The following is a 57119-nucleotide window of genomic DNA, read 5'->3' on the forward strand; positions in this document are numbered from 1 at the left end:
CGCGAGCGGCTGCTGGGCGGACACCCCGAGGTCGCGGTCCCCGACGACACCACCGGCGCGGCCCTCATCGTGGCCGGTTCCCGGGGCCGCGGCCCGGTGGCGGGCTTGATCCTGGGTTCCACGAGCCAGGCCCTGATCCACCGCTCGAGCTGCCCGGTCGCGGTGGTCCGTGACTCCTGACCCTGTTGCGGGGTACGCCAGTCGGCTCCACCGGAATCGGGTCGCTCGGTCCGGTCCCCGCGAGCCCGGCGGGACACCGGACCGTCCGGCGTCCGCCGGGCCGAATGCGGTGCGCACGGACACCACCCGGCCGTCTCAGGCCAGCCGGCCACCGAGGATGTCGAGGCCCGCACCGTCGAGCCGGTCGAGGTAGGCGCTCCGCCCGGCCATCGTCATCACCAGCGCCAGGGTCGGGCCGGAGACGACCGGCCCCGCACCGGCCTGGAACGGGCCGTCGGTGGCCGTCATCCGCACCCCCGAGGCGAGGGTCTTGCTGGAGACGGCGAAGTCACGCCGTACGAAGAAATCGGCGACCGCGGTGAGCGCCCCGACATCCGGCTCGGTGTCGATGCCCAGCGGGAACCGGATGTCCTGGCTGTGCACGAGCACCTCACCGAGATAGGCGGCGACGTCCCCGGTCGGTGCGATGCTGGCCCCGGCGACGGCCTCGAACCGGGCCAGCGTCTCCGCCGGGGTCGACCCCAGGTGCTCGCGCAGGCGGCGCTCGTTGTGCACGGCGGGCCGGAACCCGGCGAGCAGAATGCTGCGGATCCAGGCCCACCGGCCGGTCGTCGCGGCGGCGGTCAGGTGGGCGACGACGTGCTCCACATCCCAGCCGGGGCACAGCGTCGGTTCATGCCACCGCGCGGGATCGAGACCGGCGAGGTCGTCGATCAGGGACCGGCGCCCGGCGTGGACGTGGCCCCAAAGCTGCGCATCAGACATGAGAGATTCCTCCGGTGACCCCTGGGCTATCATTTCGGTAGTAGCCACTACCGAAAGAGTAGTTCATGGTCTCCCGGCGGAGTTACACCTCCTACAACGACGGCTGCGCCACCGCCCACGCGCTGGACCTCATCGGCGACCGGTGGACGATGATCGTGGTGCGTGAGCTGCTGCTCGGCCCCAAACGCTTCGCCGACCTGCAGCGCGACGTCCTGGGCATCGGGCCCGGCATCCTCACCCGCCGGCTCCACGACCTGACCGTCCACGGTGTCGCCGTGCGACGCCGCCTGCCCGGTCCGGCCCGGGTGGACGTCTACGAGCTGACCGCCTGGGGCCACCAGCTGGAGGAGGTCAACTCGACCCTGTCGGCGTGGGCCGTGCAGTCACCGGCCATGCCGTTCGAAACCGACATGAGCCCCGACACGCTGGTCCTGGCGATGCGCACCCACGCCCGCCCGCTGGCGGACCACCCCGGCCCACTGTCGGTGTCCCTGGCACTGACCGACTCCCGCCAGGAGAATCTGCCGCCCGTGCACTACCGGGCGGTGATGACCTCCAGCACCACCACGATCAACCGGGTCATCGAGCCCGCCCCGGCCGACGCGACGGTCACCGCGTCCACCCGGGACTGGAAGGTCAGCGTCATCGGCGGCGTCCCCCGCACACAACTGCCCGGCATAGCGGTGACCGGCGACGAGACCATCGTTGACCTGCTGATATCCGCAACCGCACTACACGACGACTAAACCCGCACCGATGGCCGGACGTGCGCCGATTCCGGCCCTACTCCGGCGTCCGCCAACGCTTCACCACCACCGGCGACAGGGCAGCCGCGCATGCACTACGGCGAGCACGCCGGCATCCGGCACCGGATCCGCGATCTCCGGGCATCGGAGCACCGGGCGGGGCCGCCCACGGACCTTTACCGGGTCACCGTCCGTTGCAACAACTGCCGGGACGGTGCGAAGCCCAGCCGTTCATAAACCGGCACGGCTCTCCGGCCGGACTGGACGGTGACCCGGAGTGCCCCGAGCTGTGCCGCATGCTCCGCCGCGGCCTCCACCAGAGCCGAGCCGATCCCCCGCCCTCGGTGCTCCGGCAGGACGAAGACGCTCTGAACGTCCGCGGACAGCCGCTGCGTCGCTCCGGGCCGCGGAACCCGCGGAAGCAACGCCACCCACGCCATGCCGACGATCACCGGCTCGGCAACCCGGGCGACGAACGCCACGTGCGACTGCCGATGCCCGGCCCACCATCGCTCAAGGTCCGAGGTGAAGGCGTCGACAGACTCCGGTGACGGCTCCTCACCCACGGCGTCCAGCCACAACAACCGGCCCAGGCCGGCAAGGTCATCGCCACCCGCCCGGCTGATCCGCACCGAGCCAGTCTGCCATCCGGCCGGCCGGGACCCGTCGTTCCTCCCCGGCGGGCGGAAACAGAAGCGCGGGCAGGCCGCCAGGGATGTCACCCGGTCGATGTTGACGCGACGTTGACGGCGAACGACTTACCCGGCTATCGGAATGCGGTGAGACTGGGGGCATGGATTCGATGTGGATGCATCTGCTGGTCGCGGTTCTGCCGGTCCTGGGAATGTTCGCGGCGGTGGTGCTCGGAGGCCTGCTGTTGGTGTGCACGCCGTTGTCCGGTTCCCCCGACCGCGACTGAGCCCACCAGGATTCCCCATCACGGTCGATTCCCCGCACAAAAACTCACCCGCTGACCGCTCTTGGTCGATTTGTTACCGTTTCGGGCCCACTCTCAGCCGCCTGATCACTTGCGGTAGACCCCTCGCGAGGGCGACCCGCTCAGCCAAAATCTTGGCGGATTTACCACTGTTTCGAGTCTTGTTCATGAGCCTCACGCAAGATCTTGCAACCGGGTTCAGGGGCACGGGCTCACAAGGATGCACACACCGCCGAACCCTTTTGTGCGCATTTCCAGCCTCACCGAGGCTGGCCTGAGTGATAAAACAAGGTTGCAAGGATCTTGATCAGAATTCACGAACAAGGCTCTTTCGAGTCTTGTTCTCGGCTACCTGATCACTTGCGGTCATCCCTCGCGCGGGCAGCCCGTCCAGCCAAGATCTTGGCGGATTTACCACCTTATCGAGCCTTGTTCTCCGCCGCCTGATCACTTGCGGTCAATCCCCCGCGCGGGCAACCCGCTCAGCCTAGATCTTGGTGGATTTACCACCGAAAACGGTGGTAAATCCACCAAGATCGGTCAAGGCGGAGCTGGAAGGTGAACACTCGCGCGAGGAAATGACCGCGAGCGGGCCAACAGCTGAGAAGAAGACTCCTCCGGTGGAAATCGACCAAGATGGCAGAGTTGGCGACTGGGTGGCCGCGCCGGTCAGGCTCCGTCGAGGGCCAGGTTGAGTTCGAGCACGTTGACGCCGGGCTCACCCATGAAGCCGAGGGCGCGGCCGGTGGTGTGCTCGTCGATCAGCTCGCGGACCCGGTCCTCGGGCAGGCCCCGCTCGCGGGCGACCCGCGGGACCTGGAGGGAGGCGTAGGCGGGGCTGATGTGCGGGTCGAGGCCGCTGCCGCTGGCGGTGACGGCGTCGGCGGGCACCACCGGGTTGGCCGGGGCGGTGCCGCGGATCGGGGTGATCACACCGCCGAGGGCCCGGTAGTCCTCGCCGGGGATCGCGGGCTCCACCCGTACACCCTGGTAGGTGGTTTGAAAGGGGGTTGCGGTCTGGTTGACCGACACGACCCGGGTCACCGGGCCGGTGAAGCCGTCGGCGTGGAAGACGGCCAGGACCGCGCCGACGCCGTCGGCCGTGCAGTAGGGGCGGCTGCCGTCGACGCCCTCCAGCTTGCCGACCGCGAGGCTGCGGGTGCAGACCTGGGTGAGCAGACTCGGCGAGCCGTCTTCACCAAGGGTGTCGACCACGCTCTCCGGGCCGAGGTTGGAGGCTCCGGTGGCGGTCGGGTCGTGGTCGCCGGCGGAGGGGCGGCTCTGGAAGTAGCGCGGGTCGTCGCCGAAGGACTGGCCGATCAGCGTGCTGCCGGCCGTCACCATCGAGCCGGAGGCCTTGTCGGACAGGCCGGGGATTCGGCCCACGCCGACGAACAGCAGCGGGTAGGCCAGGCCGAGCAGGACGGTGAACACGAGGAGGGCGCGCAGGGCGGCGAGGTGCTGGGCGAGCCAGGCGGGAAGTCGCATGCTGATCAGATCCCGGGGATGAGCTGGATGAGCAGGTCGATGAGTTTGATGCCGAGGAACGGGGCGAGCACGCCGCCCAGGCCGTACACCAGCAGGTTGCGGCTGAGCAGGCTGCTCGCCGACGACGGCCGGTACCGCACGCCGCGCAGGGCGAGCGGGATCAGGAAGACGATCACGATGGCGTTGAAGATGACCGCGGACAGGATGGCCGACCCGGGCGAGTGCAGCCGCATGATGTTGAGGGTGTCCAGGCCGGGGTAGACCGCGGCGAACATGGCCGGGATGATCGCGAAGTACTTGGCGATGTCGTTGGCGATCGAGAACGTGGTGAGTGCCCCACGGGTGATCAGGAGCTGTTTGCCGATCTCCACGATCTCGATCAGTTTGGTCGGGTCGGAGTCGAGGTCGACCATGTTGCCGGCCTCCTTCGCGGCCGACGTGCCGGTGTTCATGGCGACGCCGACGTCGGCCTGGGCCAGCGCGGGCGCGTCGTTGGTGCCGTCGCCGGTCATCGCGACCAGCCGGCCGCCCTCCTGCTCCCTGCGGATGTAGGCGAGTTTGTCCTCGGGGGTGGCCTCGGCCAGGTAGTCGTCGACGCCCGCCTCGGCTGCGATGGCAGCCGCCGTCTTCGGGTTGTCGCCGGTGATCATGACGGTGCGGATGCCCATCCGGCGCATCTCGTCGAAGCGTTCCCGCATGCCCGGCTTGACCACGTCCTTGAGGTGGATGACCCCGAGGACGGAGTCGTTCTCGGCCACCACCAGCGGGGTGCCGCCGGAGCCGCTGATCGCGTCGACGATGGCGCCGACCTGTTCGGTCGGGTGGCCGCCGTTGGCGCGGACCCACTTCATCACGGCGGTGGCGGCGCCCTTGCGGATCCGCCGGCCGTCGAGGTCGACGCCGCTCATCCGGGTCTGTGCGGTGAACGGCACGAAGGTGGCCTGCGGCATCAGGCCGGGTTCGCGTTCGCGCAGCCCGTACTCGTTCTTCGCCAGCACCACGATCGACCGGCCCTCGGGTGTCTCGTCGGCCAGGCTGGACAGTTGCGCGGCGTCGGCCAGATTCTTGCGATCAACCCCGTCCACCGGTACGAATTCCGCCGCCTGCCGGTTCCCGAGGGTGATCGTTCCGGTCTTGTCGAGCAGCAGGGTGTTGACGTCACCGGCGGCCTCGACCGCGCGGCCGCTCATGGCGAGCACGTTGCGCTGCACCAGGCGGTCCATGCCGGCGATGCCGATCGCGGACAGCAGCGCCCCGATGGTGGTCGGGATGAGGCAGACCAGCAGGGAGACCAGCACGATGCCGGTGACCCCGTCGGCGTCGATGGCCGCGGTGTCGGGTGCGGCGGCCTGGAACACCTTCGAGAAGATCGCCAGGGGCTGGAGGGTGACCACGGCCAGCAGAAAGATCACGGTGAGCGCGGCGAGGAGGATGTTCAGCGCGATCTCGTTCGGGGTCTTCTGCCGGTCGGCGCCCTCGACCAGGGCGATCATCCGGTCGACGAAGCTCTCCCCCGGCTTCTGGGTGATCCGCACGACGATCCGGTCGGAGAGCACCTTGGTGCCGCCGGTGACCGCCGACCGGTCGCCGCCGGATTCGCGGATGACCGGTGCCGACTCGCCGGTGATGGCCGATTCGTCGACGCTGGCGATGCCTTCGATGACGTCACCGTCACCGGGGATGACCTGCCCGGCCTCGACCACGACGACATCGCCGGGCTGCAGGTCGGTGGCCGGGATCTCCCGACCGTCGGCGAGGATGGCGACGGTGTCGCGTCTGGCGCCGCGCAGGGCGGCGGCCTGGGCTTTGCCGCGGCCTTCGGCGACCGCCTCGGCGAGGTTCGCGAAGATCACCGTCAGCCACAGCCAGGCGGTGATCAGCCAGGCGAACAGGGTCGGCTCGGCGATCGACAGGGCGGTGGTGAAGACCGCGCCGGCCTCGACGATGAACATCACCGGGTTGCGCCACATCACCCGCGGGTCGAGCTTGCGCAGCGCGTCCGGCAGGGACCGCCACAGCTGCTTCGGGTCGAGCAGTCCTCCCTTGATCTTCGGTGCGGGTGCCGGTCCGGTTTCGATCAGGGGTTCTTCGATCAGGGTGGTCATGACAGGCCCTCCGCGAGGGGTCCGAGAGCGAGAGCGGGCAGGAAGGTGAGGGCGACCAGCACGATGGTCACGCCGGCGACCATGCCGACGAACAGCGGCTGATGGGTCGGCAGGGTGCCCTCGGAGGCGGGCACCGGGCGCTGCCGGGCCAGCGATCCGGCCAGGGCCAGCACCAGGATCATCGGCAGGAAGCGGCCGAGCAGCATGGCCAGGCCGAGCGCCACGTCCCACCACGGGGTGTTGACGGTGATGCCGGCGAACGCGGAGCCGTTGTTGTTGGCGGCGCTGGTGAAGGCGTACAGCACCTCGGAGAGGCCTTGCGGGCCGACGTTGAGGGCGGTCGCATTGTTGCCGGTCGCGAACGCCGCCGCCGTACCGGAGAGGACCAGGACCGGGGTGACCAGGAAGTAGAGGGCCGCCAGTTTGATCTCCCGGGCCTGGATCCTCTTGCCCAGGTATTCCGGGGTGCGGCCGACCATCAGCCCGGCCACGAAGACCGTGATGATCGCCAGGATCAGCATGCCGTAGAGGCCGGAGCCGACCCCGCCGGGCGCGACCTCGCCGAGCATCATGTTGACCATCGGCATCATGCCGCCGAGCGCGGTGTACGAGTCGTGGAACGAGTTGACCGCACCGGTCGACGTCAACGTGGTGGCCGCGGCGAAGGTGGCCGAGTTGGGGATGCCGAACCGGGTCTCCTTGCCCTCCATCGCGGCGCCGGCGGCCTCCGGGACGGTTCCGGCACCGTGTGTCTCGAAGCCGACGGTCAGGGCGATCGAGCCGAGCGCGAGGACGGCCATCACGGCGGCGATCGCGTAGCCCTGCCGGTTCTGGCCGACCATCCGGCCGAACACCCGGGGCAGGCTGAACGGGATCAGGAGGATCAGGAACACCTGGAGCCAGTTGGTCCAGGCGGTCGGGTTCTCGAACGGGTGCGCGGAGTTGGCGTTGTAGAAGCCGCCGCCGTTCGTGCCCAGTTCCTTGATCGCCTCCTGGGAGGCGACCGGCCCGCCGGTGATGGTCTGGGTGCCGCCGGTCAGGGTGGTCACGTCGGTGCCGGCGGACAGGTTCTGCACCATGCCGCCGACCATGAACACCAGCGTGGCCAGCACACAGATCGGCAGCAGCACGCGCAGGGTGATCCGGGTCAGGTCGACCCAGAAGTTGCCGAGCTGCTCCTGCCGGGAGGCGGCGAACGCGCGCATCAGCACGGCGGCCACCGCGATGCCGACGCCGGCGGAGACGAAGTTCTGCACGGTCAGCCCGGCCATCTGGACCAGGTGGCCCAGGGTGGACTCACCGGCGTACGCCTGCCAGTTGGTGTTGGTGACGAAGCTGACCGCGGTGTTCCAGGCGATGTGGTCGGTGACCGCCGGGAGCCCGAGCGACAGCCACAGCCTGTCCTGCAGGCGCAGGAACGCGTAGAGGAACAGGATCGACGTGGCGGAGAAGGCGAGGACGCCTCGGGCGTACACACCCCAGGTCTGGCTGGTGGTGGGGTCCACGCCGACGAGCCGGTAGACGCCTCGCTCCACGATGGTGTGCCCGGTGCCGGAGACGACCCGGTACATGTGGTCGCCGAACGGGCGGTACACCGCGACGAGCGCGGCGGCCAGCGTCAGCACGAAGAGCCAGCCGGCCATCAGAACTTCTCCGGGAAGAGCAGGGCGGCCACCAGGAAGACGGCCAGGGCGACGGCCAGGATCAGGCCGATCAGGTTGACGGCGCTCATCAGCGTTCGGCCGCCTTCACCAGCACGGTCAGGACCGCGAACAGTCCCGCCGTGAGAACGACGAACAGAAGATCAGCCACGGAAGGCTCCTAGATTCCAGCGGGGGGGTTTGCTTGCCCTGGAAGCAAACCCCGGGCGGAACCCGGTGTCATCGGCGTTGACGCGACGGCTACGCCCGGCCGTACGTTGTTGACGGCCCGTTGACGGTCGAGTGACCGCGGCCACCGGGCCGGCGGGACGCGGTGGAGTGGTCGGCGACCGGGGGCGCGGGGTGATCGCCGGGACGCTGCTCGGTTCGACCGGTCCGCAGCTGCTGCGTCACGCCGGCCGCCCGGTGCTGATCGTGCGGCCGGCGCCCGCCTGAACTCAGTTGGGCGCGGTGACCACGGTGGTGGTCACCACCGCGGTGGACACGGCCAGGGCGGCGGCGGTCGCGGCCACCGCGCTGTTCAGCGCCTCGGCGCCCCAGTGGCCCTGTTCCAGCTCCTTGGCCCGCTGGTAGACCGCCGACGACCAGGCCAGCTGGGGTCGCAGCATGGGCAGGGCGCCGCTGGACGACAGCAGGGCGATGAGCGCGGCGGTACGGCTGTCGGGTTCGGTCCCGTCGACGAGCACCGATCGGATCCGGTCGCGTACCTCGGTCTCGTGCCGGGCCTCGGTGGCCGGCAGTGTCTTCATCTTGAACACGCCGAGGATCCGCTTCTTGTCGCGGCGGATCATCCCCTGGTCGATGAGGCGGTCGATGACCGGTTCCCACAGGCTGCCGCCGATGTGCAGGAGCAGGCTCTGCGCCCCGCGCGGCTTCTCGGCGATCTTGTCGTACGCCTCCCGCAGCAGCGGGTCGTCGAGCACCCCGTCACCGACGGCGTGTACCTTCCGGCCGTCGGTCTCGACCCGGCCGAGCAGGGCGAGTTCGACGAGCACCGCACCGCCGAGCGCGTACGGCAGGGTTCCGGCGGCGGCCGGCACCCCGGTGTCGTCGTCGAGCAGGAGCAGCATCAGATCTTCGACGAGAAGCATGGTCACAGCCAATCGTGTTCGCGGGCGTAGCGGGCCGCCTCGTGGCGGGTCTGGGTCTGGGTCTTCTGCATGGCACTGGACAGGTAGTTGCGGACCGTGCCGGGCGCCAGATGCAGGCGGGTGGCGATGTCGGCGACCGAGTAGCCGTCGCCGGTCACCCGCAGCACGTCCAGTTCCCGGTCGGTGAGCGGGCAGTCGTCGATGACGGCGAGGGCGGACACGTCCGGGTCGATCCAGCGTTTGCCGGCGTGCAGGGTGGTGATGACGGTCGCGATGTGGGCCGGGTCGGCGGATTTGCTGACGAAACCCTGCACCCCCAACTTCAAGGCCTTCCTGAGTACGCCGGGACGGGCGTGCCTGGTCAGCATCAGGATGACCTGCTGGGGCCGGGCGCGGCGGATCTCGGCGACCGCCCCGAGCCCGTCCACGTTCGGCATCTCCAGGTCGATGACCAGCACGTCCGGCTGGTGGCGCAGGGTGGCTTCGATGGCTTCGGCGCCGTCGGCGGCCTCGGCCAGCACGGTGATGTCGCCCTCCAGCGGCAGCAGCGCGGCCATCGCCTTGCGCAGCAGGGCCTCGTCGTCGGTCAGGACCACGCTGGTCATCGGGCACCGGCTTCGGGGAAGGTGGCGGCGGTGGTGAACTCGCCGCTGGCGGATGTCACTGTCAGTTCTCCCCCATCGGTGACGATGCGCTGTCGCAGGGCGGAGAGCCCACGCAGCTCCGGGACGCCGTCGGCCGCGGCGCCGTCGTTGACGATGCTGATGCCCGAGGCGGTGAGGAGCACCCGGACGCGGGTGGCCTGGGCGTGCCGCAGGATGTTGGTGGTGGTCTCGCGCAGCACCTGGCCGAGCATCTCGCTGACGCGGGCGTCCGGCTCCGACTCACGGGTGACGCGTACCCGGATTCCGGCGGCCTCGAACAGGTTCTTCGCGTTCTCCAGCTCGGCCGACAGGTTGAGCCGGCGCTGGGCGTACGCCAATTCCTTGGTCTGTTTGATGGTGTCGGCGACCAGGTCGTGGATCTCGCACAACTCCTGGTCGGCGCGGGCCGGATCGGTGTGCACCAGTTTGCGGGCCAGCGCGGTCTTGAGTTTGACCACGTGCAGGGTGTGGCCCTGGATGTCGTGCAGGTCGCCGGCGAACCGGACCCGCTCGCGGATGACGGCCAGTTCGGCCTCGCGTTCCCGGCTCATCTCCAGCTCCTGCACGATGTCGTAGAACCGCTCGCCGACGAAGGAGAGCACCATGATCAGGGTGGTCAGCGCGATCGGGACCAGCACGAACTTGGCCAGTACGGCACCGCCGGGCTCGATCAGCAGCCGGGTCGCGCCGACCCCGGCGACGAAGACGATCAGGGCGGCCGCCGCGGCATACCGGTAGCGGGGCAGGCGCGGCAGGGCCAGCGAGGCCACGCTGATCACACCCCAGTAGGCGTTCGGGCTGCCGACCACCAGCACCCCGACCGGCCAGCCGATCGCGGCCACGATCAGGCAGGGCCAGGCGACCCGGCCGATGTCGTTGGCCGTCCACCGTTCGAAGGCGATCACCGCCGCGATCACCGCCGGGGCCAGCACCGGCACGTGCCACCAGGCGCGGACGTCGAGCGCGACCATGAGCACCGCCGCGCCCAGGATCGGGGGCATCGCGGTATAGAGGTTGAGCCGGCGCAGGCGCCCCTGGGTCGCCTCGGTGATGCGGAGCGATCGAGCCTTCACCGGTCCAGTATTCGGGCGGATCGCACCGTCGAGTAGTGACACCACGTCATGTCCGGTCGGTGACACGGCGACACTGACCGTACGGGTGGGGTCTGCCGGATTCTCTAGTCATGTCCACCACGCCAGTGATCGAAGTCGAGAACCTCAACCTCACCTACGGGGACTTCCACGCCGTACGGGATCTCTCCTTCCAGGTCCGCCCCGGAGAGCTGTACGCGCTTCTGGGCACCAACGGCGCCGGGAAGACCTCGACCCTGGAGACCATCGAAGGGCACCGGGTGGCCACGTCCGGCACCGTGCGGGTGTTCGGCCGCAGCCCCCGCGACCGGGCCGCGGTCCGCCCCCGGATGGGCATCATGCTGCAGGAGAGCGGCTTCTCCCCGGACCTGACCGTGCGCGAGTCGGTCGGCCTGATCGGCAGGCTGACCCGGCGGGACGACGACGTGGACCGGGTGATCGACGTGGTCGGCCTGACCCACAAGGCGGGCATCCTGGTCGGCCAGCTGTCCGGCGGCGAGAAACGGCGGCTGGACTTCGCGACCGCCGTTTACGGCACCCCTGAGCTGATCTTCCTGGACGAGCCGACCACCGGGCTGGACATCCAGTCCCGCGACGACCTGTGGGAGTCCGTCGACCGGCTGCGGGAGAACGGGTCGACGGTCGTACTGACCACCCACTACCTGGAGGAGGCGCAGCAGCGGGCCGACCGGATCGGGCTGATGCACAAGGGGGTGTTCCACCGCGAGGGCACGGTCGCCGAGTTGACCCGCACCCTGCCCGCGGTGATCACCTTCACCGTGCCCGGCACCGCGCCCACGCTGCCGATCCCGGCCGTCGTCGGCGCCGGCGGGGTGGTCCGGCTGGAGACCCTCCAGCTGCAGAAGGACCTGCACCTGCTGCTGTCCTGGGCGCAGGACAACGCCCTGGACCTGGGTGATCTGTCGGCCGGCGCGACCCGGCTCGACGACGTCTTCCGCGCCATCGAATCCTGAAAGGCTCCGACATGCTCGCCATCGCCCGCACCGAACTCACCCAGATCTTCCGCAACCGCCTGGTGCTGGTCACCAGCTTCATCATGCCGGTGGCGGTCAGCGCGTTCTTCATCTACCGGCACGAGATCTTCGAGCAGGTCGCCAGCCTCGGCTACATCGCCGCGATCGTGATGTTCACGGTCGGCGCGTTCGGTCTCTACACCTCGACGGTCACCACGCTGGCCTCCCGGCGGCAGAACCTGTTCCTGAAACGGCTGCGGTCCACCGCCGAGTCCGACACCAGCATCCTGGCCGGGCTGGTCGCGCCGACGACCGTGCTGGCCCTCGTACAGGTGACGGTGATCCTGATCGTCTTCGGGGTGGTCGCCGACCGTCCGGACAACATCGCGCTGCTGATCGTCGCCGTGCTCGCCACCCTCGCCATGATGGTCGCCCTCGCCCTGGCCACCGCCGGGGTCACCAACTCGCCGGAGCACGCCCAGGTCACCACCCTGCCGGTCAGCCTCGGCGTGATCGCGGTGGCCAGCTGGGTAGGCATCAGCGGCACCGAGGAGCTGGCCGCGGTCAAGCGGGCGCTGCCCGGCGGCGCGGCCACCGAGCTGATGCTCAACGCCTGGAACGGCGGCGTCGCGGTCTCCGAGTCGCTGGTGCTGCTGGCGCCCACGTTCGCCTGGGTCGCCGTCGCGGTCACCTTCGCGGTCCGGATGTTCCGGTGGGAACCGCGCCGATGATCGGCCACACGGTCCTGTCCCTGCCGCACCCACCTCGGCTCGGTCCCTGTGTGTGCCGACTTTCGGCTCGATTCGAGCCGAAAGTCGGCACACGGTCTGCCCTCGGCTTCTAGGCGGCCAGCCATCGGCGGATCGCCGCGAAGTCGGCTTCGGTGACGCCGGTGAGCGGATCGGCCCGGTGCAGCAGAGCCCGCCCCTCGTGGTGGGCCCGGACCCAGCGACGGTCGGCGTCGGTGATCTCGTCGTCGAGCCAGACGAAGGGGTGACCGGCGGCCCACCGGACCAGGGGGCAGACTGTGACCGTGGATCTGCGCCCCGAGTTGCTGCCGCCACCGGTCGAGCCGGCGCGGATCGCCACGATCGCCGCCGCCGTCGAGCGGATCGCCGGGCTGATGGAGGCCGGCGCGCCCTACGAGGCGGAGCTGGCCGCCCTCAACGAGGACACCGGGACGGGAGTGACCGAGCACGATATCCACACGTACGACAATTGGGGTAGCGCCGAAGCCTTCGCCCACCTGCTGGTCCGCCCGTCCTATCCGCGCGTCCCGGACATCACCCGCGACGAGCTGATCGAGATCGCCCGCCGCTTGATGGCCGGACTCGGACCGCAGAGCGACGACCCGGACGCCGACTGGTACGCGCTGCTGTTCGACACCAACCTCACCATGCCGTCCGCGTCGTCGCTGATCTTCGATCCGCCCGGTGAGCTGGGCCCCGGCCCGTCCGCCGAGCGGATCGTCGACACCGCTCTCTCCTACCGCCCGATCGCCCTGTAGGCGGCCCGGCTCACGAGCAGTCCCGGCCCTTGTTGATGCAGGTGGCGATGCGCTGCATGGTCCGTGCCGAGTCGGCGTTGACGAAGTCGTCGTGGTCGGAGAACGGGTTGTGGTCCTCCTCCGGAAGGAGTCCAGGGCGTACTGGCCGCGGATCTGCACGTCCCGGGGGATGTCATAGGAGATGGTGATCCGCAGCTGCGGGACGGCCGTGAAACCGGACGGGCAGGCGCCGGTGCGCGGATCGGCGAAGGCGACGTGGCTCCGGTGGTTGTCCCGGCCGCCGGGGCCGGCGGCGGCCTCGGCCTGGCGATCGTGCGGGGCCTGGTGGAGGCACACGGCGGCCAGGTCACCGTCCGTGACCTGGACCGGGGTTGCCGGTTCGAGGTCCGCCTCCCCGCGCCCTGAGTGGGCCCCTCCCGGGTGAGCGGGAGGGGCCACGGTTCGCCGGCTCAGCGGCGGTAGGTGCGCTTGGCCAGGGTTTTCACGTTGCCCGCCTTGTCGTAGGCGCGCACTGTCACGGTGAACTTCTTGCCGTACTTCTTCGGGTTCAGGGTGAAGCTGTAACCGGCCTTGGTGTCGGTGGCGGCCACCTTGCCGTTGACCAGCAGCTGGACCCGGGCGACGCCGTTCTTGTCGCCGGCGGAGGCGGTCAGGGTGGTCGACTTCTTCAGCTTGGTGTTGTTCTTCGGGGCCTTGGTCAGCTTCAGCGACGGGGCGACCGTGTCGTTGACGACGACCCGGCGGGCGGTGGTGGTGTTGCCGAGTTTGTCGGTGGACTTCCATTCGATGGTGAACGCGCCCTGCGCCTTCGGTGTGAGCGTCCACGCGCCGCCGCCGGCCGACTTGCCGCCGGTGACCGTGGTCGAGCGGATGCCGGCCGGGTCGGAGATCTTGGCGGTGGTACGGACGGTGCCGCGGACCAGTGCCCGATCGCCCGGGGTGATCCCGGTGATCGACGGGCCGGCGTTGTCCACCGGATAGGTGCCGACGTCGATGCTCGCGTTGTCGGCCTTGTCGAAGACCCGGACGGTCATGAACTGGTCGCCGGTCAGGCCCCTGGTGTTCCAGGTCATCGTCCACGGCGCGGCGGTGCTGCTGGCCACCACCCGGCCGTCGAAGTCGACGAGTTCGATCCGGGTGGTGTCGGCGTCGACGCCGGTGGCCCGGAACGGGACCGCACCGCCGACCCGGGTGCCGAACGCGGGCGTGATCGTCGCGGCCGGGGCGAGCACGTCGGCCCGGACCCGGGTGCTGCTCTCGCTGCTGTTTCCGGCGGCGTCGAAGGCCCGGACGGTGACCCGCACGTCCCGGTCGTGGGCGTCCCACGGGGTGCTGAACGCGACCTCGCGTGGCAGCTCGCCCTGGTAGGTCTGCACCACGGCGCCGTCGACCAGGATCTGCACCTTCGTCACGGCCACGTCGTCGGACCAGGTGGGGGTGAATCGGGGGAACCGGGGGATCAGCTGGCCCTCGGTCAGCCCGGTCGCGGTGACGACGGGCGGGTTGGTGTCGGTGCCGCCGGGCGGGGTCGGCGCCGGGTTGATCACCAGGTACGCGAGGTCGTTGGACCGGTCGAGGTCGTCGTCGAAGCGCTCGCAGTCGCAGGCCGGGTTCAGCTCGACCGTGCCGGTGGCGTCCGGGACGATCCGGTCGATGCGCAGACCGAAGGTGAAGCCGTACGTGCTGCCGACCGGGAACCGCCGGGGTGACTCGCACTCGTACCGGCCGCCGGTGGTGAGTTTGCAGTTCGGCGGCACGGTCATCACCGTGGCGCCGGCCGGGACCGTCACGGACAGCACCGCCGGGGCGGGCCGGTTCGTGCCGATCCAGGCGAAGGCGGCCGGGCCGTTGTTGCGGACCGTCGTCTTGAGCTGGACCACGTCGCCGACCGCGCCGGTGGCCTTGGCGCCGGTGACGGCCAGGTCGGTGCTCTGTGCGCCGGTGATGTCGAGTTCGATGCTCTGCCACGAGGTGACGTGGGGCGTGCCGGGGGCGGTGTCCTCGACGAGGCGCAGCACCTCACCCGTACCGGCCGGGGTGTCCTTGCCCATGACCAGGTCGTAGTCGCGGCCGGTCATCCAGTCGAAGTTGATGGTGATCTTGTCCGGTGCGTAGCGGTCGGCGGGCACGATCAGGGGCAGTTCGGCCCGGTACGTCTTGCCCGGCTCCAGTTTCTGGTCGAAGCGGCAGCCGTCGAGGTCGCCGAAGACGCTGTAGCGGCAGTTGGCGAACCGGTCCGGGGTGGCGTAACCGTAGGGCAGGCCGTAGTAGAGCCCGGTGCCGTCGACGACGGTGTCGCCGATGTTCTTCACCGAGATCGGCGCCCGGAAGATCCCGCCCGGCTCGGCCGACACCTGGACGGCGGCCCCGGCGACGAGCGGCCGGGTGGCGGCCTGGGCCGGAACGGTCAGCGCGAGGGCGGGGGTGATCGCGGCCAGTCCGGCGAGAGCGCGCCAGACGGTCGGGTTCTTCATGTGTATTCCTCCCGTGTTCCCCGATGTTGAGGGCATCGAGGCATGTGCATCATAGACAGTCCCGACTTTTGCTCCACTCAGGAAGAAGTTTCGACGTTAATCATCGAAAGATCTGGACGCGTCGATAGAAGTGCCTCAGGATGTTCACAGCCGTGAATCACCCCCGTAACGGGAGCGCAGATGAGACGTGTGCCCAGGGTCGCCCTTCTGATAGCCGCCACCGTCGTCGCCGTGACACCGATGCCGGCGTACGCCGCCGACCCCGTCGAACAGGAACCGGGGGTGACTCTCCGGACGTACGACATCGGTCTTCCGCTCAGCCGGATCTGTGAGCTCAAACCCGGCCAGACACCCAACGTGGACAAGCTGATGTCCGCGATCGACTGGTCCACCACCGAGCAGTTCGGTCTCCAGGACAACTTCGTCACGCACGCCCTGGCCAACCTGGCCACCCCGTCGGCCGGCTCCTACCGGTTCCGGCTGACCAGCGACGACGGCTCGAAACTGTGGATCGGCGACAAGCTGGTCATCGACCACGACGGCCTGCACGGCGCCGAGGCCAAGGAAGGCGTGATCGACCTGACCGCCGGGTCGCACCCGCTGCGGGTCGAGCACTTCGACGCCGGTGGCGGCCAGGAGGTGCGGCTGGCCTGGCGACCCCCGGGCGCCGATGACTTCAGCATCATCCCGGCCGGCTCGCTGACCACCGACGCCGGTGTGGTCCGGGTGACCGCGCCCGGCCGCAAGGAGTGCGTCTCCGGCACCGACACCCCCGGTGACGGGCTGCCGCTGACCGCCGTCAACCCCGGATACACCCTCACCGACCTGCGCCCGCCGGGCTTCGAACCGGCGGTCAGCGGCATCGCGTGGCGCCCCGACAAGAAGATGGTGATCACCACCTGGGGCGGCTCGGACAAGGTGGACGGCAAGGTCTACCTGGTCGAGAACGTGACCGGGAAGACCGGGCCGGGCAGCGTGAAGTACAAGGAGATCGCGAGCGGGCTCAAGGAGCCGATGGGCGTCGCGGTGGTCGACGGCATGGTGTACGTGTCGCAGAAGCACGAACTGACCGAGCTGCGTGACACCGACGGCGACCAGGTGCTGGACACCCGGCGTACGGTCGCGGTCTGGCCGTTCGGCGGGAACTTCCACGAGTTCGCGTTCGGCATGCTCTACCGCAACGGCAACTTCTACCTCAACCTGTCGGTGTCGATCAACCTGGGTGGCGCGACCACCGACCCGCAGCCGGCCCCCGGGCGCGGCACGCACATCGTGGTCAACCGCAAGAGCGGCGAGGTCACCACGGTCGCCGGCGGGCTGCGCACCCCGAACGGCATCGGGTGGGGGCCGAACAACTCGATCTACGTGACCGACAACCAGGGTGGCTGGCTGCCCTCGTCGAAACTGGTCAAGATCCAGGACAAGGCCTTCTACAACCACTACACCAACCCCGACGGCCCGTACGACTCCCAGCCGGTCACCCGCCCGGTGCTGTGGCTGCCCCAGAACCAGATCGGGAACTCGCCGAGCACTCCCGTCTTCCTGGACTCCGGCCCGTACCGCAATCAGGTTCTGATCGGTGACGTGACCTACGGCGGACTGCAGCGTGCCGCGCTGGAAACGGTCAACGGGGTCGAGCAGGGCGCGGTCTTCCGGCACACCCAGGGCCTGGAGGCCGGCATCAACCGGGTGTCGATCGGGCCGGACGGCGCGATCTACGTCGGCGGGCTCGGCGCGGACGGCAACTGGGGGCAGGAGGGCAAACTTCGGTTCGGCCTGCAGAAACTGACCCCGAACGGCACCAGCGTGTTCGACATGAAGACGATGAAGGCCACCACCGACGGGTTCAAGATCGAGTACACCGAGCCGCTGTCCGACGACACGGTGGCGAAGCTGGCCACCGCGTACCAGATCGAGCAATGGCGGTACGCGGCCACCGAACAGTACGGCGGCCCGCAGGTCGACCTGGAGAAACTGCCGGTGACCGCGGCCAAGGTGTCGTCCGACCGGAAGACCGTCACGCTGACCGTTCCCGGACTCCGCCGCGATCGGGTGGTGCACCTGCGCTCGCCCCGCCCGTTCGCCTCCCGCGACGGGGAGACGCTGTGGAGCACCGAAGCCTGGTACACCATGAACGAGCTGCCCGGCAAGAAGACGCAGCAGGTGTTCTACGAGACCGAGGAGGGCTACCGGGAGGGTGGCGCGACCCTGGCCAAGGACCACCGGGCGTACTCCGGTGTCGGGTTCACCGCCGGGTTCGGCAAACTCAACGCCTCCAACACCATGCACGTCACGGTCGACAAGGCCGGTGAGTACGCGGTCGGGCTGCGCTACTCCAACGGCCCCGACCCGTTCAGCGGCACCAAGACGGTCAGCCTGCACGTCAACAACCGCAAGATCAAGCAGGTGTCGCTGCCGACCACGGTCACCTGGGAGGAGTGGGCCACCGCCACCGAGAAGGTCAGCCTGCGCAAGGGCGTCAACACGATCACCTACCGGGTCGACGCCCTGGACACCGGGCACGTCAACCTCGACCTGATCAGTATCCGCGAGCCCGGTAAGCGGATCGCCCTGTTCGACGGCACGAACCTGGACAACTGGCAGCACACCGACGGCCGCCGCCCCCAGTGGCCGCTGATCGCCGGCGGTGCCACCGAAGTCAACGGCGGCGACCTGCGGACCCGGGAGGCGTACGGCGACTACAAGCTGCACGTCGAGTTCAAGGTGCCGCTGCTGCCGCCGGAGGTGACCGGCCAGGACCGTGGCAACAGTGGGGTCTACCAGCAGGAACGCTACGAGGTGCAGATCCTCGACTCGTTCGGTGACACCACCCTGGCCAACAACGAGGCCGGCGCCATCTACACGGTCAAGGCGCCCGACGTGAACGCCGCCACCGCGCCGGAGACGTGGCAGAAGTACGACATCACGTTCCGGGCCGCCCGCTACGACGCGGCCGGCAAGAAGACGTCCAACGCCCGCATCACGGTGATCTGGAACGGTCGCAAGATCCACGACAACGTCGAGATCCCCAACGGTACGGGCGGCAACATCGCGGAAGGCCCGTCCACCGGCGCCATCCGCCTGCAGGACCACGGCAACAAGGTCCAGTACCGCAACGTCTGGATCGAACCGGCCCTCTGATCCGAACGCTCCCCGGCGGCATCGCCGCCGGGGAGCTTTTGCCCTCCCAGACGCCGATCCACGGGTCCTCGGCCCGGAGCGGAATCGAACCGATTGCCGCGTACGGGGTTACGCCAACGCCTAGCCTCGGAAGGCGAACAGGGCAGCGGACGGGAGACCACGTGCGGCGTGTGGTGAGGTATGAGCCAGCCGGAAGCGCGGTGGACGCGCCGGTCACCAAGCTCGGTGGAGAGCCGGTGTGGCTTCGGGAGCCGCAGTGGCCGCTGTCTCGTTCGCGGAAGCGGCCGATGCCGTTCCTCGGGCAGTTCCGCCTGGATGACGGGGACGGCGAGATTCGTCTGGCCTACGTCTTCATGTCCGATCTCTTCCTCTTCGACATGGAGGACGAGGAGGCCGGCGTCGAGGAGGACGGGGATGACGACGGTGACGCCGTCGACGACACGTTCGAACCCGAGGGCGGTGAGAACGCCGTCATCATCCAGCCGGATGGCCGGGTCCCGTCCTTCGTCGTGGTGCGCCGCCAGCGGACCGGGCCGGCGTTCACCGAGGACCACCTACCCGTCGACGTCGAGCCGGCCGGTGCCGGCACACCGTGGGAGTTCCTCGGCGGCGAACCCGTCTGGCTTCAGGATCCGGCCCCGCCCGGGCCCGGCTGGCGACTGGTCGGGCAGCTGACCGACCGGCTCGGGCACAACTTCGGAGACGGGGGCGTCGCCTACGTCTTCGTCTCCCCGGACGGCACCGAGGGACGTTTCCTCTGGCAATGCCACTGACACTCATGGCCTGATCGCACTGGGATCGACCCAGTAGCGGCGCTTGAGCCCGATCGGCGTCTCGCGGACGTCCTCCAGCACGCCGCCGTGCTTCTCGATCACCCGCGCGGACGCGAGGTTGTCGTCATCGCACGTGATGAGCACCGACTTCAGGCTCCGGCGGCGGGCCGTCCCCAGCACCTCGCCGAGTGCCCAGCTCGCCACCCCGCTCCCCCGCGCCGACGGCCGGACGCTGTAGCCGATGTGGCCGCCGGCCTGCAGCAGGAAGTCGGTCAGTGCGTACCGCAGGGAGATCGCGCCGAGGACCGCGTCCCGCTCGTCGAGAATCCACCAGTACGCGGCGTGCACCAAGCCTTCCGGAGGCGGCACGCCCTCGTCACCCTCACGTCGCAACCGGGCGACCCATTCCGCAAAACCGGCGGGCGAATCGATGTCGACGCCGGGCCGCAGTCCGCTGCCGGGCTGGTGGACGCCGACGCCCCACTCGTCGCGTGAAGCCAGCCATGCCGCGTGGAACCTCGTCGCCGGCTAGATCAGCCTGCGCATCAGCCGGTCCGCTGCGAACGTCGCCACACCAGCCGTTGTACCAGCAGGGTCAGCACGCCGGCCAGGACGATGGCGGCCAGGTTGATGACCAGCTGCAGGGCCGAGCCGAGCGCCTCCTCGCGGACCCCGTAGGCGACGGCGACCGCCGCGTTGGCCGCCGCCGGGACGGTGGTCACCGAGATCAGCACGCCGACCAGGGTTCCGGCCTTGGCCGAGGTGAGCGACAGGATCCCGGCCACCCCGCCGAGGAATCCGATCACCCAGGACAGTGCGTCCGGCCGCCAGATGAAGTCGGTCAGTGGGCGCGGCGCGAGCAGCATCGACCTGTCCACCAGATCGGCGGCGGTCAGCAGCCACACCGCCGCCACCGTGATGATCATCCCGACCGGGAAGCCGACGCCGAGCGCGATCAGCGAACGGCGGACCAGGTATTTCTTGGCTCGCACCAGGCCCACGCAGAGGGCGGCGAGCGGGCCGAACTCGGGCCCGACGACCATCGAGCCGACGATCAGGATGGGTTGGTCCAGCAGCACACCGATCGCGGCGATGACCGTGGCGATCGTCATGAAGGCCAGGAACGACGCCGACAGGGCGGTCTCCTCGCCGGTCTGCTGTTCGATCTCGTGCCAGACCACGGCGTCCACGCCGAGACCGGGGACGCGCCGGGCCGCCCGCCGGGCTGACGCCGACAGTGCGGCGTCGACGCGTTCCACCACGATGGCGCCGTCGTCGTCGATCCCGAGACCGCGCAGCCGGTCCAGGACGAGGCTGGCGCCCTCCCGGACGACGTCGAACTCGATGACGTCTCCGGGCGGTGACAGGGCGACGTCCGGTGACCGTGTCACGTGGGTGACCGCCTGGTCCGCCGTCAGCGCGTCCATCACCTGATCGGCGGCACGTTTCGGCGCGATCACCCGTACATGAAGCATGCCCACAGTGTGTCCGCTGCGATCCGGACCGGGCGGGCGGCCGGCGTATAAAGGGCGTCAATTTTCGGGTTCCGGTGTCCGTTTCACCGACCCCGTTCGGGATCGGTCAGCGTGACAGCAATGTCCGTCATTTCCGTTGATGGTGTGCGGTAGAGCCACGAACCTACCGTTTGCTGGTCACCGAATCCGGTTCTCTTGAGGAGTTCCCCATGCGCGGAAGACTAAGTACGGCTGCGGCAGCCGCAGTCATCGCGACAGCGGTCGTGGCCTCGCCGGCCCAGGCATCGACCGCCCGCTACTACCACGGCGACGAGACCGTGCGGATCGTCCACAACTTCCTCAACGGCGCCGCCGTCGGCTCGGTCACCTGCGGCATCACCGCTGTCGTCAACAAGATGAAGAAGTTCAAGGGCAAGGCCGGACTGGCGTCCATCGCCGCCTACTCCGGCGAGATCAGCGCCAAGACGGCCGGCACCTCGGCCACCTGCAAGCTGGCGAAGCAGCTGGCGCTGGCCGCGGCCTGGACGGCCACCGTGGGCCGAGACGGGGCACCGGTCTTCATCGATGACAGCTCGCACACCGACAGGTGCGGCATCATCAGCAAGAAAATCACCTACAGCTACCGCATCGGCTCGTCACCGGATCGCACGCTGCCCTTCTCGGGCAGTGTGAAGGTGCCCTGCTGACCGATCCACGCGAAGCCCGGGTCCGGGCCGGCGTTGGGATCCGCCCGGAACTGCGGCGGCGGGAGCACGGATGCGGGTGGGTATCTCCGGGACGGTCGCCGAGCGGCCCGGAAGCATGCCGTTCCGGTACGGGGCCCACCGGCGGGACCGGCCGGGCCAGGTCCAGCCGCGAACGGGTCAACGGGCGGTCCAGTGCCAGCACGGCGTGGTTGACGTGGGCGCGTTCCGACGATCCGCCCCGGCATACCGCGGTGCCCGCCGCCGACCTTCAGAACGACCACCGTGGCGTCCACGCCCACCCCGATCACGGCGGAGCCGAAACGGTACGAAGTCACGGTTGGTGGCGGGCCCACCTGGTGCATTCCGGGCCGTAGGTCTTCGCGCGGCTGAAGTCGGTGGTGGCCACCGAGGCGGTGCGCCAGCCTCGGTTACCGTCGGCGGTGGTGACGTACTGCATCAGGTATGTCTCCAGGTTGGCGCGCTTCTTGATGTCCCGGTAGGGCTTGCCGTCCTCGCGCAGATGGCCGAGGTCGGTGCAGAACGTCACCTGGACCTGGTATGGGCGGATCTTCTGGGCACCCATCGTCTTGACCCACATCGGGCCGCTCGCCGGTTTCCCGGCGTCGGTGGACTCGGCGAAGGGGGCCAGCACCTCCCGGTAGTGCCGGTCGGCCGAGAGCATCCGGCCGACCGGGATGATCGAGGTCCAGTCGGTGACGGCATCCATCCAGTAATTCAGTGCCAGGCTTCGCCGGGCGGCCTGGACCTCATCGGTGTCCGGCGAGGGATCCCAGGTGATCGTCAGGTCTCCGGCGCCGTCCATCGGCAGCAGCCGGTGCGCTTCGTCGACTGTCATCGCGGGTGCGGCGGCCGACGGGGCGGGTGCGGGCGGCGGGTCGGTGGTGCACGCCGCAGTGGACAGGAGGACGACTGAAGCCACCACGAGTCGTCTCATCGTCTGGCCCACTTCGTGCACTCCGTCCGGTACTTCGCCTCGGCGTCCTCGTCGGCCACGAAGTAGCTACCGAGCCGCGCGTCGCTGTGGATCAGGTAGGTCTCCAGGACCGGGCGGGTCCCGCTGTCACCCCACCGGCTGCGGTCGGTGCAGAACGTCACCACCGGGAAGCCCTCTGACGTCTTGTCCTCGCCCATGGCTTTGACCCGGAGCGGCCCGTTGACCGGTTCGGTGAAGTCGGTGACACCGGCGAACGGCTCCCAGGCCTGCTCATAGAACACGTGGAGGTAGAGGGCCTCCGCGACCGGGATGATCGGCGTCCAGTCGGTGGCACCCCACTGCCAGTAGAGGTGGACCAGTCCGTGCCGGGCGGCGAGCACGTTCGTGGACTCCTTGACCGCTGTCAGGTCCCAGGTGATGGGGGTGTCCGCGGTCCCGTCCAGGGGCACTGCCGCATACGCCTCTTCGCGGCTCATCGGCGTGGGCGACGCCGCCGGCGCGGGGGTGGGGGTGGGTGGGGTGTCGGGTGAACAGCCCGCCACCATCAGAGCCGTCGCCACCAGCACCCGTTTCCTCACCGGCGCATAGTACAAAGCACTCGCCCGGTAACCCCGACGGGTCACCGGGCGAGTGACGTTCGCAAAACCGCTACAGGTCGGCCGGGCCGGCCTCGACGGCCTCCTTCACCGCGTCGGTACGCCGGTCCGCGGCACGCTCGTCGACGGCCTCGTCCCGGGGTTCGGGGGCGGCCCGGCGCTGGGCGGACGCGCCGGCGGCGGTGTGCGGGCCGTTGACGCCGCCCCGGATCCGGTTGTTGGCGGCGACCTGGGCGGCCGGGGTGTTGCCGGTCAGGTTGAGGGCCCCGTCGATGATGCTGTCATCGACGGTGACCATGCCGGTGGTGTTGCTGATGCCGACCTCACGGCCGAAGTAGCCGCCGGAAGCGCAGCTGTCGAGTCGGCCGCCGGGGCCGAGCTGCACCCCGCCGAGGTTGCCGGCGAAGGTGGATCTGCCGCGGACCGCGCTGCCGCAGATCACGCTGCCGGTGGAGCTGTTGAGCACCGACAGGGCGCCGTCGACGAACGAGTCGTGCAGGTCGGTGTAGTGGGTGTTGGTGGTGCTCAGCGATTCGGAGATCTCGCTGCCCCGGTCCACCCGGACCTGTCCGGCCTGGGCGTTGACGGTGCCGCTGACCTGGCTGGCCTCGACGAACAGGAAACTTTCGCCGGGGGCCGAGCCCTGCGGGCGTACCGCAATCGGTCCGGTCGTTGATTCGCGCAGGTAGACGCCGTAGCCGCCGGCGGCGAGTTCGACCGAGCCGTTGACCGTGGTGCCTTTCGAGTCGAGGTAGCCGTCGCCGAGGATCTGCAGGTCGCCGGCGATCCGGACGCCGTCGGTGACCAGGTTCGCGCCGGCCAGGACGCTGACGTTGCCGGTGATGACGGTGCCGGTCAGGGTGCAGGATTCGCCGGCGGGGACGAGCAGATCGTTGGGTACGGTGACCGCTCCCCCGGTGCCGACACAGTGGGTGACCAGGCCGGCGTGTGCGGCGGGCACTCCGGCCAGGGCGGTCACGGTCACTACCGCGGCGACGACGGCCATTCTCTTCATCAAGTAGCTCCCTCGGTGGTTCATGAGCCCACGCTCGATCGCGCGGCGGTGCGGACGATGGTTCCGGCCTGGCGGCTGGTGAGGGTGCCGGCGGCGACCAGGCCGGCGGTCACGGTCTCCACGTGCCGGACGAAGGCGGCGTGGGTGCGGTAGGTGGCGTTCTCGGCGATCAGGTCGTTGATGGTGCAGCCGTCGCCGGTGCCGGCGTTGGTGATGCCGGTGTCGTCACCGTCGATGATCACGGTGTCCCGGGTGTCGGTGCAGGTGCCGGAGACCACGACGGTGAAGGTCACGGTCTTGGCCGCGGCGGTGTTGCCGGCGTTGTCGGTGGCCCGGTAGCCGAGGGTGTGTTCGCCGGCCGCGGTGACCACGACGGGCGTGGTGTAGGCGGTCCACGCTCCCCCGTCGAGCTGGTACTCGACCTTGGCGACCCCGGAGTCGCCGTCACTGGCGGTGACGGTGACGGTGGCCCGGCCGGGCGCCGAGGCCACTGTCGCGGCGGTCACCGGTGCGGTGGTGTCCTCGGCCGGTGGCGCGACGATGGTGAAGTGCTCCATGCCCACGGTCGACGTGTTGCCGGCGTTGTCGGTGGCCCGGAAGTGCAGCATGTGCTCACCGACCGTGTTCACGGTGACCGCGGCGGTGTATCGAGTCCACGCTCCCCCGTCGAGCTGGTATTCGATAGTCGCGACCCCGGAGCCGGCGTCGGCCGCGGTCACCGTGAACGACACCGAGCCGACGTAGTCGCCGGCCTCGTCCTCGGTGCCGGTCACCTGCGCCGCCACGGTCGGAGCGGTGGTGTCCTCCTCGCCGGCGGCGACCACCGAGAACGACACCGAGCCGACGGTCGAGGTGTTACCGGCCCGGTCGGTGGCCCGGAACTGGACCGCGTGGTCACCGAGAGCGGAGACCACGACCGGATTGCTGTACGGCTGCCAGCTGGTGTCGTCGACCTGGTACTCGACGGTCGCGACCCCGGTGCCGGCATCGGTGGCGGTGACGGTCACGGTGGCCGACCCGCGGTAGGCGCCGTCGTCGTCGCGGCTGCCGGTGACGGCCCCGGTGACGGTCGGCGCGGTGGAGTCCTCGGTGTCACCCTCGGTCACGGTCAGTTCGCCGACCATCGTGCCGTGGCCGGGGATCGTACACAGGTAGCGGTATTTGCCCGGGGTGAGAGTGACGGTCGCGGTGTGCCGGCCGTCGTTGGCGTCGAACGGGCTGGCCAGGATGTTCAGGCTGACGTCGTCGTTGTAGCCGGGTGTGCTCGTGTCGAAGGTGAGGGTGTGCGGCATCCCGGTGGTGTTGCCGGTGGCCGTGCTGTTCTCCCACACGATGGTGGTCTCCCCCGCGGTGGCGGTGGCCGGCGCGGACTTGTAGCGGGTGATGTCGTCGTCGGCGGTCCAGGTCAGGGTCTGCGCGGCGGAGGCCGGTGGGACGAGCAGCGGGGTCATCGCCACCCCCAGCCCGGCCACCAGGGCGATCAGGCGCCGGTTCCAGCGGGGGGTCACAGCGCACGCACCCGGATGTTGCGGAATTCGGTGGTGTCGCTGTCGCCGTGGTTCTGCAGCCCGATGTGGCCGCGCAGGAACTGCCGCAGGTCGGTGGGCGGGTCGCCGGCGCGGGAGGACTGCTTGCCGGGCGTGTTGTCGAACTCGTTGATGACCACGCCGTTGCGGATGATGGTGTAGTGCTGGCCGGTCACGCGTACCTCATAGTTGTTCCATTGGTTCTTGGGTGTGGGTCTGGCGTCGGTGAGCGGGACCGGGTCGAAGTTGTAGACCGATCCGGTCTTCTGGGTCTCGCCGGTCTCGCCGTCGTAGATCTGGATCTCGTGGCCGCAGAAGATGGCCACCCAGGCCTGCGAGGTACGGGCGTTGCCGACCGTCCCGCAGCTGTCCGGCGGGCGCTGGTCCAGCGGGATCCGCGGGTCCGGGAACCGGGTGAACACGCCGCTGTTGGCGCGGCCGGTGCCGGATGCGATGTCTTTGAACTGGAGGCGCAGCGAGAAGTCGCCGAGTTCCTTGGTGTGCCACAGCATGCCGAGTCCCCCGGCAGACCGCAGTGAGCCGTCGGCCTGGATCGCGAACGATCCGGACGGCGCCTGTTCCCAGCCGCGCAGGGAGGTCGCGGTGCCGTCGAACAGCGGCTCGTAGTAGCCGATCGGGGCGGTGGCGGCGGCCCGGGTCAGCACGCCGGCCTGCCGGTCGGTCAGCCACGCGCCGGCGATGGTGGTGACGTGCCGGACGAACTGGTCGCGGCTGGGCCACTGGCCCTCGTCGTCGATCAGGTCGTTGAGGGTGCAGCCGCCGCCGGTCGCCTTGTTCGGGATCGACGTGTCGGTGTCACCGATCCACACCGTGCCGCGGGTGTCCGGAACCGCACAGCCGGCGGTGACCGGGGTCGTGGTGGTGACGGTCTCGCCGTCCGCATAGCTGACGGTCAGCTTGGCGATATAGGAGCCGGGTTTGGTGTACGTGTGACGAGGATCGGCCTCGGTGGAGGTGGTCCCGTCGCCGAACTCCCAGCGGTGGCTGACTCCACCGGAGCGGGAGCCGTTGAACGCGTACGTCAGCGCCTTGTTCTGCACTTCCACCACACCGGCCGCGGGCGCGGGGGTGGGCGCGCCACCGGTGTAGACGACCCGGAGCAGTTTCTGCGCGGCGTGCAGGGTGAAGAAGCCGCCGCCGTAGTCCAGCAGGTAGAGCGCGCCGTCCGGGCCGAACTTGGCGTCCATCCAGCTCATCAGCCGGTTGTCGGCGTTGCCACCGGGCAGGATCGCGCGCAGCGTCTCGGCGAACAGTGGCGGTTTCTGATCAGGAACCCCGGCCGGGTCGACGGTGACCGCGACCCGGTTGGCGGCGTTGCTCTGGTCGCCGATGAACCACTTCTCGTCCCAGTACTCCGGCCACTTCACCGTGCTCGCCGGGTCGGCCAGGTCGTGGTGGTAGGTCGGGCCGGACATCACCGCCTGCCCACCACCGCGCAGCCAGGGCTGGGTGTAGACGGCGTCGGCGGCGGTGTACGTGGGCACCCCGCTGCCGTCGGCACGCTCCGGGAAGACCGGGCCGCCGCCACCGGGCGAGTACCAGATCATGTTGTCGCGGGCCGGCGGGATGTCGGTCAGGCCGGTGTTGCGCGGCGAGGTGTTCTTCAGGTTGTCGCAGTCGTACCAGCCGGCGAGCTGGGTGGCGTCGGTGTTGCTGCGGTCCCGGTACGGCTGCCGGTTGCCCATGCAGTACGGCCAGCCCTGGTTGCCGGCCGAGGTGATGATGGTGGCCGTCTCGTATTTGGCCGGGCCCAGGTTCGGGTTCGGGGCGGAGGCGTCCGGCCCGACCCAGCCCGCGGTCAGCCAGTCGTGTTCCGGGTCGACCTGGAGGCGGGCGATGTTGCGCACGCCCATCACGTAGATCTCCGGCCGGGTCTTGTCGGTGCCGGGCGGGAACAGGTTGCCGTCCGGGATCGAGTAGGTGCCGTCGGCCTCCGGGCGGATCCGCAGGATCTTGCCGGCCAGGTCGTTGGTGTTGCCGGAGGTGCGGCGGGCGTCCTGGAACGAGATCCCGGCGTACTCCTGGGTCCAGTTGTTGCCGGAGTAGCCCTGCGAGCCCTCGGACGAGTTGTTGTCACCGGAGCCGATGTAGAGGTTGCCGGCCTTGTCGAACGCCATCCCACCGCCGGCGTGGCAGCAGCTGTGGATCTGCACCGGGAACGTCAGCAGGTCCTTGCGGGTGTCCTGGTCGATGCTCTGGGTGGCGTGGTCGTAGGTGAACCGGCTGACCGTCCGCTCCCCGGTGCGCTTGGTCCGGTCGATGGAGTCGTGCGGCATCCAGTACACGTAGAGCCAGCCGTTGTCGGCGAACGCCGGGTCCGGTGCGATGCCGAGCAGGCCCTCCTCGTTCTTCACCAGCTCGGTGCCGCTGCCCCGGTTGCCCATCACCGGCAGCGTGGTCAGTAGCTTCACCTCCTTGGTGCGCGGGTTCCAGGAGTGGATGGTGCCGCAGCCGAGGCCCACCTTCGGGTCGTCCCAGCTGACCACCGGGCCGGTCGGGCAGGCGGCCTTGCCGACGTAGAAGACGGTGCCGTCGGCGGCGATGGTCAGCCCGTGCGGCTCGCCGATCTGGTCGAGCTGGCCGGTCTTGTTCGCGGCGGTCAGGCGCTCGGTCTTGTAGTTGGCGGCGATGGTGGCCTGGCAGTCGCCGCGCACGATGCCGGTCGCCCAGGACAGGGCGCCGGTCAGGTGCTTGCGGAAGCCCTCTTCGGCGTAGCTGTCGGCGGTGTGGCCCATGCCGGTGTAGAAGGAGCGCCCGCCCTGGTAGTCGCGGCACCAGGAGACCGGGTGGAACGGGCCGTTGGCACTGGTCCCGGGGTCGTAGTGGCGTTCCTCGACCTGGGCCAGGGTGTGCACGGCGCCGATCGGGTTGGGGTCCCAGTTGTACCAGCGGTCCGAGCGGCTGATGGTGGCCGGAAGTCCCTTGGTGGCCGGGTGCCGGCTGTCCAGGACGTTGACCACGGCCCGGTTGACGGCCGGGTCGGCGGGCGGGGTGCTGGCGCCGGTGAACAGCCGCAGGTCGGCGAGCTGGGTGAGCGGCTGGCCGGAGTTGGCGGTGATGTTCAGCCGGAAGTGCGCGGCGGTGGCCGGGGTGGCCAGGTCGAAGCGGCGGGTCTGGAACCGGTCGGTGAACGTGTGGCCGGTGCGCTTGTCCACGTCGGTCCAGGTCTGGCCGTCGTCCGAGCGCTGCAGCGTCCAGTCCTTCGGGTCGCGGCCCTCGGAGTCGTTGGCCGAGGTCAGGGCGTACCCGGTGATGGTCTTCGCGGCGGCCAGCTGGTAGGCGACCCAGCCGGTCGGGGTCCGCACCAGCCATTTGGTGTTGCTGTCGTTGTCGGTCAGTTTCTCCTTGGTCTCGTTCGGCGCGTTCTCGCCGCTCGCGGTGACCTTGGCGACCGGTTCGGAGGCCGGGATGGCGCCGGCCGGGCGGGTGCCGATCAGGCCGGTGAACCAGGTCGAGTCGAGTTGCGCCTTGGCCGCGTCGGCGATGCCGACGAAACCGCCACCCGATTTGATGTACGCGGTGAGCGCGCTCTCCTGCTCACGGGTCAGGGTGACGCCTTCGGCGGACAGGAACACCACCGCCCGGTGCTTGGCGAGCTGGGCCGCGGTGAACACGGCCGGGTCGGTGGTGGCGGTGACGGTGATCCCGGCCGCCTGCCCGAGCTGCTGGATGGTCTGGGCGGCCACGGTGACCGGGTCCTTCTGCCCGGCCGCCGCGCCGTGGAAGACCACCACCGAGATCGGTGCGGCGGCGGTGGTCGCGGGTGCGGTGTAGGCGAGGGCCGGGGTGGCCCCGGCGGTCATGGCCAGTGTCGCGAGGACCGCCAGCCCCGCTCGTATCGGTCGTCTCATCATCCGTGCTCCCCCTGGTGCGCGGTGGTGTGGGCGTGCCCCTGGAACCGGTGGATGGCCTCCTCGGCGCCGGCGGGCATGCTGCCGTCGGCGTTGCGGACCAGGAAGATCCCGGCCATCCCGCCGTCGGAGTGGTTCTGCACGTGGCAGTGGTACATCCAGGCGCCCGGGCCGACGCCTTCACCGGCGATCACCTGGAAGCCGAACGAGCTGCCCGGGTTGAGGTCCTTGTTGTCGACCGTCGGGCTGGGGTCGGAGACGCTCTCCAGCATTCCGGTGCGGTTGTCCACCCAGCGGTGGGCGTGCAGGTGGAAGGTGTGGAAGAGGTTGCCGTGCCCGATCGCGATCCACTCGACGCGCTGGCCGAGGTCGGCCTCGAACATCGGGGTGTTCGGCGCCATCTTGTTGTTGATCGTCATGTCGTGGAAGACCGCGGTGATCTGCTTGTCCGGCAGGACGTCGCCGCGCCGGCGCACGATCAGGGCGCCGTAGAGGCCCTTGGCCACTCCCCCGGTGCCGTGGTCGGTGCCCATCGCGTGGTCGTGGTAGTGCCAGTAGCCGGCGCTGCCGGGCATGAACCGGCGGCCGGGTCCGGCGAACATCTCCCGGGACCGCCACACGTAGGTGCGGGTCTGGCCGGGGTCGTTGTAGGAGGCGTTGAGCGGGCTGCCGTCGGAGTCGGTGCTGTAGTCGACGCCGTGCGCGTGGATGGACAGCCGCTTGTCGGTGTTGTTCACAAGGGTGATCTCGAGCGTGTCGCCCTCGTAGATCTCCAGGACCGGGCCGGGCACGGTGGCCTCCCCGGGGCGCAGGCCGTAGCCGTACAGTCCGCCCGGTAGCGCCTCGGCGAAGATGGTGACCTTCTTGGTGACGGCGAGCCCGGCGCGGGCGGGTGTGTCGGTGAGCGCTACCGCGCCGATGGCCGGGACAGCGGCGCCGAGTGCGCCGACGGCGATCAGTGAGCGTCGCGGGAATTTCCCGTCCATACGTCTCCATTCCATCGAGGGGATGGCTTAAACGTATGGCTTATATCAGCTCAAGTAAATACGTTAGGACACTTTTCTAAGAGCCGTGGAAATGGCACGACGACAGACCCGGGAACGATTCCCGGGCCCGCCGCCGCACCATTGCCTGAATCAGTCGGTGGGTGTCAGGACCACCTCAGCCGAGCCGGCCTGGCCCTGCGCGTCGGTGTACTCGGCGACGAACACCGCGGTCAGATTGTCCTGGCCCTCGTGACCGGGGTCGACGAAGGTGGTGATCGAGCCGGTGCAGCCGGACACCGTGGACAGCGGGTGCCCGTGCTGGTCATGGCCCAGAATGTAGGAGACCTGGACGTTCGCGCAGTTCACCGGGGCGTCGTCGACCACGTTCACCTCGAAGGTGACGGTGTCGCCGAAGGCGAACTCCTGATCGGCGGTCGGCGACACGAACGACACCGTGGGCGCCACCGGGCCGACGTGCAGCAGGAACTCGGCGGAGGCGGACCGGCCGGTGGAGTCGGTGACCTTCAGGGTGGCCCGGTAGTCACCGTTCTCGGTGTACGTGAACGACGGGTTCGGCTGCCGGGAATCGACCCGGCCGTCAGCGTCGAAGTCCCACGCGTACCGCAGCGCGTCGCCGTCCGGATCGACGGTTCCGGCACTGGAGAAATTGACCGTGAACGGTGCCGAACCGACCGTCGGCGTGCCGTTTATCTTCACGATCGGGGTCTTGTTCTTCGGCGCGTAGTCGATTCTGGCGAGCTGCGCCTCCGGATTCTCGGCGAAGTAGCCGTCACCGTATTCCAGGACGTACAGCGCGCCGTTCGGGCCGAACTCCAGATCCATCGGGTTGTCGAAGACGATCGACGGGAGCACCGATTCGATCCTGGTGACCTGGTTGCGGCGATCCAGGGTGAACGCCTTGACGTAGTCGCGGGTCCACTCGTAGAACAGCGGCTTGCCGTCGAACGCGGCCGGCCACTTGAACGGCGACTTACTGCGCTTGTCGTACTGGTAGGCCGGGCCACCCATCGGGCCGACACCGCCGGTGCCCAGCTCCGGGAACTGCGCGCTGGCCCCGAAGTTGTAGACCACCTCGGACTTCTCCACCGGCGGCAGTCTGCGCAGGCCGGTGTTGTTCGGCGACTCGTTCACCGGGTTCCCGCAGTCGAACGCCGCGCCCGAGGTCTCGGTGGCGAAGTCGTAGTCGATGTACGGCAGGTCCGGGTTCACGCAGTACGGCCAGCCGTAGTTCGCCGGTTTGTCGATGGCCATCCAGCGGCCGTGCCCGACCGGGCCGCGCTCCGGGTTGGGCGTGCGCGAGTCCGGCGAGTAGTCGGCCATGTAGACCACGCCGGTCTTCTCGTCGACGTCGAACCGGAACGGGTTGCGCAGGCCCATCGCGTAGATCTCCGGACGGGTCTTCGCGGTGCCCTTCTTGAACAGGTTGCCGCGCGGGATCGTGTACGACCCGTTCGGCTTGACCGTGATCCGCAGCAGCTTGCCCCGCAGGTCGTTGGTGTTGGCCGAGCTGCGCTGCGCGTCGAACGCCGGGTTGCGGCCCGGGCTCTCGTCGATCGGGGTGTAGCCGCCGGAGAAGAACGGGTTGGTGTCGTCACCGGTGGACAGGTACAGGTTGCCGTCCCCGTCGAAGTCGATCTTGCCGCCGACGTGGCAGCAGATGCCCCGGTCCACCGGGACCTGCAGGATCTTCTGCTCGGTGCCGAGCGCCAGGGTGTTGCCGCGCAGCTTGAACCGGGACAGTTGCAGGTGCCCCCGGTACGGTGCGAAGTCGGCCGGAGTGCCGTCGAACGGCGCGTCACCCTCGTTGACCGGGGTGTCCGGGTTGTCGACGGGGGTGTTCAGGACCGGGCTGTAGTAGACGTACACCCAGTTGTTGCTCTTGAAATCGGGGTCGACGGCGATGCCCTGGACCCCTTCCTCGTCGTGCAGGTAGACCGGGATCGTCGCGGCCAGGACGTTGCGGCCGGTGCTCGGCTCGTGGATGCGGACCTGCCCCTTACGGGCGGTGTGCAGGACCCGTCCGTCGGGCAGCACGGCCAGGGCCATCGGCTCGCCGGGGAAGTCGTTGAGGGTGACCTTCTGGAAGTCGCTGTCCGGCGGCACCGGAGCCGCCGGCCCGGCCTGGACCGGGTTGGGCACCGTCAGAACGAGCAGGGCCGCGGCGCCGGCGGTGAGAAGTCGTCGCATTTTCAGAACCTCAGTCCGGACAGGTACTGGTAGCCGACCCGGGCGGTGTCCAGGGCCTGCAGCGGGGTGCGCGGCGGGCTGCCCGCGTCGTCACGTTCCACGATGTACTCGACCAGGCCGGCTTCCCTGGCCCGCTGGAAGATCCGCGCGAAGTCGATCAGACCCGCGCCCGGATCGGCGAAACCGCTGCTCACGTCCATGTCCTTGACGTGCACCTGTTTGATCCGGCGCCGGTTCCGCTGGATCAGGTCCACCGGGTCGGCGGCACCCCGCCAGGCCCAATAAAGATCCAGTTCGAGGTGTACGAGTCTCTCGTCGGTGTCGTCGGTGAGGATGTCGAACCCGGTCCGGCCGGTGCCGCTCTGCCGCAGGAACTCGTTGTGGTGGTTGTGGTAGCCGAAGCTGAGCCCGGCCCGGCGGGCCAGCTCGCCGGCCTTGTTCAGGTCGGCGGCGAACGCCTTGTAGACGGCCGCGTCCCGGATCGGCCCGTTCGCGCCGGTGCCGAAGTACGGGTGCACGATGTACTTGTTGCCGACGATCGCGGCGTCCTCGAGGGTCCGCTTCCACGTCTCGGCGTTCCACGGCTGCGGAATGCCCGCGTGCCCGGAGGTGGCCTTCAGGCCCGCGTTGTTCAGGGCGGTGCGGAACTGGGCGGCGGTGCGGCCGACGAAGCCGGCGTGCTCGACGCGGCGGTAGCCGATCGCGGCGAGCTCGGTGAAGGTGGTCTCCAGGTTGACGTTGAGCTGGTTGCGCAGCGTGTAGAGCTGCACGCTGATCTGGTCCCGGGGCACGCGGTGCGCGTTCGAGCCGCCACCGTGGGCGGCGGCGGGCGAGCCCAGGGCGGTGGACGCCCCGACGGCTGCGGCGCTCGCGGCCGCGGCGCCGAGCAGGTGACGACGGCTGAGTTCGGTCATGATCGTTTTGCCTCCGGTTTCGGTGATGAACACGGATGGGCTGGCGGGGAATCTCGGAGCGCCCGCAGCCGGCAACTTCCCGGACGTTACCGTGTATTTACGTTCGTCACTAGTAAAACATCGAGATGAAACATCAGAACTTTTGTACGTTTGGATGAAACAACGCATGGCCGGACGCAAAGGCGCCCGGCCTGCCCTGATTTGTGACCTACTGCTGGGAGGAGAAGGCGGCGTCGAAAGCCGCTGATGGCGCGTCAAAGGCCAGCCGCCGCACGAACTGCAACGCCTCCGGGGCACCCACCAGCCGGTCCATGCCGGCGTCCTCCCACTCGATCGAGATCGGACCGTCGTAGCCGATCGCGTTCAGAGCCCGGAAACAGTCCTCCCACGGCACGTCCCCGTGCCCCGTCGACACGAAGTCCCAGCCCCGGCGCAGATCCGCCCACGGCAGATGCGAGGCCAGCCGGCCCCGGCGGCCGTCCCCCGTACGCACCTTCGCGTCCTTGCAGTCCACGTGGTAGATCCGGTCCTGGAAGTCGAAGATGAAGTTCACCGGATCCAGGTCCTGCCAGACGAAATGCGACGGATCCCAGTTCAGCCCGAACTCCGGCCGGTTCCCGATCGCCTCCAGGGTCCGCTTCGTCGTCCAGTAGTCGTAGGCGATCTCACTCGGGTGCACCTCGTGCGCGAACCGCACCCCCACCTCACCGAACACGTCCAGAATCGGGTTCCAGCGGTCCGCGAAGTCGGCGTAACCCCGCTCGATCATCGACGGCGGCACCGGCGGAAACATGGCGAGGGTGTGCCAGATCGACGACCCGGTGAACCCGACGACGGTGTTCACCCCCAGCTTGGCCGCGGCCCGGGCGGTGTCCTTGATCTCCTCGGCGGCCCGCTGCCGAACCCCCTCCGGCTCGCCGTCCCCCCAGATCCGGCCCGGCAGGATGTCCTGATGCCGCTCGTCGATCGGATGATCACAGACGGCCTGCCCGACCAGATGGTTGCTGATCGCGAAGACCTGAAGGTTGTACTTGGCCAGCTGCTCCCGCTTACGGTCCACATAGCCGTCGTCGGCGAGCGCCTTGTCCACCTCGAAATGATCACCCCAGCAGGCGATCTCCAGTCCGTCGTAGCCCCACTCGGAAGCCAGCCGGCACACCTGGTCGAACGGCAGATCAGCCCACTGGCCGGTGAACAGGGTGATAGGACGTGCCACTTCTCTCAACTCCTCGTTGTCATAGACAGGACAGCGAGGCAGCGCGAGGAACCGCCCAGGGCGTGACGGCGCGGTGGGTGGCGTGATCGTTCCGGACGGGTTTGCGCCTCCCGCCCGGACGCCGACCGGCATCCACGTTCGTCTCCGCCACTCTATGCCAACATCACAGGCCCCGGAAGGCGGCCGTGTCGTCCAGGTCAAAACCGTGTGGCGATCTGTGGCTCGATTCGAGCCACAGATCGCCACACGAATGGAGAGGCTGACGCCGGAGGGTCAGTTGACGGTCCAGAGCTGGTTGGGGGCGGCCAGGCAGTCCCACAGGTGGATCTGCTGGCCGTCGGACGGGCGGGCCTCGGAGACGTCCAGGCAGCGGCCGGACTGCGGGTTGCGGACGGTTCGGTCGGTCGCGACGGTCCAGTTCTGGGCGCCGGTCCCGTTGCAGGTCCACAGTTGCACCTTGGTGCCGTTGGCGGTGGCGCCGCCGGCCACGTCCAGACACTTCCCGGAGGCCGGGTTGCGCCACACCTGGCCACTGAGCTGCCAGTTCTGCGCGCCCGTGCCGTTGCACGTCCACAGCTGGATCTTGGTGCCGTCGGCGGTTCCGGCTCCGCTCACGTCGAGGCATTTGCCGGCCAGGCCGACGACCCGGCCGGCTGTGGGCGGCGGCGGGGTGCCCAGTTCCTTGATCCGGATGTTGCGGAACGAGACGTCGTCGCCGTTGCCGTGGTTCTGCAGGCCGATGTGGCCGGCCAGACCGCGTACCGGATCGGTGTTGGTGAAGTCGTTGATTTTGATGCCGTTGAGGAGGATCTGCAGGCGCTCGCCCTGGACCAGCAGCTCGTAGGTGTTCCACTCCCCGGGCGGGTTCAGCGCCGCGTCCCGGGCGGCCACGTCAGCGCCCTGGAAACTGTAGACGGCCCCGGTGGTGCGGTCGGCGGCGTCGGTGGCGTCGATCTGGATCTCGTAACCGTTGTTCACCGCCGACCACGGGTCGCTCGACGGCGGGAAGCCGATGAACACCCCGGAGTTGTCGTCACCGGCCATCTTCCAGTCCAGTTTGAGCGAGTAGTCGGTGAAGGCCTTGGCGGAATACCACAGCATGCCCATGCCACCGACCGAGGTCAGGGTGGCGTCGCTGTCGGTGAAACCGCCGGGGCCGGCCTGTGACCAGCCGGTGGTGGACCCGTTGTAGAGCGGGGTGTACCCGGTCTCTGGGCGGCAGTCCGCCTGGACCTGGCCGGCCGTGTACCGGATGCCACCGAGCAGGTGCTGACGGAAGACCGGATCGGCGTACGACTCCCGGGTGTGCCCGCCGCCGGTGTAGAAGGAGCGGCCCGCGTCGAAGGTCTTGCACCAGGCGTGCGGGTGGTCGGCGCCCATGGTGCCGCCGGAGTACGAACTCTCGTCCAGGGTGGCCAGCACGTGGGCGGTGTCGCGGGCGTTGGTGCGGTAGTCGTACCACTCGTCGGTGCGGTTCCACACCTGCGGCAGGTGCGCGGTGGCCGGATGTGCCCGGTCCTCGACGTGCACCCGGGCCGGCTGGATGGCGGGGTGGGAGGCGAACCAGGCACCGACCAGCTGACCGTAGAACGGCCAGTCGTATTCGGTGTCGGCGGCGGCGTGGACGCCGGTGTAGCCGCCACCGCCGCGGATGTACGACTCGAACGCGCTCTGCTGGGTGGCGTTCAGCACGTCACCGGTGGTGTTGAGGAACACCACCGTCTCGTACTGAGCCAGGTTGGCGCTGGTGAAGGCGCCGGCGTCCTCGGTGGCGGTGACGGTGAAGCCGTTGGCGGCGCCCAGGTCGCGGATGGCCTGCACGCCGGTGCCGATGGAGTCGTGCCGGAAGCCGGCGGTCTTGGAGAAGACGAGCACGTCGTACGGGGTGTCGGCGGCGACGGCCGGGGCGCTGCCCGCCAGGATGGTCAGCACGGCTGTCGCCACGCCGAGGAGTGTTCTGCGCACGGGGATCTCCTTACCTGTTCAGGGGAGGTTCCACAGTTGGTTGGCGGCGCCGTTGCAGTCCCAGAGGTGGATCTGCTGGCCGTCGTCGGGTTTGACCTCGGAGACGTCCAGGCAGCGGCCGGACTGCGGGTTGCGCACGGTCCGGTCACCCTGCGGAGCCCAGTTCTGCGCGCCGCTGCCGTTGCAGGTCCACAGCTGGGCCTTGGTGCCGTTGGCGGTGGCGCCACCCGCCGCGTCCAGACATTTTCCGGACGCCGGGTTGCGCCACACCTGGCCATTGAGCTGCCAGTTCTGCGCGCCCGTGCCGTTGCACGTCCACAGCTGGATCTTGGTGCCGTCGGCGGTTCCGGCTCCGCTCACGTCGAGGCATTTGCCGGCCAGGCCGACGACGGGGCCGACGGTCCGGAAGGTGAAGGCGTCCAGGTCGAACAGCGCCCCGGTCCCCCCGGCGAAGGTCAGGTAGAGCCGGGTGGTGCCGGCCGGCGGATTGCTGATGGCGCCGCTGACCTCGGTGAAGACGTCCCAGCCGCCGGTGACCGGCACGGTGGCCGAGCCGAGCACGGTGCCGGTGGGCGAGCCGGCGCGGACCTGCACGGTGCCGCCCACCCCGGCCGACGACGCGCGGACGGTGAACCCGGTGGCGTTGCCGAGCCGGTAGGTGTCGAAGGCGATCCAGTCCCCGTTGTGGATGTCGCCGACGGTCCGGCCACCCTCCGCGGTGGTCTTGGTGAACGTGTTGACCCCGGACGCGGTGGTGTAGTGCTCGGCCTGCCGGTGCCGGGGCTGCAGTTTGTGCTGGGTGTGCGTGGTCAGGCCACCGGCGTCGGTGTACTCGGCGTCGAAGATCGCGAAGATGTTGGCGGCCGCGTCGTGTTCGCCGTCGACCGGGATGCGCAGCGAGCCGGTGCAGCCGGTGGTCGAGGTGATCTGGTGCCCGTGCTGGTCGTGGCCGAGCACGTAGGTCATCTTGACCTTGGTGCAGTCGATCGCCGGGTCCTCCGGGTCGGTGACGGTCACCGTGTAGGGCACGGTGTCGCCGAAGGAGAACAGCTGCCCGTCACCGGGGGCGGTGATGGTGACCGTCGGCGCGGTGTTGCCGACGCCGATCTGCACCCCGGCGGTCCCGGTGGCGCCTTGCGGGTCGGTCACGGTCAGCGTCACCTGGTAAGAACCATTGCTGGTGTACGTCTTCGTCGGGTTCGCCGCCGTGGAGGTGGTGCCGTCCCCGAAACTCCACGAGTAGCTGAGCGCTCCACCTTCGGGGTCGGTGGAGCCGGCCGAGGAGAACACCACGGTCAGCGGGGCCTGCCCGGTCACCTTGTCGGCGCCGGCGACGGCGGTGGGGCTGCGGTTGCCGCCACCGACGTGGTCGTAGCGGTAGAGGGCGGAGTTCTCGTCGCCGTGGAAGTAGCCGGTGCCGTAGTCGAGCACGTAGAGCGAGCCGTCGGGGCCGAACGCCGAGTCCATCACCTGCTTGCCGTTCCACGGGAAGGTGGTGATCTCGCCGGGGCTGCCGTCGGCGCCGACGTGGATCGGTTTGATCCAGCCGCGGCCGAGTTCCCCGGCGAAGAAGTGGCCCTCGAACGACTGCGGGAACTTGGTGGGTGAGGTCGAGGCGGCGTCGTAGCGGTAGACCGGGCCGGCCATCGGCGACTCGGAGCCGCCGCCGAACTCGGGTGGGCTGCCGGCGTCTCCGGCGTACCGGATCCAGGCGGGTTTGGCCGGTGGCAGGGTGCTCTGGCCGGTGTTGCGGAACGAGTTGTTGACCGGGCCGCCGGCACAGTTGTACTTCGGTCCGGCGGTGGCGGTGCTGAAGTTCCATTCCGCGTAGGTCTCGGTGGCGGTGTTGGTGCCGGTGCAGTAGGGCCAGCCGAAGTTGCCGGGTGCGGTGATCCGGTTGAACTCGACCTGCCCGCTCGGCCCGCGCCCGCTGGTGGTGCCCGCGTCCGGGCCGTAGTCACCGACGTAGACGACACCGGTGGCCTTGTCGACGCTCATCCGGAACGGATTGCGGAACCCCATCGCGTAGATCTCCGGACGGGTGTTCGCGGTGCCGGGGGCGAAGAGATTTCCGGCCGGTACGCCGTACGAGCCATCGCTGTTGACCTTGATCCTGAGGATCTTGCCCCGCAGGTCGTCGGTGTTGCCGCTGGTGCGCTGCGCGTCGAAGGCCGGGTTGCGGTCGGTGCGCTCGTCCAGGGGCGAATAGCCGTCGGACTGGAACGGGTTGCTGTCGTCGCCGGTGGACAGGTAGAGGTTGCCGGCCGCGTCGAAGTCGATGTCGCCGCCGACGTGGCAGCACAGGCCCCGGTCGGCGGGCACGTCCAGGATCCGGGTCTCGGCGGACAGCTTCCAGTCGGCGGTGAGGGTGAACCGGGACAGCCGGTTGACGCCCTGCCAGCGCGACCAGTCGCCACCGGCGGCCGGCGCGTCACCGGCCGGGGTGGACAGCGGCGGCGCGTAGTAGAGGTAGATGTGCCGGTTGGTGGCGAAGCCGGGGTCGACGCCGACGCCCTGCAAGCCCTCTTCGTCATGGGTGTAGACGGGCAGGGTGCCGACCACGGTGGTGGCGCCGGTGCTGTCGGTGCGGCGCAGGGTGCCGTTGCGGGCGGTGTGCAGCACCGAGCGGTCCGGCAGCACGGCCAGGGTCATCGGCTCGCCCGTCTCGGGCTCACCTTTGGCCAGGGTGACCTGCTGGAAGTCGGCGGGGTCGATGGGGTGGGCGGAGGCCGGGGCGGGCAGGGCGACGATGGCCGCGGCGACCGGGAGCAGGGCGGTGACGGCGATGGTCCGCCACCGGGACAGGCGGGGAACGGGCATGGTTGTGGGACCTCTTCCTGACCGGACGGTGATCTTTCAGAGGGTGGGGCGGTGGTGCTGGGAACAGTAAGGAAGACATATAGATGTGTCCATACTTTTGGTTCCCGGAAATCGACTTTTGTCGATCGATGTGAAACTTTCAGCTCTGCCGGTTGACTACCTCGTCGGCGAGCTGCCGCAGGGCTTCGCCGGGCCCGGCGGGCAGAGCCGCCCGGTCCAGGGCGGACAGCGCGGTGCTCAGCCGGGTCGCGATCAGCCGCTCGGTGGCCTCCCGCGCACCGGTGTCGACGATGATCCGGCGCAGCTCCGCCGCACCCGGCTCGTCGAGGCCGGGGCTGCCGAACAGCTCCTTGATCCGGACCAGCTGCGCCCGGTCGGCCCGGTCCCGGGCGTACGCCATCATCACCGTGCGTTTGCCCTCACGCAGGTCGTCGAGCGCCGACTTGCCGGTCACCGCCGGATCGCCGAACACCCCGAGCACGTCGTCACGCAGCTGGAACGCGTCCCCGAGCGGATCGCCGAACTGCACGAACGCGGCCAGCAGCTCGTCACCCGCCCCGGCCAGCGCGGCACCGATCTGCAACGGCCGGGTGACCGTGTAGCGGGCCGACTTCATCCGGATCACGGTCAGCGCACCGGCCACCGACCCGTCACCGACCCCGGAGACCAGGTCGAGGTACTGCCCGGCGATCACCTCGGTCCGCATCCCGGCGAACACCGGATACCCCCGGTGCACCTGCTCACGGGTCAGTCCGCAGCCGTTGAACATCTGGTCCGCCCACGCCGCGCACAGATCCCCGCCGAGCAGCGCGGTGTTGCGGCCGTAGCGGGCCGGGTCACCCCGCCACGCCGACCGGGCGTGCCGGTCGGCGAAGAACTGGTGCACCGACGGCTCGCCGCGGCGCAGTTCGCTGCCGTCCATGATGTCGTCATGGATCAGCGCGAACGCGTGGAACAGCTCCAGCGCCGCCGCCGCGGTCACGACGGCCTCGTCATCCGGGCCGCCCGCGCTGCGCCACCCCCAGTAGCAGAACGTCGGCCGCAGCCGTTTCCCGCCGGCCAGCACGAACCGGTGCAGGGTGTTGAGCAGCCCGTGCGGGGCGCCGTCCGGCCAGCCCGGCCCCTGCTGGCGCAGGAACGCGGTGAGCCGGGCCTCGAACCGGGCCCGCAGGTCCAGCGCCACCTGGGTCACCGGGGACTCCCGGCCAGTTCGAGCAGCAGCGCCTTCACGTCGGTGGCGGCGATCCGGGCCGGGCCGCCCGGCTTCGAGCAGAGCAGCACCGGGGAGTCGGCGGCCTCGTCGGGCAGCCGGCCGTGCGAGCCGCGGACCGCGCGGGCGCCGGCGTCCAGGCCGACCACGCTCATCAGATACCGCATGCCGAGCTTCTTGCGGGCCAGCGCGATCCCGGCACGCCTCTTGGCCGCCGCCGGCCCGGCCGGGTCGAAGAACAGCTCCGCCGGGTCGTAGCCGGGTTTGCGGTGGATGTCGACAAGGCGGGCGAAGTCCGGGGCGCGGTCGTCGTCGAGCCAGTAGTAGTAGGTGAACCAGGAGTCCGGTTCGGCGACCAGGACGAGGTCCCCGGAGCGTTCGTGGTCGAGCCCGTGCCGGATCTCGGCCACCCCGGGCAGCGCTCGCAGCACCTTCTCCACCCGGGGCAGGTCGGCCGGGTCACGGACGTAGACGTGCGCGATCTGGTGGTCGGCCACCGCGAACGCCCGCGACGTCCACGGGTCCAGGTATTCCATGCCCTCCTGGGTGTGCACCCGCAGCAGGCCCTCGGCGCGCAGGGCCCGGTTCACGTCGACCGGGCGGTTCACGTCGGTGATGCCGTACTCGGACAGCACCACCACCGTCGCGTCCCGGTCGGCGGCGGCCCGCAGCAGCGGTTCCAGGACGGTGTCGAGTGCGGCCGCGGCGGCGGCCGCGCGCGGGTCGGACGGGCCGTAGCGTTGCAGGTCGTAGTCCAGGTGCGGGACGTACACCAGGGTCAGGTCGGGGTCATGGGCGGCCATCACCCGCTGGGCGGCGGCACAGATCCACTTCGAGGACGCCATCCCCGCGCCCGGCCCCCAGTAGGAGAACAGCGGAAACGTGCCGAGCGCCTGGGTGAGATCGTCGTGCAGCTCCGGCGGGTCGGTGTAGCAGTCCGGGTCCTTACGGCCGTCGGCGTGATAGACCGGCCGGGGCGTGACCGTCCAGTCGACGTCGGCGCCCATCGCGTACCACCAGCAGATGTTGGCCACCGTGTAGCCGGGGTGGCGCTTGCGGGCGGCCTGCCAGATCTTCTCGCCGCCGACCAGGGCGTTGTGCTGGCGCCAGAGCAGCACCTCGCCCAGGTCGCGGAAATACCAGCCGTTGCCGACGATGCCGTGCCCGGCCGGGGTCTCGCCGGTGAGCAGGGTGGCCTGCACCGAGCAGGTGACCGCGGGCAGGATCGGGTCGAGGCGGGCCTGGAACCCGCGGTCGGCGATCGCCCGCAGCCGGGGCATGTGCTCCAGCAGCCGCGGCGTCAGGCCGACCACGTCCAGGACGACCAGCTTGTTCATGAGACCTTCTCCAACAGATCGCGGGTGTAGGCCAGTTCCCCGGCGATGCCGTCGGCCAGTTCCGACCGGCCGGCCGGTCGGCGTCCGGCGGGCAGCACGTCCCAGGTGTACGTCTCCACGTCGAGGTGCTCGCACCACGGCTCGCCGGCGGCCATCAGATTCCGCAGGGCCGCCTCCAGGACCGATGTGGTGCTGGCCAGCGGCGGTGCCGGATCGATGTGCAGTGGCACGTGGAAGTGCACCCGCCACGGGCCGGGCAGTCCGGCGGCCAGGGCCTGGTCCAGGTCGTCGGTGGCGAGGCCGTGTGACGAGCGGGTCTGGTGCAGGAAGCGGGGTTCGGCGTACTGGTGCAGCACGTCGCGGGCCGCCACCGGGTCGGTCACCTCCAGGGCGGCACTGACCTGGACTTTCACCACCGGCAGGCCGCTGTCGGAGAGCCGTTTCAGGGCCTCGGCGGGGTCTTCCCAGGCGCAGGCCAGGTGGGCGAGGTCGAGGCAGACGCCGAGCCGGTCGGTGTCGACGGCTTTCAGCAGGTCGGTGGCCTGGGTGGTGTTCTCGATGACGCAGCCGGGCTCCGGTTCGAAACCCACCCGGATCCGCTCGAACCCGGCCAGGCCGGCGGCGAGACGGTCCAGATTGCGGGCGGCGGCGTCCCGCTGGCCGGGCTGCCACGGGTCGCGCCAGGCCAGCGGCAGGGTGGAGATCGAACCGCGGGCGGCGTCGTCGGGCAGCAGGCCGTCCAGCACCCGGGCCAGGTTCAGGGTGTAGTCCAGGCGGGCCTCGGTGGTCCAGTCCGGGTGGTAGACGGCATGTTTCACCACCGGGGCCTGGAACGCGGCGTACGGGAATCCGTTGAGGGTGACCACCTCCAGACCGCGGGCGCCGAGCTCGGCACGCAGCCGCCGCCGGGCGGCCGGATCGGCGGCCAGTTCGGCGGCGGCCGGGGCGGCCAGCCACAGCCCGAGGCCGAGCACGTCGGCGCCCAGTCTTTCGCGGACCGGGAGAGCGAAGGCGTCGAGCTGGGCGACGATGCCGGGCAGGTCCTCGGCCGGGTGCACGTTGGTGCAGTAGCTCAGGTGCAGGACCCGGCCACTGCGGTGCCGCAACCGCATCAGCTACCGCCCCGCAGGATGGAGCTGCCCTCGAAGGTGGGCTCCGTCGCCGCCAGCTCGCTCAGATCGAGGCGCCCGGACTGGCCGTAGAACTCCACCGGATTGCGCCACAGCACCCGGTCCACGTCGTCGTCGGTGAACCCGGCCGCCAGCATCGCCTCCCCGGTGCGCAGCGTGAGCAGCGGATCGGAGCGGCCCCAGTCGGCGGCCGAGTTCACCAGGATCCGGTCCAGGCCGTGCTCGCGCAGGATGTCGACCATCCGGTCCGGGGACATCTTGGTGTCCGGGTAGATGGAGAAGCCCATCCAGCATCCGGCGTCGTGCACGGCGCCGACGGTGACCTCGTTGAGGTGGTCGACGACCACCCGGCCGGGCGCGATGCCGGAGTCCTCGACCACCGCGAGGGTACGGTCCACGCCGCGCGCCTTGTCCCGGTGCGGGGTGTGTACGAGGGCGGGCAGCTCGTACTCGACGGCCATGGCGAGCTGTGCGGTGAACACCTCGTCCTCCTCCGGTGTCATCGCGTCGTAGCCGATCTCGCCGACCGCCACCACCGAGTCCTTGTCCAGGTAGCGGGGCACCAGGGCGAGGGCCTCCCGGCAGCGCGGGTCGTTGGCCTCCTTCGGGTTGAGCGCGATGGTGGCGTGGTGGCGGATGCCGAACTGGGCGGCCCGGAACGGCTCCCAGCCGACCAGGGAGTCGAAGTAGTCGGCGAACGAGCCGGCGCCGGTACGCGGCTGGCCCAGCCAGAACGCGGGTTCGACCAGGGCGCGGACCCCGGCGGCGGCCATCCGCTCGTAGTCGTCGGTGGTGCGCGATGTCATGTGGATGTGCGGGTCGAAGATGCGCATCAGACCTCCAGCAGGGTGAGGGCGTCCTCCGGGAAGGCACGGCCGGCGGCGGCACGTTCCTCGCGCAGCCCGGCGGTCATCGCCGCCAGTTCGGTGTCGGCGCGTTCGGGCAGGCGGTCCACAACCGCGAGGGGGATGCCCATGAACACGCATTTCAGGACCGCCTGACGCCAGGCCGGCTGGTCCAGGTGCCGGGCGTACGGCCCGAGGGCCGCGGCCACCAGGCGGGTGTCGTTGGTGCGGATCGCGTCGTGCAGCAGGGGTACCGCCTGGTCGCCGATCGGCAGCAGCGGCAGCGCCTTCAGCACGGCCAGTTTCTCGCCGGCGTCGCCGTGCCGGTACAGGTCGTCGAGATGTCCGGGCAGCTCGGCGGCGGGCAGCGCGAGCAGCAGCCGGGCGCGGGCGGCCTGGTCCGTGGTCCAGCCGGGTTCGTGTTCCGCCCGCCCGCAGTGCCGCCCGGCGGCGGCGAACAGCCGGGTGACACTGGACGGGTCGGCGGCCACCTTGGCCAGGCCGGCGTCGAGCCAGGCGTTACTGAACTCCATCGGAAGCCGCCTCCTGAAGGAATCGCAGGGACTCGGCCGCCACGGTCGGGGCGGCGTGCGAGTGCCGGGGTAGTTCGACGGCGACCAGCCCGCGGTATCCGGCCCGTTCCAGGGCGGCCAGCACGGGCGGGAAGTCGATCTCGCCGGTGCCGAACTCCAGGTGTTCGTGCGTGCCGCGCCGCATGTCGTCGATCTGTACGTTGACCAGGTGATCGGCGACGGCGGCCACACAGTCCGGCACGGTCAGGTCCTCCAGGCAGCGGCAGTGACCGATGTCGAGGGTGATACCGAATCCGGGTGGTGCTTCCAGAGCGGTGTGCAGGCGCCGCCAGTCGGCGATGTCCTGGACGAACATGCCGGGTTCCGGTTCGAGACCCAGTGGCATGGCGTGCTGCTGGGCGGTGGCCAGCACATCGGCACAACCGTCGACGAGGCGCTGCCAGGCGGTGGTGTCGTCGACCTCGGCGGGTTTCACCCCGGCCCAGAAGGAGACCGCCTCGGCACCCAGGTCGGCTCCGATGGTGACGGCCCGGCGCAGGAAGTCGACACGTTTGGCGCGCTCGTCGTGCAGCAGGGTGGGCGCGTGCTTGTGCCACGGGTCGAGCAGGTAGCGGGCGCCGGTCTCGATCACCACCGACAGACCCAGCGCGGCGAGACGTTTGGCGAGGGCGTCGACGCGGCGGGCGGCATTCCGCGCGTACGGGTTGAGGTGCCCGTGGTCGAGGGTCAGCGCGACGCCGTCGTAGCCGAGGTCGGCGAGGATGGCGAGGGCGTCGGCCAGCCGGTGGTTGGCGAAGCCGTTGGTGCCGTACCCGAATCGCAGCCCGGTCATGTGGCGCTCACCAGCTTCGCGAGCTTGGCGGCGGCCGGGGCGAGGACGGCGGTGGCGACTCCGGCGGCGGGTGCGCCGGCCCGCGCGGTCAGCGCGCCCTGGAGCACGGGCAGGGTGGTGATGCCCGCGGTGACCGCCTCCTGGATACGGGCCGAAGTGGGTTCGGCGGCCGCGCGGCGCTGCGCCGCCCCGTATCGGCCCAGATACCAGGCGGCCAGGGCGGCGGCGCCGAGCACGCGCCGGCCGGAGCCGATCGTGGCGGCGGCGACGCTCACCGCGGTGGTGGCCGCCAGAGTGCGCTGCGGCAGCGCCGGTTCCGCCCCCTCCACCTCCCGCCGCGACAGTGCGGTCACCGTGTAGGTGTGCGCGGCCACCACCAGGGCCGACGGCACCGCGGACCGCCACCGGCCGCCGGTGCCGAGCAGCACGTTCAGGCCCCGGCAGGCGGCCATCACGGCCGGTCCGGCGGCGGTGTTCTTGGCGCCCATGTCGTATGCCCAGATCGCTCCGGCCAGGGCCGCCGCGACCGGGATCTGCCGCCGCCCACCGGCGGCGACGGTGACGGCCAGCCCGGCCACGGTGAGCCCGGCGGCGACTCCGGCGGCGGTGGCCGGCGACACCCGGCCGGACGGGATCGGCCGGTGCGGGCGCTCCTTCGCGTCGATGTCCCGGTCGGCGAGGTCGTTGGCGGCCATCCCGGCCCAGTAGAGGCACACCGATCCGGCGGCGGTGGCGAGGGTGCGCGGCCCGAGCACCCCGGCGGCGGCCGCACCGGCCACGATGTCACCCGGCACGGACAGCGCGGCCGGCGCGCGGGTCAGCTCGACCAGGTCACGCCAGCCGGTGGTCCGGCACCGGGCCGCTTCTCGGTCACGCCAGCCGGTCACGGCCGTGCGCCGAGGCCGGCGGCGAACGCGGTCAGGGCCTGCCATTGGTCGGCGAGTCCGTGCGGGCCGTCGCCGAGCGGGTCCTTGAAGAAGAACGCCAGGTCGGTGAGCGGGCCGCGGCGCCCGGCGGCGTGGGCGGCCCCGGTGAGCCGGGCCAGGTCCAGGATCAGGGGTGCGGCCAGCGCGGAGTCGCAGCCGTGCCAGGTGAACTCCAGGCGCATGCCGGTGCCGAGAAAGCCCTGGAAGCTGATCAGGTCCCAGGCGGTCTTGAAGTCGCCGAGGTCCTCGACGAAGTCGATCCGGACCACGCCCTGCGGCTGGTAGCCGAGGGTCTCCTCGAGGACGCGCTGCTTGCTGGCGCTCTTGGCCGCGTTGGCACCCGGGTCGGTGAGGGTGGCGCCGTCGCCGCCGCCGAGCAGGTTCATCCCCGACCAGGTGCGCACCCGCAGATTGCGGTGCGCGAACATCGGCGCGAGCACCGACTTGAGCAGGGTCTCCCCGGTCTTGCCGTCGTGGCCGGCGTGGGGTAGCTCTTCCCGCCGGGCGAGTTCGGCCAACGCGGGCAGGCGCGCTCCGGCCGACGGGGTGAAGTCGACGAAGGCACAACCGGCGGTGAAGGCGGCGTACGCGTACAGCGCACTCCACGGCAGCACGGCCGCCCCGGTGCGCAGTGCCTCCTCCAGCGCGGCGAGGCTGTCGTGGGCGGGGTGCGGTTCCGGGGTGGCCTCGGTGGACGACACGTTGATCACCACCACCCGGTCCAGGCTGTGCCGCTGCTGGAAATCGGCCAGGTCGGCGGCCAGCCGGGCGGCGATCGTGGCCTGGTCGGGGCCGTCCGGCACCGGCCGGATCTCGGCGTCGGCGGCGGCCAGGTCGTCGTGCACGGCACGGACCAGGGCGGCCGGCACCACGCCGGAGTCGCCCAGTTGTTCGGCCTTCTTGATCAGCGGGACGGGTGACGGGTCGTGGCCGCCGAACACCAGGTCGCCGAACCCGGCGAGCCCGGCGTCGCGGAACTCGGGTAGTTCGGTGACGCACCCGGTGGGCGGCGTCAGGCCGGCCCGCAGCGCGAATGCTCCGACGATGCTGGTAACGGCGACGCTTCCGCGCCCACCGACCAGCCAGACTCCCAGGGACATCAATCCTCCGAACTCGCTCGGGACTTCAGGGCGGATGATGGTCACCGGCCGTCCGGACGCGGGGCGCAACCACGTCCGGACCCTCGCGGCCGGTGCGACAGAAACTCGTTGTCAGACGGCGATCTCGGTCCGGGCCGGCTCCACCTCCGACCAGGAGCCCAGCGCGGCGGAGCGCTCGACGGCGTCCAGGACCAGCTGGACCTGGAGAGCGTCGGTGAACGACGGGGTGATCTCGGCCCCGGTGGCGATCGCTTCGAGCAGGTCGCGGGCCTGGTGGGTGAAGGAGTGCTCGTAACCGATCAGATGGCCGGGCGGCCACCAGGCGCCGACGTACGGGTGGTCGGGCTCGGTGACCAGGATGCGGCTGAAGCCCTGTTCGTCGGACGGTAGTGCGGCGTCGTAGAACTCCAGTTCGTTCATCCGCTCGAAGTCGAAGACCACCGAACCCTTCGAGCCGTTGATCTCCACCCGGAGGCCGTTCTTGCGTCCGGTGGCGAACCGGGTGGCCTCGTAGGTGGCGACCGCGCCGCCGTCGAGCCGGGCCACGAACAGCGCGGCGTCGTCGACGGTGACCGGGCCGAGCCCGCCGATCTCCGGGGGCAGCGGGCGTTGTTTGACGAACGTCTCGGTCAGCGCGCTGACTCCGGAGATGCGCTGGCCGGTGACGTACTGGGTGAGATCGATGATGTGGGCGCCGATGTCACCCAGCGCGCCGGAGCCCGCCTTGTCCTTCTGCAGCCGCCAGACCAGCGGGAACTGCGGGTCGGTGATCCAGTCCTGCAGGTACACCGCCCGGATGTGCCGGATCTCGCCGATCCGGCCGTCGGCGACCAGGCGGCGCATCAGGGCCACGGCGGGCACCCGCCGGTAGTTGAAACCGCACATCGACCGGACGCCGCCGGCTTCGGCCCGGACCGCCGCGGCGGCCATCGCGCGGGCTTCGTCGATGGTGTTGGCGAGCGGTTTCTCGCACAGGACGTGCTTGCCGGCGGCCAGGGCGGCGATGGCGATCTCGGCGTGGCTGTCGCCGGGGGTGCAGACGTCGATCAGATCGATGTCGTCCCGGTTGATCAGCGTCCGCCAGTCGGTGGTGTGCTCCTGCCAGCCGAGCTGGGCCGCCGCCGCGGCGACCTTGCCCGGATCGCGGCCGACGACGGCCGTCATCCGGGCTCGCAGCGGCAGGTCGAAGACGCGGTTCACGGTGCGCCACGCCTGTGAGTGCGCGGTGCCCATGAACGCGTAGCCGACCATGCCGATGCGCAGGTCCGTGGTCTGCGTGGACAAGATGGGTCTCCCCCCAGTGCGATCAGAACCCGAGCTTGAGGTACGTGCTCGCGTTCTCTTTGGTGATGGTCTCCGAGGCCAGCACGATCTCCTTGGGCACCTGGAGTTCCACCAGGTCCGACATGCCCTTGCCCTGGCCGATCAGCCGGGCCAGGGAGATCGCCGACGACGCCATCGACGGGCTGTAGGTGACTGTCGCCTTGAGCGGCGTGTTGTCGGCCTGGATGTCCTCCATCGCCTTCTTGGAGCCGGCGCCGCCGACCATGATGAACTCGTTGCGGCCGGCCTGGCTGATCGCGGCGAGCACGCCGATGCCCTGGTCGTCGTCGTGGTTCCAGAGCGCGTCCATCTTGGGTACGGCCTGCAGCAGCTGGCTGCCGGCCCGCTGTCCGGTGTCGACGGTGAACTCGGCGGGCACCCGGCGCTGCACCTTGAACCCGGCCGCGCCGAGGGTGTCGGAGAAGCCCTTGGACCGGTTCTGGGTGAGTTCCAGGGAGTCGATGCCGGGGATCTCGCCGATGATCGGGTTGCTGATCCCCTTGGCCTTCATCTGGGCGATGATGTAGTCGGCGGCGGCCACGCCCATGCCGTAGTTGTCGCCGAGGATCTGGGTGCGGTAGGCGCGGGCGTCCGGGAAGGCCCGGTCCAGGTTCACCACCGGGATGCCGGCCGCCATCGCCTCCAGGCCGAAGGCGTTGAGTTCCTTGCCGTCGTGCGGCAGCAGCACGATCACGTTGGGCTTCTGGCCGATCAGGGTGGCCAGGGCGGCCCGCTGGGCGGCGGCGTCGGCGCCCGCCTCGACGCTCTTGAACTCCACGTCGGAGTACGCGCCGGCCTGCGCCTTGGCGTTGTTGGTGATCGCCGCGATCCAGCCGTGGTCGGCGGCCGGGGCGGAGAAGCCGATGACGACCTTGGTGCCGGGCGCCGCGTTGCCGCCGGTGTCACCGCGCTCGTTGGTGTTGATCTGGGCCTCGCTGGGCTTGGCCTCGTTGCTGGTGCAGGCGGTGAGGAGGGTTCCCGCGCCGAGTGCGGCCCCGCCGAGCAGGAGGCGGCGCCGCGACATGTCGCGACTGCTCTGTGTCATGGTTTCTCCTGATTAATCGGTATGGATGGAGCGGAAAGAGGGTGCACGGAACCCGGCGTACGTCCCACTGACGTCACGCCCGTGGAGCTGCCGGGCTCAGGTCTTGTTGCGGCTGAGGAGCTGGGTGACGGCCTTGAACCGGAACTGCTGAACCAGGACGGCGGCGATGATGATGCCGCCCTTGACCATGTTCTGGGCCTCGGTGGAGAGCCCGTTGATGGCGAACAGGTTGGTGATGGTGGCGAAGATGATCACGCCGAGCAGGGAGCCGACGATGGTGCCCCGGCCGCCGCTGAGCAGCGTCCCGCCGATGATGGCGGCGGCGATCGCGTCCAGCTCGTACAGGTTGGCCATGGCCGCCTGCGCCGAGGTGCCCTGCGAGGTCAGCATGATCGCGGCGATGCCGCAGCAGAGCCCCGACAACGCGTACAGAAGCATGGTGTGGCGTTTGACGTTGATGCCGGCCAGGCGGGCGGCCTCGGCGTTGCCGCCGACCGCGACCGTGCGCCGGCCGAAGGTGGTGCGGTTGAGCAGCACCCAGCCGACCGCGGCGACCACCGCGAGGATGTAGACCAGCAGCGGGATGCCGAGCAGTTTGCCGGAGGCGATGCCGTTGATGAAGGCGCTCTCCGAGATCTGGGTCTGCTTGTTGGAGATCTCGGCGGCCAGGCCGCGTGCCGCCACCAGCATCGCGAGGGTCGCGATGAAGGGCACCAGCTTGCCGTACGAGATGAGCAGGCCGTTGACCAGCCCGACGCAGACGCCGACCACGATCGCGGTGAAGATCATCCCGCCGGCGCCGTAACTCTGGGTGGCGACCGTGGTGGACCACACCCCGGCCAGGGCGACTATCGCGCCGACCGACAGGTCGATGCCCCCGCCGATGATCACGAAGGTCATGCCGACGGTGACCACACCGATCACCGAGGCCAGCTGCAGGATCGACAGGACGTTGTTCCAGACCCAGGTGGAGTCGCTGTAGAGCTGCGGCTGGGTGACCGCGCCGATCACGATGAGCGCGGCCAGCACCCCGAGCAGCACCAGGTTGCGGGTGACGTTCTCGCTGCTCTCGCCACCCCAGGGGATCCGGCGGCCACGGGTCTCGGTGTGCTCGGGATGCTTGGTGACGGCTGTGGTCATACCGGGGCGCCTTCCATGAGCGACCCCGCCATCACGAGATCGAGGACGGTGTCTTCGTCGAGTTCGGTGGCGGGCGCCGTGCGGACCACACGGCCCTCGCGCATCACCAGGACGCGGTCGGCCAGGCCGAGGACCTCGGGGACCTCGCTGGAGACCAGCAGCACGCCGACGCCGTCGGCGGCCAGGTCGCGGATGACCCGGTACAGCTCGGCGCGGGCACCGACGTCCACGCCGCGGGTCGGTTCGTCGAGCAGCAGCAGCCGGGTGCCGCCGAGCAGCCAGCGGCCGACCACCACCTTCTGCTGGTTGCCGCCGGACAGGGTGCCGACGGCCCGGCCGACGTCGACCGGGCGCAGGTCGAGCTGGGCGGCGATCCGGTCGGCGGCCTCACGTTCCCGGCGGGCGCTGGTGAAGCCGAAACGGGCGATGCTGGTGAAGGTGGACAGGGTCATGTTGCGGTAGATCGGCTCGCCGAGCAGCAGGGCCTGGCTCTTGCGTTCCTCGGGGGCCATGCCCAGACCGGCGCGGACGGCGGCGCCGACACTGCCGGCGGTCAGCTTCCGGCCGTCGACGGTGACGGTTCCGGTGTCCGGGCGGCGGGCGCCGTAGATGGTCTCCAGCAGTTCCGAGCGGCCGGAGCCGACCAGGCCGGCGATGCCGACGATCTCACCGGCGCCGACGGTCAGCGAGACGTCGGTGAACTCGCCCTCGCGACTGAGCCCGTCGACGGTCAGCAGGTTCTTGTGCCCGGTGGCGGGGTCCGGCTCGGGGCGGGGCGGGAAGACGTACTCGATGGTCCGTCCGGTCATCCGGCTGACCAGCTCGCTGGTCGGCGTCGACTTCGCGGGCAGGTCGGCGGCGGTGGTGCGGCCGTCCTTGAGCACGGTGACCCGGTCGCCGATGGTGCGGATCTCCTCCAGGCGGTGCGAGATGTAGACCACCGCGATGCCCTGGGCGGTCAGTTCCCGGATGATCCGGAACAGGTTCTCCACCTCGTCGTGGGCGAGCACCGCGCTCGGCTCGTCCATGATCATCAGCCGGGCGTCGTGGGACAGCGCGCGGGCCATGCTGACCACCTGCTTGCCGGCGGCCTGCAGTTTGTGCACCGGGCGGCGGGGCGGGATCTCGCCGTGACCGAGACTGGTCAGGATGTCGCGGGTGCGGGCGACGGCGTGCCGGCGGCGGACGAACCCGGCCCGGCGCGGCTCGTGCCCGAGGAACACGTTCTCCGCCACGGTCAGGTCCTCGACCAGGTCGAGTTCCTGGTAGATGGTGGCGATGCCGGCCTTCATCGCGGCCTGCGGGTTGGCGAACGTGACCTGCTCGCCGAGCCATTCGACGGTGCCCGAATCGGGGCGGTGCACCCCGGACAGCACCTTGATCAGGGTGGACTTGCCGGCCCCGTTCTGGCCGAGCAGGCAGTGCACCTCACCGGCACGGACCTCCAGCTGGACACCGTCCAGTGCCCGTACGCCCGGGAAGGTCTTGACCACGTCGGTGAGCCGGAGCACCACCTCGCCACCTGCGCTGCTCATGACGCCTGCTCGAACGCTACATGGCTGGCCAGCACCGCGGCGCCGGTGACGCCGGCGCGGGAGCCGAGTTCGGAGAGCACCACCGGCAGGTTCCCGGTGGCCAGCGGCAGCGAGCGGCGGTAGACCGCGCTGCGGATCTCGGCGAGCAGCAGGTGGCCGAGCTGGGCCAAGCCGCCACCGATCACGATCATCGACGGGTTGGAGAAGCTGACCAGGGAGGCCAGCACCGAGCCGATCCGGTGGCCGCCGTCGCGGATCAGCTGGATGCAGGTGACGTCGCCCTCGGCGGCGCCGTCGGCCACGTCGCGGGCGGTGAGCGGGCCGTGCGCGGCGAGGCGTTCGGCCAGTGCCGGGGAGGCGCCGGAGCGGGCCGCGGCGGTCGCGTCGCGGGCCAGGCCGACCCCGCTGAACAGGGCTTCCAGGCAGCCGGTGTTGCCGCAGGAGCAGACCGGGCCGTTCGGGTCGACCTGGATGTGGCCGATGTCGCCGGCGCATCCGTCGGTGCCGCGGTAGACGTCGCCGTTGAGGTGGATGCCGCAGCCGATCCCGGTGCCGATCTTGATGAACAGGAAGTCGTCGACGCTGTGCGCCACTCCCCCGTGCCGTTCACCGATCGCCATGATGTTCACGTCGTTGTCGACGACGGTGGGGCAGCCGTGTTCGCGGGTCATCAGCTCACGGACCGGGAAGCGGTCCCAGCCCGGCATGATCGGCGGGGACACCGGGACGCCGTCGCGGAAGCTGACCGGGCCGGGCACGCCGATGCCGATGCCGTCGAGCCGGTCGTAGTGGCCGTCGATGCGGGCCTTGGCCAGCAGTTCGTTGACCCGCTGCAGGATGTTCTTCGGCCCCGAGCGGATGTCGGCGGGCTCGGTGTAGGCGGCGACCGGCTCCAGCCGGCCGTTGGTGACCTCGACGTCGATCGAGCTGGCGCCCAGGTCGACGGCGGCGAAGTGCAGCCGCGGATGCAGTTGGACGAGTGTGGACCGTCGCCCGCCCCGGGAGGCCGCCATGCCGGCTTCGGCGACGTACTCGGCGGCTACCAGCCGTTCCACTTCGGCCAGCAACCGGGGGCGGGTCAGTTCGAGACGGTCCGCGAGCTCGGCCCGGGAGATGGGCCCCTCGTCCCGCAGCATCTGCAGAAGCCGCAGGTAGGGCGGATCAACGGACGTACGCACGCACAACCTCCTCGACAGGATGTCACGGCTTTGTTACGTGCGACACACAGTAGAAGCCATCGAAGGTGGTGTCCATAGCTTCATGTGGATTCGATTCAACTTTTGCTCACTTCTGCAAAAGACCTTCGCGCAGTAGCCGGAAAGTCACCGGATAGTCGTCACAACCAGGGCGAAATCCCCCACCACCCCGGCGATGTACGCCGGAGCCGGGCGCTCCCACCAGCCGAACCGGGCCACCCTGATCGGATATGTGCTTCGATGCGGGCGTGACGACGATCGAAGACCTGCTCGCGACGGCCGCGACCGACCCGGCCGCCGAAGCCTGGGACGACCTGTTCGAACAGGTCCGGCACACGGGTGTCAGCGACAGCGAGAAGGCGCTGCTCCTCGAACGGCTCCCGGCGATCGCCGGCCGGTTCGCGCCCGCCGGCCGGGACGGGCCGCTGTTCCTGGCCGGACAGCTCGCCGCCGACCTGGACGAGGACCGCTGGCCCCGCTTCCACGACCAGCTGACCGCCCTGCGCGCGCTGGCCGCCGACTGGCTCGGCATCCCGGACGACGCCTTCCTGTACCGGCTGCAGGCGGCCGTGGCCCTGGAGGGCGACGAGCTGTGGGGCGCCGAACTCCAGCGCATCGACTACGGCGAGATCGAACTGGAGTGCCCACACTGCGGAACCGACCATTTCATCACGCTAGGTGAGGACGACCGGTTCGCGACGCGGCCGGACACCGGGCTCGGCAACCGGCTCCATCAGCTGAGCATGGACGCCGGGCGGGCCGGCGTCGCGACCCGGCTGACCTATCTGTTCGGGCACGCCACCTGCCCCGACTGCGGCACCACGTTCCGGCTCTCCGACCAGGTCCAGCGGTATTGATCCGGGTGCATCCTGTGGAGGTTCGGTGTCCTGTCTTCCGGGGTTGCGGGCGGCGCGGCCACGATGGGCGGCATGGACTTCCAGGAGCATCTCGCGACGTTTCAGGAACACGCCCGCCGCCGCGCTGAGCAGGCCGAACCGCAGCCGGCCGGAGGGCGGTTGCCGACCGCGCTGATCCGCAGCATCCAGCGTTTCCAGGCCGGCGAGGACGGTGACGGCGCCAGCCTGATCGCGGCGGCCGAGCGGGCCGGCGACCCGGTCTACCACGCCGCGATCCGGCTGTTCGTGGCCGAGGAACAGAGCCACGCGGTACGCCTGGCGAACGTGCTCCGCTACGCCGGCGCGGCACCGATCGGCGGGCACTGGACCGACACGGTGTTCGTCCTGGTGCGCCGGGCCGGTGGCTTACGCCTGGAACTGCTGACCCTGATGCTGGCCGAAGTGGTGGCGCTGCGTTACTACCGGGCGCTGCGCGACGGCTGCGGTGACGACTACGTGTCCGGGGTGGCCGGCCGGATCCTGGCCGACGAGGAGCGGCACGTGCCGTTCCACCTCGACCGGCTGCGGCAGGGTTTCGCCGCCGTCCCGGCGGCCGGCCGGTTCGCGGTCGCGTGCGGCTGGTGGACGCTGATGGTGGGGGCGGTGTCGGTGGTGGCGCTGGACCACGGCCGGGCGTTGCGGGCGCTCGGGGTGTCCCGGCGCCGATTCGCCGCCGACGTGCTGCGGCTGTTCGCGCCGATGGCCGGGTCGGTACTGAGGTCCCGGCCGGGGCGGGGAGCCGCCGGCACCGTGTTGCGGACCGGGCCGGCCGGCGGCTGACGGCTCGCGGCCGCCCCGGCACGCGGGCGGTCAGGCGTCGACGGTGCCGTCGATGGACTCGTCGAGCTGCTCGCGGGCGTACATCCGGCTCAGGCGGTGCAGCCGGTAGGTGGGCGCCGCCGCGCCACCGGGCGAGGTCAGCTCCAGCATGTGGCAGGCGACCAGGCGGTTGAAGCTGGACTCGGTGATGTCGGCCGGCTCACCGAGCAGGCCGGACACCGTCGCCACGGTGAACTCCTTGGCGGGCAGCAGGCTGAGCAGCCGCAGCACCCGGCGGTCGGCCGGGCCGAGCTGGGAGTAGCTGCTGTCGTAACGGGCACGCACGTCGATGTCGGCGAAGCGGAACTCGTCCAGCGGGGCCGCCCCGGAGGCGATCCGGGCGGCCAGCTTGCGGAGCGACCAGGTGGGATTGGCGATCAGCCGGGTGCCGAGGGACCGGACGGCCAGCGGGAGCCGGCCGGCGAGTTCGATGAGGATCTCGGCGTGCTCACGTTCGGCCTCGACCCGTTCCCCGCCGACCACCCGGCCGAGCAGTTCCACTCCCTCGCCCACCGACATCATGCCGAGTTCGACCGGCCGCAGACCGGGCACGCCCTGCGGCCCGCGACGGCTGGTGATCACCACGGCGCAGGTCGGCGAGGCCGGCAGCAGCGGCATCACCTGGCCGGCGGCGTGCGCGTCGTCGAGGACGATCAGGACCCGGCGGTTGTGGCTCCAGGTGCGCCACAGTTTGCCGCGCTCGGCCACGTCGGCGGGGCCGGGGATCTGGTGCTCGGGGAACCCTGCGGCGCGCAGGAAACCGGCGAGGACATCGCCGGGCGCCACCGGCCGTGAGGTGGCGCCGCGCAGGTCGGCGTAGAGCTGCCCGTCGGGGAACCGGGACCGTTCCAGATGGCCGGCGTGCAGGGTCAGGGCGGTCTTCCCGACCCCCGGCATCCCACAGATCGAGACCGCCCGCGCGGTGGTACGGGTGTCGTCCTCCGCGGCGAGCACGGCGCGGACGTGGGCGAGCGGGGTGTCGCGGCCGGTGAAGTCGGGCAGATCCGGTGGAAGCTGGGCGGGTATCACCGGGACCGGGTGGTAGTGCCGTTCGGTGGCCGTGGCGACCGGCGCCGAAGTGGGCTCGGCCACCACATCCGGCTCCCCGGCGTCGGTCGACAGCAGTGACAGGTGCAGTTGCTGGGCGGCCGGGGACGGCTCCAGCCCGAGTTCCCTGGTGAAGATCGAACGCAGCGTCCGGTAGACCTCGAGGGCCTCGTGGCGACGGCCGGACCGGTGCAGAGCCGTCATCAGGACCGTGTAGAACCGCTCGTACAGCGGATAGGTGAAGGTGAGCATCTTCAGCTCACTGATCAGCCGCTGATGGTGGCCGAGCAGCATGTCGGCCTCCAGCCGGTGTTCCAGCGCCCGGAGCCGGTCCTCCTCCAGTTTCGTCACGTACGGTGAGAGAATGTCCCCGGCGACCACCCCGGTCAGCGCC

50 protein-coding genes and 1 pseudogene (2 of these 51 cut by a window edge) are annotated in these 57119 nt (G+C 70.1%); 13 read left to right on the forward strand and 38 right to left on the reverse strand.

Going from position 1 to position 57119, the window contains the following annotated elements:
• A protein-coding gene (locus ACQ0O7_RS38740; protein ID WP_430790237.1) for a universal stress protein crosses the window boundary here: on the forward strand, positions 1–180 show its end. It extends 714 nt beyond the left edge of the window; only the last 180 of its 894 coding nucleotides appear in the window; the start codon falls outside the window, past its left edge; its stop codon occupies positions 178–180.
• 135 nt (positions 181–315) lie between these two features.
• Here the strand turns inward: ACQ0O7_RS38740 and ACQ0O7_RS38745 are convergent, their stop codons facing one another.
• The gene (locus ACQ0O7_RS38745; RefSeq protein ID WP_430790239.1) at positions 316–945 is read right to left on the reverse strand and encodes a maleylpyruvate isomerase family mycothiol-dependent enzyme; all 630 of its coding nucleotides are present in this window, start codon (positions 943–945) and stop codon (positions 316–318) included.
• Between the two features lie 65 nt (positions 946–1010).
• On the opposite strand from ACQ0O7_RS38745, the gene ACQ0O7_RS38750 reads away from it, so the two are divergent.
• Entirely contained in the window at positions 1011–1691 is a 681-nt protein-coding gene (locus ACQ0O7_RS38750; RefSeq protein ID WP_430790241.1) for a winged helix-turn-helix transcriptional regulator, read from the forward strand.
• Positions 1692–1867: 176 nt separating this feature from the next.
• On the opposite strand, the gene ACQ0O7_RS38755 is transcribed toward ACQ0O7_RS38750, so the two are convergent.
• Positions 1868–2323, reverse strand: a complete 456-nt coding sequence (locus tag ACQ0O7_RS38755) for a GNAT family N-acetyltransferase (RefSeq protein ID WP_430790243.1) — start codon at positions 2321–2323, stop codon at positions 1868–1870.
• A 161-nt stretch (positions 2324–2484) separates the two neighbouring features.
• Between ACQ0O7_RS38755 and ACQ0O7_RS38760 the strand changes: the two genes are divergently transcribed.
• Positions 2485–2610, forward strand: coding sequence for a hypothetical protein (locus ACQ0O7_RS38760; RefSeq protein WP_430790245.1), 126 nt, complete (start codon positions 2485–2487; stop codon positions 2608–2610).
• A 687-nt stretch (positions 2611–3297) separates the two neighbouring features.
• Here the strand turns inward: ACQ0O7_RS38760 and ACQ0O7_RS38765 are convergent.
• Genes ACQ0O7_RS38765 through kdpF form a run of 4 tightly spaced genes read right to left on the reverse strand, consistent with a single transcriptional unit; the run spans position 3298 to position 7953 of the window.
• Entirely contained in the window at positions 3298–4116 is an 819-nt protein-coding gene (locus ACQ0O7_RS38765; RefSeq protein WP_430790248.1) for a potassium-transporting ATPase subunit C, read from the reverse strand.
• A gap of 5 nt (positions 4117–4121) precedes the next feature.
• Entirely contained in the window at positions 4122–6221 is a 2100-nt protein-coding gene (gene kdpB / locus ACQ0O7_RS38770) for a potassium-transporting ATPase subunit KdpB (RefSeq protein ID WP_430790250.1), read from the reverse strand.
• The gene (kdpA, locus tag ACQ0O7_RS38775; RefSeq protein WP_430790252.1) at positions 6218–7864 is read right to left on the reverse strand and encodes a potassium-transporting ATPase subunit KdpA; all 1647 of its coding nucleotides are present in this window, start codon (positions 7862–7864) and stop codon (positions 6218–6220) included. The genes kdpB and kdpA overlap by 4 nt, the downstream gene beginning before the upstream one ends.
• Positions 7864–7953 carry a K(+)-transporting ATPase subunit F gene (kdpF, locus tag ACQ0O7_RS38780; RefSeq protein WP_430790254.1) on the reverse strand — a complete coding sequence of 30 codons (90 nt, stop codon included), beginning with the start codon at positions 7951–7953 and terminating at the stop codon, positions 7864–7866. Before kdpF ends, kdpA begins: the two co-directional genes overlap by 1 nt.
• Before the next feature lie 211 nt (positions 7954–8164).
• Between kdpF and ACQ0O7_RS38785 the strand changes: the two genes are divergently transcribed.
• A complete protein-coding gene (locus tag ACQ0O7_RS38785; protein WP_430790259.1) occupies positions 8165–8317 on the forward strand; it encodes a universal stress protein in 153 nt (50 codons plus the stop codon).
• Positions 8318–8319: 2 nt separating this feature from the next.
• Here the strand turns inward: ACQ0O7_RS38785 and ACQ0O7_RS38790 are convergent, their stop codons facing one another.
• The 3 genes from ACQ0O7_RS38790 to ACQ0O7_RS38800 are packed head-to-tail and all read right to left on the reverse strand — an operon-like array spanning position 8320 to position 10690.
• Positions 8320–8973 (reverse strand): GOLPH3/VPS74 family protein, encoded by a 654-nt coding sequence (locus ACQ0O7_RS38790; RefSeq protein WP_430790261.1) that lies wholly within the window; start codon positions 8971–8973, stop codon positions 8320–8322.
• 2 nt (positions 8974–8975) lie between these two features.
• A complete protein-coding gene (locus ACQ0O7_RS38795) occupies positions 8976–9578 on the reverse strand; it encodes a response regulator transcription factor (RefSeq protein WP_430790263.1) in 603 nt (200 codons plus the stop codon).
• Entirely contained in the window at positions 9575–10690 is a 1116-nt protein-coding gene (locus ACQ0O7_RS38800) for a sensor histidine kinase (protein ID WP_430790265.1), read from the reverse strand. Before ACQ0O7_RS38800 ends, ACQ0O7_RS38795 begins: the two co-directional genes overlap by 4 nt.
• Before the next feature lie 110 nt (positions 10691–10800).
• Here ACQ0O7_RS38800 and ACQ0O7_RS38805 point away from each other — a divergent pair, with 110 nt between their 5' ends.
• A complete protein-coding gene (locus ACQ0O7_RS38805; RefSeq protein WP_430790267.1) occupies positions 10801–11682 on the forward strand; it encodes an ABC transporter ATP-binding protein in 882 nt (293 codons plus the stop codon).
• A gap of 11 nt (positions 11683–11693) precedes the next feature.
• Entirely contained in the window at positions 11694–12413 is a 720-nt protein-coding gene (locus ACQ0O7_RS38810; RefSeq protein ID WP_430790269.1) for an ABC transporter permease, read from the forward strand.
• Positions 12414–12522: 109 nt separating this feature from the next.
• Here the strand turns inward: ACQ0O7_RS38810 and ACQ0O7_RS38815 are convergent, their stop codons facing one another.
• Positions 12523–12771 carry a hypothetical protein gene (locus tag ACQ0O7_RS38815; protein WP_430790271.1) on the reverse strand — a complete coding sequence of 83 codons (249 nt, stop codon included), beginning with the start codon at positions 12769–12771 and terminating at the stop codon, positions 12523–12525.
• Between ACQ0O7_RS38815 and ACQ0O7_RS38820 the strand changes: the two genes are divergently transcribed.
• Both ACQ0O7_RS38820 and ACQ0O7_RS38825 read left to right on the forward strand, forming a co-directional pair.
• The gene (locus ACQ0O7_RS38820) at positions 12716–13189 is read left to right on the forward strand and encodes a hypothetical protein (RefSeq protein WP_430790273.1); all 474 of its coding nucleotides are present in this window, start codon (positions 12716–12718) and stop codon (positions 13187–13189) included. The genes ACQ0O7_RS38815 and ACQ0O7_RS38820 overlap by 56 nt on opposite strands.
• Positions 13190–13477: 288 nt before the next feature.
• A pseudogene (locus ACQ0O7_RS38825) lies at positions 13478–13594 on the forward strand (ATP-binding protein); the annotation flags it as partial.
• A gap of 44 nt (positions 13595–13638) precedes the next feature.
• On the opposite strand, the gene ACQ0O7_RS38830 reads toward ACQ0O7_RS38825, so the two are convergent.
• Entirely contained in the window at positions 13639–15663 is a 2025-nt protein-coding gene (locus tag ACQ0O7_RS38830) for an Ig-like domain-containing protein (RefSeq protein WP_430790275.1), read from the reverse strand.
• Between the two features lie 180 nt (positions 15664–15843).
• Here ACQ0O7_RS38830 and ACQ0O7_RS38835 point away from each other — a divergent pair, with 180 nt between their 5' ends.
• Together ACQ0O7_RS38835 and ACQ0O7_RS38840 are read left to right on the forward strand one after the other, a co-directional pair.
• Positions 15844–18804: a family 16 glycoside hydrolase gene (locus ACQ0O7_RS38835; RefSeq protein WP_430790277.1), complete on the forward strand. Its 2961-nt coding sequence runs from the start codon at positions 15844–15846 to the stop codon at positions 18802–18804.
• Between the two features lie 287 nt (positions 18805–19091).
• Positions 19092–19577 carry a hypothetical protein gene (locus ACQ0O7_RS38840; RefSeq protein ID WP_430790279.1) on the forward strand — a complete coding sequence of 162 codons (486 nt, stop codon included), beginning with the start codon at positions 19092–19094 and terminating at the stop codon, positions 19575–19577.
• 3 nt (positions 19578–19580) lie between these two features.
• On the opposite strand, the gene ACQ0O7_RS38845 is transcribed toward ACQ0O7_RS38840, so the two are convergent.
• Positions 19581–19946, reverse strand: a complete 366-nt coding sequence (locus tag ACQ0O7_RS38845; RefSeq protein WP_430790281.1) for a GNAT family N-acetyltransferase — start codon at positions 19944–19946, stop codon at positions 19581–19583.
• A 176-nt stretch (positions 19947–20122) separates the two neighbouring features.
• Complete coding sequence (locus ACQ0O7_RS38850) at positions 20123–21052, reverse strand: DUF389 domain-containing protein (protein ID WP_430790283.1); 930 nt, start codon at positions 21050–21052, stop codon at positions 20123–20125.
• Between the two features lie 209 nt (positions 21053–21261).
• Here ACQ0O7_RS38850 and ACQ0O7_RS38855 point away from each other — a divergent pair, with 209 nt between their 5' ends.
• A complete protein-coding gene (locus ACQ0O7_RS38855) occupies positions 21262–21738 on the forward strand; it encodes a hypothetical protein (RefSeq protein WP_430790285.1) in 477 nt (158 codons plus the stop codon).
• Positions 21739–22069: 331 nt separating this feature from the next.
• On the opposite strand, the gene ACQ0O7_RS38860 is transcribed toward ACQ0O7_RS38855, so the two are convergent.
• The 24 genes from ACQ0O7_RS38860 to ACQ0O7_RS38975 form a co-directional block, all read right to left on the reverse strand.
• On the reverse strand, positions 22070–22693 hold the full coding sequence (locus ACQ0O7_RS38860) for a hypothetical protein (protein WP_430790287.1): 624 nt from the start codon (positions 22691–22693) through the stop codon (positions 22070–22072).
• Complete coding sequence (locus ACQ0O7_RS38865; protein WP_430790289.1) at positions 22690–23271, reverse strand: hypothetical protein; 582 nt, start codon at positions 23269–23271, stop codon at positions 22690–22692. The genes ACQ0O7_RS38860 and ACQ0O7_RS38865 overlap by 4 nt, the downstream gene beginning before the upstream one ends.
• Positions 23272–23341: 70 nt before the next feature.
• The gene (locus ACQ0O7_RS38870; protein WP_430790291.1) at positions 23342–24304 is read right to left on the reverse strand and encodes a hypothetical protein; all 963 of its coding nucleotides are present in this window, start codon (positions 24302–24304) and stop codon (positions 23342–23344) included.
• 20 nt (positions 24305–24324) lie between these two features.
• Positions 24325–25812, reverse strand: a complete 1488-nt coding sequence (locus ACQ0O7_RS38875; RefSeq protein WP_430790293.1) for an OmpL47-type beta-barrel domain-containing protein — start codon at positions 25810–25812, stop codon at positions 24325–24327.
• A complete protein-coding gene (locus ACQ0O7_RS38880) occupies positions 25809–29702 on the reverse strand; it encodes a ThuA domain-containing protein (protein WP_430790295.1) in 3894 nt (1297 codons plus the stop codon). The genes ACQ0O7_RS38875 and ACQ0O7_RS38880 overlap by 4 nt, the downstream gene beginning before the upstream one ends.
• Complete coding sequence (locus ACQ0O7_RS38885; RefSeq protein ID WP_430790297.1) at positions 29702–30688, reverse strand: multicopper oxidase domain-containing protein; 987 nt, start codon at positions 30686–30688, stop codon at positions 29702–29704. Before ACQ0O7_RS38885 ends, ACQ0O7_RS38880 begins: the two co-directional genes overlap by 1 nt.
• Before the next feature lie 150 nt (positions 30689–30838).
• Positions 30839–32896 (reverse strand): PQQ-dependent sugar dehydrogenase, encoded by a 2058-nt coding sequence (locus ACQ0O7_RS38890; RefSeq protein ID WP_430790299.1) that lies wholly within the window; start codon positions 32894–32896, stop codon positions 30839–30841.
• Positions 32897–32898: 2 nt separating this feature from the next.
• On the reverse strand, positions 32899–33810 hold the full coding sequence (locus ACQ0O7_RS38895) for a sugar phosphate isomerase/epimerase family protein (protein WP_430790301.1): 912 nt from the start codon (positions 33808–33810) through the stop codon (positions 32899–32901).
• A 208-nt stretch (positions 33811–34018) separates the two neighbouring features.
• A complete protein-coding gene (locus tag ACQ0O7_RS38900; protein WP_430790303.1) occupies positions 34019–35026 on the reverse strand; it encodes a sugar phosphate isomerase/epimerase family protein in 1008 nt (335 codons plus the stop codon).
• A gap of 273 nt (positions 35027–35299) precedes the next feature.
• The gene (locus ACQ0O7_RS38905) at positions 35300–36997 is read right to left on the reverse strand and encodes a ThuA domain-containing protein (RefSeq protein WP_430790460.1); all 1698 of its coding nucleotides are present in this window, start codon (positions 36995–36997) and stop codon (positions 35300–35302) included.
• Positions 36998–37009: 12 nt separating this feature from the next.
• A complete protein-coding gene (locus ACQ0O7_RS38910; RefSeq protein ID WP_430790305.1) occupies positions 37010–39811 on the reverse strand; it encodes a PQQ-dependent sugar dehydrogenase in 2802 nt (933 codons plus the stop codon).
• 139 nt (positions 39812–39950) lie between these two features.
• The gene (locus ACQ0O7_RS38915) at positions 39951–41003 is read right to left on the reverse strand and encodes a polyprenyl synthetase family protein (RefSeq protein ID WP_430790307.1); all 1053 of its coding nucleotides are present in this window, start codon (positions 41001–41003) and stop codon (positions 39951–39953) included.
• Complete coding sequence (locus ACQ0O7_RS38920) at positions 41000–42358, reverse strand: nucleotide pyrophosphatase/phosphodiesterase family protein (protein WP_430790309.1); 1359 nt, start codon at positions 42356–42358, stop codon at positions 41000–41002. The genes ACQ0O7_RS38915 and ACQ0O7_RS38920 overlap by 4 nt, the downstream gene beginning before the upstream one ends.
• The gene (gene eboE, locus ACQ0O7_RS38925; RefSeq protein WP_430790311.1) at positions 42355–43470 is read right to left on the reverse strand and encodes a metabolite traffic protein EboE; all 1116 of its coding nucleotides are present in this window, start codon (positions 43468–43470) and stop codon (positions 42355–42357) included. The genes ACQ0O7_RS38920 and eboE overlap by 4 nt, the downstream gene beginning before the upstream one ends.
• On the reverse strand, positions 43470–44321 hold the full coding sequence (locus ACQ0O7_RS38930) for a TatD family hydrolase (RefSeq protein ID WP_430790313.1): 852 nt from the start codon (positions 44319–44321) through the stop codon (positions 43470–43472). Before ACQ0O7_RS38930 ends, eboE begins: the two co-directional genes overlap by 1 nt.
• A complete protein-coding gene (locus ACQ0O7_RS38935; RefSeq protein WP_430790315.1) occupies positions 44321–44866 on the reverse strand; it encodes an EboA domain-containing protein in 546 nt (181 codons plus the stop codon). Before ACQ0O7_RS38935 ends, ACQ0O7_RS38930 begins: the two co-directional genes overlap by 1 nt.
• Positions 44853–45698 carry a sugar phosphate isomerase/epimerase family protein gene (locus ACQ0O7_RS38940; RefSeq protein WP_430790317.1) on the reverse strand — a complete coding sequence of 282 codons (846 nt, stop codon included), beginning with the start codon at positions 45696–45698 and terminating at the stop codon, positions 44853–44855. The genes ACQ0O7_RS38935 and ACQ0O7_RS38940 overlap by 14 nt, the downstream gene beginning before the upstream one ends.
• Complete coding sequence (locus tag ACQ0O7_RS38945; protein WP_430790319.1) at positions 45695–46585, reverse strand: SCO3242 family prenyltransferase; 891 nt, start codon at positions 46583–46585, stop codon at positions 45695–45697. Before ACQ0O7_RS38945 ends, ACQ0O7_RS38940 begins: the two co-directional genes overlap by 4 nt.
• Positions 46582–47724 carry an inositol-3-phosphate synthase gene (locus tag ACQ0O7_RS38950; protein ID WP_430790321.1) on the reverse strand — a complete coding sequence of 381 codons (1143 nt, stop codon included), beginning with the start codon at positions 47722–47724 and terminating at the stop codon, positions 46582–46584. The genes ACQ0O7_RS38945 and ACQ0O7_RS38950 overlap by 4 nt, the downstream gene beginning before the upstream one ends.
• A gap of 111 nt (positions 47725–47835) precedes the next feature.
• Entirely contained in the window at positions 47836–48975 is a 1140-nt protein-coding gene (locus ACQ0O7_RS38955) for a Gfo/Idh/MocA family protein (protein WP_430790462.1), read from the reverse strand.
• A gap of 55 nt (positions 48976–49030) precedes the next feature.
• Positions 49031–50092 (reverse strand): substrate-binding domain-containing protein, encoded by a 1062-nt coding sequence (locus tag ACQ0O7_RS38960; protein WP_430790323.1) that lies wholly within the window; start codon positions 50090–50092, stop codon positions 49031–49033.
• Positions 50093–50188: 96 nt separating this feature from the next.
• Positions 50189–51232 (reverse strand): ABC transporter permease, encoded by a 1044-nt coding sequence (locus tag ACQ0O7_RS38965; RefSeq protein ID WP_430790325.1) that lies wholly within the window; start codon positions 51230–51232, stop codon positions 50189–50191.
• Positions 51229–52767 (reverse strand): sugar ABC transporter ATP-binding protein, encoded by a 1539-nt coding sequence (locus ACQ0O7_RS38970; RefSeq protein WP_430790327.1) that lies wholly within the window; start codon positions 52765–52767, stop codon positions 51229–51231. Before ACQ0O7_RS38970 ends, ACQ0O7_RS38965 begins: the two co-directional genes overlap by 4 nt.
• Positions 52764–53951: an ROK family protein gene (locus ACQ0O7_RS38975; protein ID WP_430790329.1), complete on the reverse strand. Its 1188-nt coding sequence runs from the start codon at positions 53949–53951 to the stop codon at positions 52764–52766. The genes ACQ0O7_RS38970 and ACQ0O7_RS38975 overlap by 4 nt, the downstream gene beginning before the upstream one ends.
• 260 nt (positions 53952–54211) lie before the next feature.
• Between ACQ0O7_RS38975 and ACQ0O7_RS38980 the strand changes: the two genes are divergently transcribed.
• Together ACQ0O7_RS38980 and ACQ0O7_RS38985 are read left to right on the forward strand one after the other, a co-directional pair.
• Complete coding sequence (locus tag ACQ0O7_RS38980) at positions 54212–54820, forward strand: hypothetical protein (protein WP_430790331.1); 609 nt, start codon at positions 54212–54214, stop codon at positions 54818–54820.
• Between the two features lie 72 nt (positions 54821–54892).
• Entirely contained in the window at positions 54893–55639 is a 747-nt protein-coding gene (locus ACQ0O7_RS38985) for a ferritin-like domain-containing protein (protein ID WP_430790333.1), read from the forward strand.
• Between the two features lie 30 nt (positions 55640–55669).
• Here ACQ0O7_RS38985 and ACQ0O7_RS38990 read toward each other — a convergent pair whose 3' ends face one another.
• Positions 55670–57119, reverse strand: the 3' portion of a protein-coding gene (locus tag ACQ0O7_RS38990) for a BTAD domain-containing putative transcriptional regulator (protein WP_430790335.1). 431 nt of this gene lie beyond the right edge of the window; the window shows 1450 of its 1881 coding nt (coding positions 432–1881); its start codon lies beyond the right edge, outside the window; it ends in the stop codon at positions 55670–55672.

This window comes from Actinoplanes sp. G11-F43 (assembly GCF_050589265.1).
Taxonomy (GTDB): domain Bacteria; phylum Actinomycetota; class Actinomycetes; order Mycobacteriales; family Micromonosporaceae; genus Actinoplanes.

Excerpts from the sequence above, each read along its gene's own strand:
- ACQ0O7_RS38745 (WP_430790239.1), bottom strand. The coding sequence starts at position 945 with ATGTCTGATGCGCAGCTTTGGGGCCACGTCCACGCCGGGCGCCGGTCC.
- ACQ0O7_RS38750 (WP_430790241.1), top strand. The coding sequence starts at position 1,011 with ATGGTCTCCCGGCGGAGTTACACCTCCTACAACGACGGCTGCGCCACC.
- ACQ0O7_RS38760 (WP_430790245.1), top strand. The coding sequence starts at position 2,485 with ATGGATTCGATGTGGATGCATCTGCTGGTCGCGGTTCTGCCGGTCCTG.
- ACQ0O7_RS38765 (WP_430790248.1), bottom strand. The coding sequence starts at position 4,116 with ATGCGACTTCCCGCCTGGCTCGCCCAGCACCTCGCCGCCCTGCGCGCC.
- kdpB (WP_430790250.1), bottom strand. The coding sequence starts at position 6,221 with ATGACCACCCTGATCGAAGAACCCCTGATCGAAACCGGACCGGCACCC.
- kdpA (WP_430790252.1), bottom strand. The coding sequence starts at position 7,864 with ATGGCCGGCTGGCTCTTCGTGCTGACGCTGGCCGCCGCGCTCGTCGCG.
- kdpF (WP_430790254.1), bottom strand. The coding sequence starts at position 7,953 with ATGAGCGCCGTCAACCTGATCGGCCTGATCCTGGCCGTCGCCCTGGCC.
- ACQ0O7_RS38790 (WP_430790261.1), bottom strand. The coding sequence starts at position 8,973 with ATGCTTCTCGTCGAAGATCTGATGCTGCTCCTGCTCGACGACGACACC.
- ACQ0O7_RS38795 (WP_430790263.1), bottom strand. The coding sequence starts at position 9,578 with ATGACCAGCGTGGTCCTGACCGACGACGAGGCCCTGCTGCGCAAGGCG.
- ACQ0O7_RS38805 (WP_430790267.1), top strand. The coding sequence starts at position 10,801 with ATGTCCACCACGCCAGTGATCGAAGTCGAGAACCTCAACCTCACCTAC.
- ACQ0O7_RS38810 (WP_430790269.1), top strand. The coding sequence starts at position 11,694 with ATGCTCGCCATCGCCCGCACCGAACTCACCCAGATCTTCCGCAACCGC.
- ACQ0O7_RS38830 (WP_430790275.1), bottom strand. The coding sequence starts at position 15,663 with ATGAAGAACCCGACCGTCTGGCGCGCTCTCGCCGGACTGGCCGCGATC.
- ACQ0O7_RS38835 (WP_430790277.1), top strand. The coding sequence starts at position 15,844 with ATGAGACGTGTGCCCAGGGTCGCCCTTCTGATAGCCGCCACCGTCGTC.
- ACQ0O7_RS38840 (WP_430790279.1), top strand. The coding sequence starts at position 19,092 with ATGCCGTTCCTCGGGCAGTTCCGCCTGGATGACGGGGACGGCGAGATT.
- ACQ0O7_RS38850 (WP_430790283.1), bottom strand. The coding sequence starts at position 21,052 with ATGCTTCATGTACGGGTGATCGCGCCGAAACGTGCCGCCGATCAGGTG.
- ACQ0O7_RS38855 (WP_430790285.1), top strand. The coding sequence starts at position 21,262 with ATGCGCGGAAGACTAAGTACGGCTGCGGCAGCCGCAGTCATCGCGACA.
- ACQ0O7_RS38860 (WP_430790287.1), bottom strand. The coding sequence starts at position 22,693 with ATGAGACGACTCGTGGTGGCTTCAGTCGTCCTCCTGTCCACTGCGGCG.
- ACQ0O7_RS38870 (WP_430790291.1), bottom strand. The coding sequence starts at position 24,304 with ATGAAGAGAATGGCCGTCGTCGCCGCGGTAGTGACCGTGACCGCCCTG.
- ACQ0O7_RS38880 (WP_430790295.1), bottom strand. The coding sequence starts at position 29,702 with ATGAGACGACCGATACGAGCGGGGCTGGCGGTCCTCGCGACACTGGCC.
- ACQ0O7_RS38885 (WP_430790297.1), bottom strand. The coding sequence starts at position 30,688 with ATGGACGGGAAATTCCCGCGACGCTCACTGATCGCCGTCGGCGCACTC.
- ACQ0O7_RS38890 (WP_430790299.1), bottom strand. The coding sequence starts at position 32,896 with ATGCGACGACTTCTCACCGCCGGCGCCGCGGCCCTGCTCGTTCTGACG.
- ACQ0O7_RS38895 (WP_430790301.1), bottom strand. The coding sequence starts at position 33,810 with ATGACCGAACTCAGCCGTCGTCACCTGCTCGGCGCCGCGGCCGCGAGC.
- ACQ0O7_RS38910 (WP_430790305.1), bottom strand. The coding sequence starts at position 39,811 with ATGCCCGTTCCCCGCCTGTCCCGGTGGCGGACCATCGCCGTCACCGCC.
- ACQ0O7_RS38920 (WP_430790309.1), bottom strand. The coding sequence starts at position 42,358 with ATGAACAAGCTGGTCGTCCTGGACGTGGTCGGCCTGACGCCGCGGCTG.
- eboE (WP_430790311.1), bottom strand. The coding sequence starts at position 43,470 with ATGCGGTTGCGGCACCGCAGTGGCCGGGTCCTGCACCTGAGCTACTGC.
- ACQ0O7_RS38930 (WP_430790313.1), bottom strand. The coding sequence starts at position 44,321 with ATGCGCATCTTCGACCCGCACATCCACATGACATCGCGCACCACCGAC.
- ACQ0O7_RS38935 (WP_430790315.1), bottom strand. The coding sequence starts at position 44,866 with ATGGAGTTCAGTAACGCCTGGCTCGACGCCGGCCTGGCCAAGGTGGCC.
- ACQ0O7_RS38940 (WP_430790317.1), bottom strand. The coding sequence starts at position 45,698 with ATGACCGGGCTGCGATTCGGGTACGGCACCAACGGCTTCGCCAACCAC.
- ACQ0O7_RS38950 (WP_430790321.1), bottom strand. The coding sequence starts at position 47,724 with ATGTCCCTGGGAGTCTGGCTGGTCGGTGGGCGCGGAAGCGTCGCCGTT.
- ACQ0O7_RS38955 (WP_430790462.1), bottom strand. The coding sequence starts at position 48,975 with ATGGTCGGCTACGCGTTCATGGGCACCGCGCACTCACAGGCGTGGCGC.
- ACQ0O7_RS38960 (WP_430790323.1), bottom strand. The coding sequence starts at position 50,092 with ATGACACAGAGCAGTCGCGACATGTCGCGGCGCCGCCTCCTGCTCGGC.
- ACQ0O7_RS38965 (WP_430790325.1), bottom strand. The coding sequence starts at position 51,232 with ATGACCACAGCCGTCACCAAGCATCCCGAGCACACCGAGACCCGTGGC.
- ACQ0O7_RS38970 (WP_430790327.1), bottom strand. The coding sequence starts at position 52,767 with ATGAGCAGCGCAGGTGGCGAGGTGGTGCTCCGGCTCACCGACGTGGTC.
- ACQ0O7_RS38985 (WP_430790333.1), top strand. The coding sequence starts at position 54,893 with ATGGACTTCCAGGAGCATCTCGCGACGTTTCAGGAACACGCCCGCCGC.